40 protein-coding genes (2 of these 40 running past the window's edge) are annotated in these 57,671 nt (G+C 61.5%); 31 read left to right on the top strand and 9 right to left on the bottom strand.

Features of this window, described 5'->3' with window-relative positions:
* Positions 1 to 102 carry the start of a tRNA (adenosine(37)-N6)-threonylcarbamoyltransferase complex dimerization subunit type 1 TsaB gene (tsaB, locus tag EDF71_RS03475; protein ID WP_133855234.1) on the bottom strand. Its footprint begins 618 nt before the window's first position, so only the first 102 of its 720 coding nucleotides appear in the window; the start codon lies at positions 100 to 102; its stop codon lies beyond the left edge, outside the window.
* A 130-nt stretch (positions 103 to 232) separates the two neighbouring features.
* On the opposite strand from tsaB, the gene dacB reads away from it, so the two are divergent.
* The 28 genes from dacB to EDF71_RS03340 all read left to right on the top strand — a co-directional run bounded on the left by dacB (position 233) and on the right by EDF71_RS03340 (position 46,802).
* Positions 233 to 1,849 (top strand): D-alanyl-D-alanine carboxypeptidase/D-alanyl-D-alanine-endopeptidase, encoded by a 1,617-nt coding sequence (gene dacB / locus EDF71_RS03470; RefSeq protein WP_243854153.1) that lies wholly within the window; start codon positions 233 to 235, stop codon positions 1,847 to 1,849.
* 133 nt (positions 1,850 to 1,982) lie between these two features.
* A complete protein-coding gene (locus tag EDF71_RS03465; RefSeq protein ID WP_133855233.1) occupies positions 1,983 to 2,624 on the top strand; it encodes an ankyrin repeat domain-containing protein in 642 nt (213 codons plus the stop codon).
* Positions 2,625 to 2,966: 342 nt separating this feature from the next.
* The gene (locus EDF71_RS03460; protein ID WP_133855232.1) at positions 2,967 to 8,132 is read left to right on the top strand and encodes a choice-of-anchor U domain-containing protein; all 5,166 of its coding nucleotides are present in this window, start codon (positions 2,967 to 2,969) and stop codon (positions 8,130 to 8,132) included.
* Positions 8,133 to 8,259: 127 nt separating this feature from the next.
* Positions 8,260 to 9,195, top strand: a complete 936-nt coding sequence (locus EDF71_RS03455; RefSeq protein ID WP_133855231.1) for a rhodanese-like domain-containing protein — start codon at positions 8,260 to 8,262, stop codon at positions 9,193 to 9,195.
* A gap of 34 nt (positions 9,196 to 9,229) precedes the next feature.
* Positions 9,230 to 13,642: a hypothetical protein gene (locus EDF71_RS03450; RefSeq protein WP_133855230.1), complete on the top strand. Its 4,413-nt coding sequence runs from the start codon at positions 9,230 to 9,232 to the stop codon at positions 13,640 to 13,642.
* Between the two features lie 109 nt (positions 13,643 to 13,751).
* Positions 13,752 to 17,966 (top strand): Ig-like domain-containing protein, encoded by a 4,215-nt coding sequence (locus EDF71_RS03445; RefSeq protein ID WP_166656442.1) that lies wholly within the window; start codon positions 13,752 to 13,754, stop codon positions 17,964 to 17,966.
* Positions 17,967 to 18,068: 102 nt separating this feature from the next.
* The gene (locus EDF71_RS03440) at positions 18,069 to 22,439 is read left to right on the top strand and encodes an RHS repeat-associated core domain-containing protein (protein WP_166656441.1); all 4,371 of its coding nucleotides are present in this window, start codon (positions 18,069 to 18,071) and stop codon (positions 22,437 to 22,439) included.
* Between the two features lie 8 nt (positions 22,440 to 22,447).
* Complete coding sequence (locus EDF71_RS03435; protein ID WP_166656440.1) at positions 22,448 to 23,146, top strand: DUF4240 domain-containing protein; 699 nt, start codon at positions 22,448 to 22,450, stop codon at positions 23,144 to 23,146.
* A 582-nt stretch (positions 23,147 to 23,728) separates the two neighbouring features.
* On the top strand, positions 23,729 to 24,889 hold the full coding sequence (locus EDF71_RS03430; protein WP_133855226.1) for an RHS repeat-associated core domain-containing protein: 1,161 nt from the start codon (positions 23,729 to 23,731) through the stop codon (positions 24,887 to 24,889).
* A 2-nt stretch (positions 24,890 to 24,891) separates the two neighbouring features.
* Positions 24,892 to 25,656 (top strand): hypothetical protein, encoded by a 765-nt coding sequence (locus tag EDF71_RS03425; RefSeq protein WP_133855225.1) that lies wholly within the window; start codon positions 24,892 to 24,894, stop codon positions 25,654 to 25,656.
* Positions 25,657 to 26,113: 457 nt separating this feature from the next.
* Positions 26,114 to 26,359 (top strand): hypothetical protein, encoded by a 246-nt coding sequence (locus EDF71_RS24905; protein WP_166656439.1) that lies wholly within the window; start codon positions 26,114 to 26,116, stop codon positions 26,357 to 26,359.
* A 65-nt stretch (positions 26,360 to 26,424) separates the two neighbouring features.
* Positions 26,425 to 26,718 (top strand): hypothetical protein, encoded by a 294-nt coding sequence (locus tag EDF71_RS03420; protein WP_133855224.1) that lies wholly within the window; start codon positions 26,425 to 26,427, stop codon positions 26,716 to 26,718.
* An 848-nt stretch (positions 26,719 to 27,566) separates the two neighbouring features.
* On the top strand, positions 27,567 to 28,379 hold the full coding sequence (locus tag EDF71_RS03415) for a MetQ/NlpA family ABC transporter substrate-binding protein (protein WP_133855223.1): 813 nt from the start codon (positions 27,567 to 27,569) through the stop codon (positions 28,377 to 28,379).
* A gap of 52 nt (positions 28,380 to 28,431) precedes the next feature.
* Positions 28,432 to 29,250: a MetQ/NlpA family ABC transporter substrate-binding protein gene (locus tag EDF71_RS03410; RefSeq protein ID WP_133855222.1), complete on the top strand. Its 819-nt coding sequence runs from the start codon at positions 28,432 to 28,434 to the stop codon at positions 29,248 to 29,250.
* Positions 29,251 to 29,275: 25 nt separating this feature from the next.
* The gene (locus EDF71_RS03405; protein WP_133855221.1) at positions 29,276 to 30,472 is read left to right on the top strand and encodes an ATP-binding cassette domain-containing protein; all 1,197 of its coding nucleotides are present in this window, start codon (positions 29,276 to 29,278) and stop codon (positions 30,470 to 30,472) included.
* Complete coding sequence (locus tag EDF71_RS03400; protein WP_133855220.1) at positions 30,462 to 31,124, top strand: methionine ABC transporter permease; 663 nt, start codon at positions 30,462 to 30,464, stop codon at positions 31,122 to 31,124. The genes EDF71_RS03405 and EDF71_RS03400 overlap by 11 nt, the downstream gene beginning before the upstream one ends.
* An 88-nt stretch (positions 31,125 to 31,212) precedes the next feature.
* On the top strand, positions 31,213 to 32,475 hold the full coding sequence (locus EDF71_RS03395) for an SfnB family sulfur acquisition oxidoreductase (RefSeq protein ID WP_133855219.1): 1,263 nt from the start codon (positions 31,213 to 31,215) through the stop codon (positions 32,473 to 32,475).
* Positions 32,476 to 32,547: 72 nt separating this feature from the next.
* The gene (locus EDF71_RS03390; protein ID WP_133855218.1) at positions 32,548 to 33,804 is read left to right on the top strand and encodes an SfnB family sulfur acquisition oxidoreductase; all 1,257 of its coding nucleotides are present in this window, start codon (positions 32,548 to 32,550) and stop codon (positions 33,802 to 33,804) included.
* Positions 33,804 to 35,249 carry an LLM class flavin-dependent oxidoreductase gene (locus EDF71_RS03385; RefSeq protein ID WP_133855217.1) on the top strand — a complete coding sequence of 482 codons (1,446 nt, stop codon included), beginning with the start codon at positions 33,804 to 33,806 and terminating at the stop codon, positions 35,247 to 35,249. The genes EDF71_RS03390 and EDF71_RS03385 overlap by 1 nt, the downstream gene beginning before the upstream one ends.
* A 20-nt stretch (positions 35,250 to 35,269) precedes the next feature.
* A complete protein-coding gene (locus tag EDF71_RS03380; RefSeq protein WP_133855216.1) occupies positions 35,270 to 36,133 on the top strand; it encodes a MetQ/NlpA family ABC transporter substrate-binding protein in 864 nt (287 codons plus the stop codon).
* Positions 36,134 to 36,183: 50 nt separating this feature from the next.
* Positions 36,184 to 37,551 carry an LLM class flavin-dependent oxidoreductase gene (locus tag EDF71_RS03375; RefSeq protein ID WP_133855215.1) on the top strand — a complete coding sequence of 456 codons (1,368 nt, stop codon included), beginning with the start codon at positions 36,184 to 36,186 and terminating at the stop codon, positions 37,549 to 37,551.
* 31 nt (positions 37,552 to 37,582) lie between these two features.
* Positions 37,583 to 38,389 carry a MetQ/NlpA family ABC transporter substrate-binding protein gene (locus EDF71_RS03370; protein WP_133855214.1) on the top strand — a complete coding sequence of 269 codons (807 nt, stop codon included), beginning with the start codon at positions 37,583 to 37,585 and terminating at the stop codon, positions 38,387 to 38,389.
* 32 nt (positions 38,390 to 38,421) lie between these two features.
* Positions 38,422 to 39,246 (top strand): MetQ/NlpA family ABC transporter substrate-binding protein, encoded by an 825-nt coding sequence (locus EDF71_RS03365; RefSeq protein ID WP_133855264.1) that lies wholly within the window; start codon positions 38,422 to 38,424, stop codon positions 39,244 to 39,246.
* Positions 39,243 to 40,517, top strand: a complete 1,275-nt coding sequence (locus EDF71_RS03360; protein ID WP_133855213.1) for an acyl-CoA dehydrogenase family protein — start codon at positions 39,243 to 39,245, stop codon at positions 40,515 to 40,517. Before EDF71_RS03365 ends, EDF71_RS03360 begins: the two co-directional genes overlap by 4 nt.
* A 124-nt stretch (positions 40,518 to 40,641) precedes the next feature.
* On the top strand, positions 40,642 to 41,259 hold the full coding sequence (locus EDF71_RS03355; RefSeq protein ID WP_133855212.1) for an NAD(P)H-dependent oxidoreductase: 618 nt from the start codon (positions 40,642 to 40,644) through the stop codon (positions 41,257 to 41,259).
* Positions 41,260 to 41,378: 119 nt separating this feature from the next.
* Complete coding sequence (gene ssuD, locus EDF71_RS03350) at positions 41,379 to 42,530, top strand: FMNH2-dependent alkanesulfonate monooxygenase (RefSeq protein ID WP_133855211.1); 1,152 nt, start codon at positions 41,379 to 41,381, stop codon at positions 42,528 to 42,530.
* Positions 42,527 to 43,378 carry an amidohydrolase family protein gene (locus tag EDF71_RS03345; RefSeq protein WP_208300987.1) on the top strand — a complete coding sequence of 284 codons (852 nt, stop codon included), beginning with the start codon at positions 42,527 to 42,529 and terminating at the stop codon, positions 43,376 to 43,378. Before ssuD ends, EDF71_RS03345 begins: the two co-directional genes overlap by 4 nt.
* 343 nt (positions 43,379 to 43,721) lie before the next feature.
* Complete coding sequence (locus tag EDF71_RS03340) at positions 43,722 to 46,802, top strand: DUF5979 domain-containing protein (RefSeq protein WP_166656438.1); 3,081 nt, start codon at positions 43,722 to 43,724, stop codon at positions 46,800 to 46,802.
* A gap of 49 nt (positions 46,803 to 46,851) precedes the next feature.
* Here EDF71_RS03340 and EDF71_RS03335 read toward each other — a convergent pair whose 3' ends face one another.
* Complete coding sequence (locus EDF71_RS03335) at positions 46,852 to 47,763, bottom strand: LysR family transcriptional regulator (RefSeq protein WP_133855209.1); 912 nt, start codon at positions 47,761 to 47,763, stop codon at positions 46,852 to 46,854.
* Positions 47,764 to 47,907: 144 nt separating this feature from the next.
* Between EDF71_RS03335 and EDF71_RS03330 the strand changes: the two genes are divergently transcribed.
* Positions 47,908 to 48,771, top strand: a complete 864-nt coding sequence (locus EDF71_RS03330) for a pirin family protein (protein WP_133855208.1) — start codon at positions 47,908 to 47,910, stop codon at positions 48,769 to 48,771.
* Between the two features lie 99 nt (positions 48,772 to 48,870).
* Here the strand turns inward: EDF71_RS03330 and EDF71_RS03325 are convergent, their stop codons facing one another.
* The 4 genes from EDF71_RS03325 to purE form a co-directional block, all read right to left on the bottom strand.
* Positions 48,871 to 49,863 (bottom strand): SGNH/GDSL hydrolase family protein, encoded by a 993-nt coding sequence (locus tag EDF71_RS03325; RefSeq protein ID WP_133855207.1) that lies wholly within the window; start codon positions 49,861 to 49,863, stop codon positions 48,871 to 48,873.
* Positions 49,864 to 49,960: 97 nt separating this feature from the next.
* Positions 49,961 to 50,959, bottom strand: coding sequence for an L-threonylcarbamoyladenylate synthase (locus tag EDF71_RS03320; protein ID WP_133855206.1), 999 nt, complete (start codon positions 50,957 to 50,959; stop codon positions 49,961 to 49,963).
* Positions 50,960 to 50,970: 11 nt separating this feature from the next.
* On the bottom strand, positions 50,971 to 52,167 hold the full coding sequence (locus EDF71_RS03315; RefSeq protein ID WP_133855205.1) for a 5-(carboxyamino)imidazole ribonucleotide synthase: 1,197 nt from the start codon (positions 52,165 to 52,167) through the stop codon (positions 50,971 to 50,973).
* The gene (gene purE / locus EDF71_RS03310) at positions 52,164 to 52,658 is read right to left on the bottom strand and encodes a 5-(carboxyamino)imidazole ribonucleotide mutase (protein WP_021027607.1); all 495 of its coding nucleotides are present in this window, start codon (positions 52,656 to 52,658) and stop codon (positions 52,164 to 52,166) included. The genes EDF71_RS03315 and purE overlap by 4 nt, the downstream gene beginning before the upstream one ends.
* Positions 52,659 to 52,770: 112 nt before the next feature.
* Between purE and trxA the strand changes: the two genes are divergently transcribed.
* The gene (gene trxA, locus EDF71_RS03305; RefSeq protein WP_133855204.1) at positions 52,771 to 53,727 is read left to right on the top strand and encodes a thioredoxin; all 957 of its coding nucleotides are present in this window, start codon (positions 52,771 to 52,773) and stop codon (positions 53,725 to 53,727) included.
* 217 nt (positions 53,728 to 53,944) lie between these two features.
* Positions 53,945 to 54,919 (top strand): DUF6882 domain-containing protein, encoded by a 975-nt coding sequence (locus tag EDF71_RS03300; RefSeq protein ID WP_133855203.1) that lies wholly within the window; start codon positions 53,945 to 53,947, stop codon positions 54,917 to 54,919.
* Here EDF71_RS03300 and EDF71_RS03295 read toward each other — a convergent pair whose 3' ends face one another.
* The 3 genes from EDF71_RS03295 to purU all read right to left on the bottom strand — a co-directional run.
* A complete protein-coding gene (locus tag EDF71_RS03295; protein ID WP_243854152.1) occupies positions 54,920 to 55,336 on the bottom strand; it encodes a carboxypeptidase regulatory-like domain-containing protein in 417 nt (138 codons plus the stop codon). It lies immediately after the preceding gene.
* A 111-nt stretch (positions 55,337 to 55,447) separates the two neighbouring features.
* On the bottom strand, positions 55,448 to 56,953 hold the full coding sequence (locus EDF71_RS03290; RefSeq protein WP_133855201.1) for an FAD-linked oxidase C-terminal domain-containing protein: 1,506 nt from the start codon (positions 56,951 to 56,953) through the stop codon (positions 55,448 to 55,450).
* 75 nt (positions 56,954 to 57,028) lie between these two features.
* Positions 57,029 to 57,671 carry the 3' portion of a formyltetrahydrofolate deformylase gene (purU, locus tag EDF71_RS03285; RefSeq protein ID WP_133855200.1) on the bottom strand. The gene runs 203 nt beyond the window's last position, so only the last 643 of its 846 coding nucleotides appear in the window; the start codon falls outside the window, past its right edge; the stop codon is at positions 57,029 to 57,031.

Below are 57,671 nucleotides of genomic sequence, written 5' to 3'. Positions count from 1 at the left end.
GGTGTGCTGACCACCGGCACCGCTGTGCAGCCAGCGCTGGTCATCCCGCGCGGTGGCAATAAAGAGGGTGTCGGTACTGGATTCGAGGGCAAGCAGGTTCATGGGGTAGGGCGCGCGCGGGCGCTGTGCCAGCGCCCGGTTTCAGCCCCCGTACAGGGGCGGCAACCTGCCATTATCGGGGCAAAGCCAAGGCTGCATGCCGGGCTTGGGCATAGCCGCTAGACTGCTGCCCATGCAACAGATTTCTTCGATGGCGCCCTTTTCTCAGTCTCTGGCGCGGCCCAGCCCTGGCCTGTCTGGCGGCACCGGCCGCTGGCTGCTGCCGCTGGCGATTGCGCTCAGCCAAGTGGCCTGCGCGCAAACCCCGGCGGCCCCGGCAGCCGACCCGGCGCCCACCCCCATCCGCCTGTCCCAGCCCCTGGCTGCGGCACCCCAGGCAGCCCAGGTACCCGCAAGCGCAGCCGCTGTGGCCCCTGCCGCAGCCGCCAGTGCCTGGCCCGCCGGCCGCCTGCCGGCCGAGGTCGAAGCCGCCCTGCAGCGCGGCAAGGTCGCGCCCGATGCGGTCTCCGTGGTGGTCATGGATGTCAGCGGTGCGCAGCGCCCGCTGCTCGATGTACACAGCGATGTGGCGCGCAACCCCGCCTCGGTGATGAAGCTGGTGACCACCTATGCGGCGCTGGAGATTCTGGGCCCCGCCTACACCTGGGACACCCGCATTGCCACTGACGGCAAAGTGGCCCAGGGCGCCCTCAATGGCAACCTCTATGTGCAGGGCTCGGGCGATCCCAAGCTGGTGATGGAGCGCCTCTGGCTGCTGCAGCGCCGCCTGCTGGGCCAGGGCATCCAGGTCATCGTCGGCGACGTGGTGCTGGACAGCTCGGCCTTTGCGCTGCCGCCCATCGACCCGGCCCGCTTTGACAACGAGCCCTACCGGCCCTACAACGCCGTGCCCGATGCGCTGCTGCTGAACTACAAGTCGCTGACCATGCGCTTCATCCCCGATGCCGCAGCAGGGGTGGCCCGCATCGCCTACGAGCCGGCCATTGCCCATCTGCGCCTGCCCAGCACGGTGCCCCTGCTCAAGACCAAGGGCAATGCCTGTGGCGACTGGCGCGGCGCCTTGAAGGCCCAAATGGCCGATCCCATGCAGATCCAGTTTCTGGGCGGCTACCCGGCCGCTTGCGGCGAAAACAGCTGGGCCGTGGCACCCGCCGCGCCCGACCGCTTTGCCCCCCGCGTGTTTGAAGGCATGTGGCGCGAGCTGGGCGGCAAGGTCACCGGCCAGGTGCGCATGGGCACCACACCCGACGGCGTGCAGCCGCTGATGAGCTTCAGCTCGCCCACCCTGGGCGAGGTGGTGCGCGACATCAACAAGTACAGCAACAACGTGATGACCCAGCAGGTCTTTCTGACCCTGGGCAAGCAGCGCGCGGGCGTCGGCACCTTTGAAGGCGGCCGCCAGGCGGTGGCGCAGTGGTGGAGCGAGCGCGTGCCCGGCATGGCCGCGCCCACCATCGACAACGGCGCCGGCCTCTCGCGCGATGCCCGCATCACCGCCGGCTCGCTGGCCAAGATGCTCTCGGTCGCCTGGAACTCCAACGTCATGCCCGAGCTGATGGCCTCGATGCCCATCGTCGGCGTGGACGGCACCCTGAAAAACAGCAAGAGCGCGCACACCGGCGGCGCCCACCTGAAGACCGGCACCCTGCGCGATGCCTCGGCCATTGCCGGCTATGTCAATGGCCGCGACGGGCGCCGCTGGGTGGTCGTGGCGCTGGCCAACAGCGACAACGCCCCGCAGGCGCGCCCCGCCTGGGATGCGCTGATCGACTGGGTGGCGGCGCAGTAAGGCCGGAGACCAGCAACAGGCTCTCAGGGCCATGGGCAGGTCGGGAAAACCTGCCTGCCACCAAGGTTAGGCTGGCGCGGTCTCGGTGTACATTGCACCTCGGAACGTGTTCACAAGACACAAGGAGCCCTGCATGAGCCTGCCCTCGAAGACCGCACTGTTCGCTGCTGCCAAGCGCTGGGATGCCGCCTTGGTGGCAGAGGTGTTGGCGCAGACGCCCCAGTGGGCCCAGGCGGTGGATGGCAAGGGGCGCACCGCCCTGCAGGTGGCCTGCGGCGTATCACCGCAAAACGCCCAAATAGCGGCATCGGCCGATGCCAGCGGCCTGGAAACCGTCGCCAGCTTGCTGGCTGCCGGCGCGCCACTGGAGGCCGAAGTGGCGATGGGCGAGTGCAATGGCGACTTCCGCGCCACCGCGCTGTGGTTTGCCGCCGCCCGCGGCGAGAACCTGCCCCTGGTCGAGCTGCTGCTCTCGCATGGCGCCAATGCCAGCTATTCGCTGTGGGCCGCCGTCTGGCGCGATGACGAGGCCATGTGCCGCGCCCTGCTGCAGGCCCAGCCGCTGCTCAATCTGCGCGAGCACGGCGAAACCCCCGTCTTCTATGCCGCCCGCCTGGGCCGGCTCAAAACCCTGGCGCTGCTGCTCGACGCCGGCGCCGATGTCTCGGTCGCCGACTTCAAGGGCCGCGACGCGGTCGATATCGCGGTCGCCCGGCGCCTGCCGCAGGGCTTGATCTACCGCATGCAGCAGCTGCGGCAGCCTCGCCTGGCTTAAGAGTTCATCGGGCAACTTTATGCCCTGGTCTGAACGCGGACTTGGGCGAGTCACGCGTTGAGCTCACGGCGACGCCTCCTCCAGTCACTTACATCCCATGAAGCGATCTCTTGGTAGTGCTGACCTACCAAGCTTGTCAGCACTCACCTTTCTATTGACTGTTGTGTTTGCCAAACTGCGCGTCAGCTTCATGTAAGCAGTGTTCTTTTAAATGCGATTCAAAATGCAATAGGGCTATCAATGGATTTCGGTCAATAAGGCCCATCCATTGACACATCTCAATTGAGTTGAGGCTAAGGGGAAGTCCGCGGACCCAAGCCAACATAAAGATGGACACAGGGTATGTATAAAAAAACGAGGGGGCGTCCGCTGTTTACCAGCTGGGCGACGGTGGCAGGTTTGTTCATGCTGGGGCTGCTGTATTCGATCAGCAGTGCCTTTGCGCAGGCGGCCGATGCCGTGTGTGCAGAAGTCAAAATTGTCATCGAGCAAAAGCTCTCGCTGGAGCGCCAGGCGTTCGATGCCAAGATGGTCATCACCAATGGCCTGGCAGACCAGAAGCTGGAGAACGTCTCCATCGAGCTGAAGTTTCTGGACGCCAACAACAACCTGGTCATCGCCACCTCGGACCCCAATGCCCAGGGTGCCACCTTCTTCTACCGCACCGACCAGGTAACGGGCATCACCAACCTGCAAAACGGGGTGATCGCGCCCAAGGCGGTGGCCAACATCAACTGGCTCATCATCCCCGCAGCTGGCAGCGGCGGCAGCAACCCGCAAGGCGCTGTGTACTACGTGGGCGCCAAAGTCAGCTATACGCTCGATGGCAAGGCCGATTCTGTTGAAGTAGCACCAGAATCCATCGTGGTACGCCCCCAGCCAGAGCTGGTGCTGGATTACTTTCTGCCGCGCGATGTGCATGCCGACGATCCCTTCACGCCAGAGACGGAAGCAGCTGAGCCCTTTACCCTGGGCGTCAGAATCAAAAACCAGGGCGCTGGTGCTTCCCATAAAACCAAGATTGACACCGCCCAGCCCCGCATCGTGGAGAACCGGCAAGGCTTGGCGATCAGCTTCCAGATTCTGGGTGGCTATGTAGGCGACCAACCCGCAGGCAAGAGCCTGCTTTTGGACTTTGGCGACATCGAATCGGGCATCTCCAAAATGGGCCGCTGGTCCATGGTCACCAGCCTGTCGGGCAAGTTTGTCGAGTTCAGTGCCAGCTTTACCCATGCGGATTCCTTAGGCGGAGCCGTCACCTCGCTGATCAAGGAGGTGCGCACGCATACCTTGATCCAGGACGTGCGCGTGGATCTGCCGGGGCGCGACAAGGTGCGCGACTTCCTTGCCAAGGACGGCGATGTTTACCGGGTCTACGAGTCCGATGGCGCCGACACCGAGGTGCAGAACCAGACGGTATCGGCGCAGATGACCGTGCAGGGCAACAACGCCAGCCTGCGCTTTAGCCCGGTGGCCCAGGGCTTTGCCTATGCCCGCGTGACTGATCCCTCGCGGGGCGCCAAGTTGCCGCTGCAAGTTACCCGCGCAGACGGCTATATCGTTCCTGCAGAAAACGTCTGGCTGTCCAAAGAGCGCAACGAAGACCTGAGCTGGAGCTACTTTCTCAATATCTTCGATGCCAACACCAGCGGCCAGTACAGCATTGGCTTTGTAGCCGGTTCTGCCGAGGCCAGCATTGCGGGCCTGGTCTACCAAGACCGCAATAGCAATGGCATGCGGGATGCGGGCGAGCCCGGCATTCCCGTGACCGAAGTCAAGCTGAGCGGCACGCAAGCCAGCACAGGCGCTACCGAGCTGCAAACGGCCTACACCGATGCGCAAGGCGCATTCAATTTCACGAACCTCAAGCCTGGCGTCTACAGCCTGACGGCCGGTGTGGCTGATGGCTTGGTAGACGGCTCGGCGCTGGCGGGTTCCGCTGGCGGACAAAGTGAAGCGGGCAAGTTCAGCAGCATCGAGCTGACGGCTGGCACTGCCGCATCCGGCTATCTGTTTGCCAAGCGCTCTGCCACGCCAGACAACCCCAACCCCGAACCCAAGGCGGACCTGGCTGTGGCTGCCGGTGCCACGCCCGCTACGGTAAAGCGCGGCGAAAAATCTAGCGTCACGATCACCGCAGAAAACCTGGGCCCCGCCAGTGCAGTGGCGACCACCGTCAATGTGGAATTGCCAGCGGGCCTCACGGTGCTGAGCCAATCGGCAGCGGTGGGCAGCTATGCCAACGGCGTCTGGACCTTGGGCGATATGGCGACGCGCTCCACGGCCATCCTGACTCTGGACGTGCAAACGGCCAAGGACGGCAGCGCCAAGGAATTCGCCGTGGCGGCGCGCATCGGCTCGTCCACCAAGGACGATATCAGCAGCAATAACAGCGCCTCGACCCTCATCCGAATCCAGGACAGCGAAGCGGTGACTGCCACGCAAACGGCAGACCAGGGTGTGCGCCTGCTGGCCTATATCGGCTGCGGCGCAGACCAGGCCTGTGCCGCGCAAAAGCGCCAGACCGCGCAAACCGTGCTGGCTGCATATGACGATGAGGCAGAGATCGTTGAGACAGCCGCCGCCTTCCAAAAGGCGCTGCGTGCTGGCGACTTCAGCATCCTGTGGCTGAGCGGATCGCTGGGCGATCTGAGTGCCAACCTGCAAGAAGAAGTGCGCGCTGCTGTGCTGCGTGGTGCCTCTCTGGTGGTGGACGGTGCGGCAGATACCCATCTGCGCGCCATTGCCGATATGTGGGGCGGCTATGCCGACCAGCCACTGGCCAGTGCTGCGCTGCAGCTGGGTGCCAACGCGCTGCCGCTGACCAGCCCCAGCTGGGCCTTGGCCACTGATGCGCCAGCGACCAGCGAGCTGCGCTATGCCACTGGAGAAACCGCCGCAGCACGCACCAGCTATGGCAAGGGCCAGGTGCTGGCCATGGGCTTTGACAGCTTGGCGGAGCAGCTGAGCGGCACGGAATGGACGGCATGGCTCCAGGCCCAGATGGCATTGAGCACGCCCAAGCTGGCGGATCCGATGCTGGCCCAATCCAGCGTGTATCTGAACACCATCATCAAGAATGGCGACGACAAAGCCCGCCAGCTGACCTTGAGCACCGCCTTGGCCAATGGCGCGCAGCTGCTGTCGTCCAAGCCCGCTGCTGCCGTCAATGGCGATCAGCTGCGCTGGCCCATGGATCTGGCCACTGGTGCAGAGCAGGGCGTTGAGCTGTGGTTGCAGCTGCCTGCAGACGCCAAGGCCTTCAGCTTGGAATCCCAGCTGCGCAATACCGCCGATGCGGTGGTGGTGGAGAGCTGGTCGCACAGCCTGCGCACCATTGCGCAGCCGCAAGCCGAGGCCAATGCACGCGCAGCGGTGCCCGCCATTGCAGGCCTGAGCGATGCAGACAAGGCTGCGTTGATGGCCTTGTTCGACCAGGCAACTGCCGCCGCAGAGCAGCAAAAGCTGGGCGATGCCATCACGGCGCTTGTGCAAGCACAGCAACAACTGCGGGCGCTGCCGCAGGGCGCTGGGCGCGATGCCGCATTGCAAGCGGTAGCGCAGTGGATTGGCCTGGTGTCTGCCACCTGGAAGGAAGACGGCTCCGCCACCAAGAACTGGACTTTGTCCATCAGCAGTGGTAACCAGCAGGTCGCCCAAGTAGGCACTGCCTTTGCGGCGCCGCTGCAGGTACGCCTGGCAGATGAGAACGGTGACCCGGTGGCCAACCAGACGCTGCGCTTTGCAGCGCCTGCCAGCGGTGCCAGTGCGGTGTTCAGCAACGGCAGCGCTGCGTTGCAGCTCAGGACCGATGCCCAAGGCCTGGCCTCTAGCGGCGCCATCACGGCCAATGCCGTGGTGGGTGCTTACCAAGTGCTTGCCAGTGTGGATGGCGTCAGCACCCCTGCCAGCTTTGACTTGCGCAATAGCGATGCCGCAACGCCGATCCTGACTTTGCTGCGGGTGGCTGGTGACGGCCAGACCGCACAAGTAGGCCAGGCCTTTGCCCAGCGCTTGCAAGCCAAGGTGGTCGATGCGCAAGGCGCAGCGGTGGCTGGCCAAGTGCTGGTGTTTACGCTGCCCAGCGCATCTGCAGGCACGGCGACCGCCAGCTTTGCCGGCGGTTCCCGCACAGCCAGCGTTGCCACTGATGCCCAGGGCTTGGCAATCTCGCCGTTGCTGACGGCCAATGCGGTGGAAGGTAGATACCAAGCAAATGCTGCAGCGGCGAGTGTCTCTGGCGAGGCGACGTTCTCGCTGACCAACACGGCGCAGCCGGTACACGTGCTGCAACTGCTGGGTGTCTCCGGCAGCGGCCAGTCTGCCCATGTAGGCACTGCTTTTGCGCAGGCGCTCCAGGTCAAGCTGGTGGATGACCAAGGCCTTGGCGTGGCAAACCACAGCATCCGCTTCGAGTTGCCATCCGGCGGTGCCAGTGCCAGGTTTGCTGGTGGCGCTTTGCAAGCAGAGGTGCAAACCGATGCGGATGGTTTTGCCAGCGCACCCCTGCTCACCGCCAACAGCACTGAGGGCAGCTATGAGGTGCTGGCCAGTGCAGCGGGCGTGGCAGACGCGCTGCTCTTTGCCTTGACCAACACGGCGGCTACCGCGCCGGTGCTGAACCTGCAGGTGCTGGCTGGTGGTGGCCAATCTGCGGTGGTAGATACCGCCTTTGCCGAGGTGATCCGCGTCAAGCTGGTCAACGGCCAGGGCGAGCCGGTGGCAGGGCGCGTGCTGAGCTTCAGCATGCCCGCCAGCGGCGCCGCTGCAGTCTTTGCGGGTGGTGGTTTGACGACTCAGGCGACGACCGATGCCCAGGGCTTGGCCGCATCGCTGATGTTCACTGCCAACCCAACCGTGGGTGACTACGAGGTGGTGGTGACCACGCCGGGTGCGCCCGATGTCCGCCTGGGCCTCAAGAACACCCCCGCACCTGCGGGCGACAAGCAAGTTACCATCCCCACCCCCACGGGTACGGGCACGCTCAAGGCCTGGGTGACGGGCGGTGGTGCTAGCTGCCACTTCAACCCGGACAAGACCGCCGTCAAGCGGGCGCAAGGTTGGCTGCCGCTGTTTGATGTGCTGCTGTTCCCACACGGTGTGTTCGAGTACGAGCTGATCGGCTGCGACGTGGGCAGCACGGTGACCATCACCACCGAGTGGCCCAACCTCTTTGGGGTGAGCAACTACATGAAGTACGGCCCCACGCCCACTTCGCGTGGCCGCAGCCTCTGGTACGTGCCCAAGAACCTCAAGCTGGAAGGCAACCGGGTGAGCTTCACGATCACCGATGGCCAACTGGGCGATGACGATTTGGTGGCCAATGGTGTGATCAAGGACCCGGGCGGCCCGGTGATCCAAAGTGGACCCTTGCCTGCCGATGAGCAAGTCGTGCCGGTGCCGGGCCTGGGTTGGCTGGCGGTGCTGATGCTGTCGCTGCTGACTGGTTTGATGGCCTTGGTCGGAGTGCGACGCAAGCGCCTGCTGGGAGCAAGCAATGGCCGTTAAGACCATGGCGTGTGGCCCCGGTTGGGGTACACACGCTGCGCTGGCCATCTTGGTCGGCGCGGCCTTGGCTGGCACTGCCGGCGATGCAACTGCTTGGTCGCGGCCAGTCACTGCGCCCCCTCCTTTGGTGGAGTCTGAATCGGCTTCTGCACCGTCCAAGGAGTTGGGCTGCTCAGCCGCGCAATATGCAGCGCAAACCACAGAGACGCCCGCGCTGGCATGGCCGGTGCAAGCTGCGCCCTTGGCGCTGGACCAGGCCTGCTGGATCAGCGCTGCCGAGGCTGCTGCAACCCACTCCAATGCCCAGTCACCCACCTTGGTGGATGTGCGCCCACGCAGCCTGCAACGCGCGGCACCCATTGCGCGCGCTTTGCAGCTGGAGTTGTCCGACATCGCCAGCAAGCGCTTTTTACAGCAGACGCCCGTGGTGCTGGTGGGTACCGGGCTCGATAACGCCGATGTGGACCAGGCCTGCCGTCAGCTGCGCCAACAAGGCTTTGCCCAGTTGCAGGCAGTGCGTGGCGGAGTCCGCGCATGGCAGGCCGCACAGGTGGGGGCCGCATCGAGCGGGCCCTTGCTGCAGCCCCTGGACGCGCAGACCTGGATAGCCGCTCTGGGCCAGGGCATGCAATGGACCGTGATAGCCGCCAGCGAAGCCATGCAACGTGCGCCCCAGGCCCAGTGGCCCGTGCCGCCCGAGCAGCTGGTAGCTGTGCAGGTGGAAGGCAAAGAGCGCGATGCCAAGCTGGTGGCCGCCATTGCGCGGGCCTACCAAGACAGGCTCAAGCGTGCAAGTCATGCGGGCTACGCCCAGGCGCTGGTGGTCATCACCGATGGGGTGGTCAGCGATGCCTTGCGTGTCCAGGTCGAAGCGGCCTTGGTGCCCACCGCCGATGCATCCAAACCGGGCCGTTCCGCCAGTGCGACCAGTACCGCAATGGCCACCTTGCCCGCCTATTGGCTGGGCGGCGGCTGGCAGGCCTATGCACAGCAAGTGGCCCAAACCGCAGCCATCCAACAGACCGCCAACCACCGGCTGCAAGCGCCGTGTGGACGCTTATGAGCGCAAACAAAAAATGAGAAATACCGGGGGAAGCATGTACCAACAACAATCACCATCTTCACTGCTCCAAGCTGCGGCCTGGGCACGCAAAGCCTGGCAGGGCTTGCAGATGCTGGGCCTTTGGCTGATGCTGCTCTGTGCAGCCCAGTCGGCTCTGGCACAAACGCCAGTGACGGGTGTGATCAACAGCAACACAACACTGCGTGCAGCGCAGTCGCCCTATCTTTTCCAGGGCGATGTGATTGTGGACAACAACGCCACCCTGAGTATTGAGCCCGGTGTGACCATCCAGATGGCAGCGGCGGCCAGCTTTACTTTGAAGCGGGGTGCGCTCCAGGCCGTGGGCACCTCCAGCTTGCCCATCAAGATCACCTCGGCATCTGCGACGCCCGCTGCCGGTGACTGGCGGCAATGGCGCTTTACCGCAGGCACCAACCAGGCGCTGACGCAGCTGGGCCATGTCGTTATCGAATACGGCAGCGGCGTGGCGATTGAATCGGCCTCGCCCGTTATCAACAACACCGCCATCAACCACCACAGCGGCCCCGCCATCAGCATGGACCTGGCTTCGTCACCCGTGGGGACCGGCAATACGGCCAACGGCAATTCGCTCAATGCGATCTCCGTGCCCTCGGGCACCATCCGCTCGCAGGTGGTGTGGGGCGTGGTGGGCATCCCTTATCTGGTGCAGCAAGGTCTGGTGCACATCGGCCAGGCACCTTTGGCGCTGGAGCCCGCCAGACTCAAGCTCAGCCCTGGCGTGGTGGCCATGCTGCGGGTGTCGCTCAATGCCCCCGCTCCCGCAGGCGGCATTCTGGTCGATGTCAGCAGCAGCGTTCCTTCGGTCGCGTCAGCCGTAACCCGCGTCACTGTGCCTGAGGGGCAAACCAGCGCCGATCTGGAGGTGCAGGCCAGCAGCCTGGGCACTACCAAGATCACTGCCAGCCATGCCACTTTGGGCAGGGCGGAAACCGACATCGAGGTGGTCAGCCTGCCTTCCTTGGGCTTGGCACCTGCCAGTCCCACAGTCGGGGTCAACCGCAACTATCCGATGACCTTGTCGCTGCCTGCACCCGCTGCAAGCAATGTCGCAGTGCGGTTGGACAACGCGGACACGGCCGTGCTGTCTGCCCCCAGCAGCCTAGTGGTGCCTGCCGGACAACAGAGCGTGAATTTTGAAGTGACTGGCTTGGTCGACGGTATCAGCCGTTTGACGGCGCAGGCCGACGGCTACGCCAGTGCATTGGCTACCGTCTCCGTGCGGGGCAAGGCGCTGGTACTGCCATCCAGCGTAGTGGTGGCGCCTGCGGGCAGCACCACGGTGACCTTGGAAGCTACCGAGCCAGCCCCTGCAGGCGGATTGACCGTTAGCTTGGCAGTAGCCCAAAGCAGTCTGGCCCAAGCCCCTGCCACCGTGCTCATCCCTGCGGGTCAAAGCCGGGCGAGCTTCAGCATCAATGGCAAGGCCCTGGGTGCTACCACCTTGACTGCAACCGCTGCCGGCTACCAGTCCGGCCAGACCAGCGTGAATGTGGACGCCATCAGCCTTAACACTGACCCTGCTGCAGACCTGGTGATGAATGAAGAGCTGAGCCGTACGGTTCGCGTGCAGCTGAGCAAGGCCGCTCCTCTGGGGGGTATTACGGTATCGGTCGTTAGCCAGAATCCGGCGATTGCTGCTGTGAGTCCGGCGGAGGTGTTTGTGCCTACGGGGCAGATTTATGCGACGGTGCCGGTCAATGTGAAGGCGCTGGCAGAAGGGAAGACCTCCATCGGTATTACTTCGCCTGGCTTGATTGGCAAAACTTTGAATGTGGATGTTCGGCAGAAATTTGCACTGAGACTTGTCAGATATAACGGCTCGAAACTAATAGTTGGCAAAGGTCTGTACAACTACTACGCTGAGCTTTATGTAGAGCGTCTGATTAATGGGGTGGTAAGTGGAGGTGCCGATGCGGTTACTGTTAATCTGCGCTGCGTGGCATCCGAGGTGTGCACGACTCCTACCACAGTCACTATTCCTGCCGGGCAGAGCTATGCCTATATCACGGTCACAGGTGTCGAAGAGGGATCTACACAGATCGAAGCTACTGCGGAAGGCGCTACCGCAGCCACTCCAATGCCCGTCGATGTGATTTTTCCAGTAGTGAGGTTCAATAATCTAGATAACAATCGCACAACCTCCAGCGTGCGTGATAATTTTTCTGTCACTTTAACCGTGCCTGGTGCTAATTGGATCGAAAATCAATATGCGGCAAAACTTTTGAACCTAACTGTATCTCTTAGTGATGAAGATCCGATAGGTGTTGTGGGTGGAATATACGACAGCGGCAGCAATGGCACCAAGATCACACAGCTATCCATAACAAGGGATAGCAGTACCTCAAATACTGGCTATGTGGCCCAGCCGTCATCTGCTGGTACTTACCGGATTGAAGCAGGAGTGCCAGGTGTTGTTGAAGGTAAATCGAATGTTCAAACCGTGGTGTCGGCTGCGCAAACATTGAGGCTAACACGACAAAATGGGACCAAGTTGATCGTTGGCAAAGGACTGTATAACTATTATGCGGAGCTTTACGTAGAAAGGTTAATAAATGGAGTAGTGGCCGGAGGCGCAGAACCGCTTACTGTTAATCTGCGCTGCGTGGCATCCGAGGTGTGCACGACTCCTACCACAGTCACTATTCCTGCCGGGCAGAGCTATTCCTACATCACAGTAACGGGTGTTGAAGTAGGGTCTACCCAGGTCGAAGCCACTGCTGATGGCACCACGGCAGCGACTTCAATGCCAGTCGAAGTGATTTCGCCAGTAGTGAGGTTCAATAGTCTAGATAACAATCGTACAACCTCTAGTGTGCGAGACAATTTTTCCATCACCTTGACTGTGCCCGGTGCAAATTGGATAGAAAACCAATATGCAGCAAAACCGTTGCCAATAAAGGTAACAATCAAAGATAAAGATCCGGTAGATATCGTTGCTGGAATATATGACAGCAATAGCAATGGCACCCTGATCACACAGCTATCTTTATCAAAGGATAGCAGCACTTCAAGCACTGGTTATATAGCCCAGCCTGCATCTGCTGGCAATTACCGTGTTGAAGCAGACGTGTCTGGCGTTGTGACAGGTAAATCTGATGTTCAAACCGTTGTATCAGCTACACAGGCGCTCAAGCTGACTCGATATGGAGGATCTAAGCTGATAGTTGGCAAGGGGCTGTACAACTACTACGCGGAATTTTACGTCGAACGTTTAATCAATGGGGTAGTGAGTAGCGCAGCAGAGCCGGTAACAGTGAACTTGCGCTGCGTAACACCTGGGGTGTGCACGACCCCTGCGACAGTCACCATTCCTGCGTGGCAAAGCTACGCTTACATCCCGGTCACAGGTGTTGAGGTTGGCTCGACTCAAGTCGAGGCCACTGCGGAAGGCGCCGTTGCGGCTACCCCAATGCCCGTGGACGTGATTTTGCCGGTGGTGAGATTCAATAGCTTAGATAACAATCGTACGACCTCCAGTATTCGTGATAATTTTTTTATTACACTGACGGTGCCTGGTGCATACTGGAGTGAGAATCAATATGCTGGAAAATCCTTGCCGGTAAACGTTGTGCTCAAAGAGCAGGTGCCGGCTGGCGTTGTTAATGGAATATACAACAGTAATAGTAATGGCGCGCTGATCACTCAACTGACCATCGCCAAGGATAGCAGCACTTCAAACGTTGGTTATGTTGCTCAACCAGTATCGGTTGGTACTTATCGGGTTGAAGCAGAAGTGCCTGGCGTTGTAACGGGTAAATCTGATGTTCAAACCGTGGTATCAGCTACGCAATCGTTGAAGCTGACTCGATATGGGGGATCTAAGCTGGTCGTTGGCAAAGGGCTGTATAACTACTACGCGGAGTTTTATGTAGAGAGGTTGATCAATGGTGTGGTGACCGGTGGAGCCGACGTAGTTACTGTAAATTTGCGTTGCGTAGCATCTGAGGTGTGCACGACATCCGCCACAGTCACTATTCCTGCGGGGCAGAGCTATGCCTACATCACAGTAACGGGCGTTGATGTGGGATCTACACAGATCGAAGCGACTGCCGCAGGTTTCGACGCTGGCTTCATTACCGCTGAAACTGTCACGCCGATTCTGAATCTTGTTAGCGTTCCAACTATATTGAGCTCTGGCCAGACAGCGTCGTACATCTATGTATCTACTCAGGTTACAGGAGCTTATTGGTCGGGAAATCAATACCCGGTCTCTAACCGTCTAATTACCTTCAGCAGTTCGGTCCCATCCGTCGGTTCGATTACTGGCACTGTGAACTGGGCCGCTAACTCGGGTAGCTCCGGCTATGCCACCTTCACCGCCATATCCCCCGGCACCACCCAAATCACAGCCAGCAGCCCCGGCTTTGTACCGGCCACCAGCGGTGTGATCACCGTCAACCCATAAGAAGGAGAAGACCATGCAACTCTCCCATATCACGCCGTTATTCACCCGCCGAGCGTGGGCCTCCATATGCCGCAGGACGGCCACGGTAAGCAAAAGGCACAGCCAAACCATGGCAGCGTTAGTACTGGCAGGCACCGCCTTGGCAGGCGGTGCCGTTGCGCTGGCGGCAGGCAATGCCAAGCTCAGTATTGCAGACGGCGTTGTCGTTAAATTTGGCGAAGGCGCTGGTATCAATGTGCGCGACCAGTTGCAGACTGGCTCCAACGTCCTTTTTACCAGTCAATTCGATGACAGCGCGATTGCGGCCACCAACCCGCAGCCGGGCATTGCAGAAGCAGGCGATTGGTTGGGTGTGCTGGTCGAGGCGGGTGTGCCTGCGGCTGGCCTCAAACTCGATGGCCTGCAGATTCGCTATGCCGGTGGTACAGCGGGCTTGCCCAGCTACATGAACGGGGGCGCTGGCCTGGTCGTGCATGGCGGTGCTTACAGCTTCAACCGCTTGCAGCTCAGCCACAATGCCGTCGGCATTCGGGTGATAGGCAATGGTAGTCCCAGCATCAGCGCATCGCGTATCACCCACAACGATGTGGGCCTGTTGGCTGAGCAAGGTGCAACGCCTTCTATCGCTGAATCCGATATTTCGGCCAATACCCAGTTTGGCGTGCGCAACACCCAGCCCGCTGCCGTGGTGCAAGCGCGCGGCAACTGGTGGGGGCATGCCAGCGGCCCCAAAGATGCGGTAGGCAACCCTGCAGGCCAGGGCAATGCCGTCAGCACCGGGGTGGACTATGGCAGTTACCTGAGCGCAGAGCCGGTGCTGAACTGCACGATGACGCCCACCCAGGGCTATGTCACCCGGGTTCGCAATGTTGAGCTGGTTCTGGAGTGCCCGCAGGCAGCGCAGTACCGCATCCAGGAATCCGACCAGTTTGGCGACGCACTGCCTTGGCAGGCAATGGCAAGCCATCCGAACAAGGTGGTCTACACCTTGTCCAGCGGCGGTGGCGACAAGATGCTGTATGTGCAGTTCCGCACGGCGCAGAACAAGACCAACCAGTTCTCGCTCAGCCAGCCCATTGCCTATGCGCCTGAAGGCCCGGTGGTGCAATTCAGCCAACCTGCAGCAAACGCGGTGGTGGAGCAAGACACCACCATTGCGGTAACGGCCAGCGATGCTGAGGGCCTGCGGGATGTGGAGATCTTGGTGAACGACAAGCGCCTGGCGCTGCTCAGCGCCGCGCCCTACCAAGTGCAATGGTCCCTGGTGGGAGTGCCCAACGGCAATTACACCCTCAAAGCCAAGGCCACCAATACTTCTGGCTTGAGCAACACCGCCACCCGCTCCGTGCAAGTACAAAAGCAAGGCGGCAATGGCCCGGCCATTACCGCCAGCTTTGCTGGCCAAGCTCTGGAAGGCGGCGTCACGATTACCCAGCCTGGCACGTTGGCGGTTAGCGCAGAAAGTGCCGTGGGTGTCACCAGCCTTAAGGCTGCCGTCAACGGCGTGCAGATTTTTGAGCGCAGCTATGGCAAGACCAGCCCAGTCACCCACAGCCAGTTGGTGGACTTTGCCCAGTTGCCCAATGGCAACCACAGCTTCAGCATCACCGCGACTGATGCCGATGGCATTGCGGCAGTGCTGGATATTCCGTTCAGCCTCAATCTGAGTGCCCCTGCAGCACCAGTGATCACCCAGCCAGCGGCGGGTACGACCGTGGCCGTTCCACAGTTGAATGTGGCGGGCACAGCAATGCCGGGCTCGCAGCTGCAGCTGTTCTTGAACGGGCAGGCATCGGGTTCACCTGTAGCAGTGGGCGCCAATGGCAGCTTTGCGGCCAGCATCAGCTTGCCGGGCGAAGGCGCACACCAGATTGAGGCGACCGCCAGTAATGCGCGCGGCACCAGCCCCAAGAGTGCAGCGGTCACGGTGACCTATGCCAGCGCGCCACCCAGCATCAGCTTTGTGGCGCCTGCGCCCAATGCGGTGTTGTCCAGCGCGGCCACGATCACCGCCGTGGCTTCTGCGCAGGCAGGCATTGCCAAGGTAGATATCTACGCCAACGATGTCTTGCTGGCATCGCCCACCCAAGCGCCATACAGCGCCCAATGGGCTGCCAACGCGGCAGCCGATGGCAGCTATACCTTGAAGGCTGTGGCCACCTCAGCCGCAGGCAAGACCGCGCAGGCCACCCGTGTGGTGACCGTACAAAACGCCCCCGTCGTGCCAGAGGTTCCCAAGACGCCTTACACCGGCACGGTGGCCAACATCAGTCCTGCACTGTCTTATGGGGCGCAAAGCATTGTCATCACCGGCGCTGCCGTCACCCGCGATACCGCGCAGCCAATCCCCAATGCTGCGCTGCGCATAGTGCTGGATATCGCAGGCTTCAAGCGCCGCATCAATATCGCAACCGATGCGAGCGGCAATTACCGCTATGAGTTTGTACCTGCTGCCAATGACAACGGCACCTATGTCGTCTCGGTGGTTCACCCCGATGAAACCGCAACCGCTGAGCAAGGGCGCTTCACCATCAACCGCCTGAGCTTCAACCTCTCCAGCTACAACCTGACGGCCGCGCGCGATTTTGCGAGCAACATCACCATCCAAGCGCGAGCCAGTGCTGGCACGGGCGTGGAGGGCGTGCGCTGGGCCGTTGTGCCGGCCAACCAACCGAGCGGCAGCCTGCCTCCTGGCATCAGCGTGGATGCAGGCCCGCCCGTCAATATCGCAGCCGGTGCCTCCGTGCCCATGGTCATCAAGTTCACCGGCAGCGCGACAGCAGGTGAGTCGGGCACAGTCGTCCTCACCGCCTTTGCAGCCGATTCAGGCGATACGCCGCGCGGCACATTCAGCATCAACTACAAGCTGGTGCAAGCCCGCCCAGATCTGTTTGCCAAGCCCACGTTCATCGAGACTGGCGTGCAACAAGAAAGCTCCGTCACCGAGAGCGTAGTCATCGGCAACCGGGGCCTGGTGGCTGCGCAGAATGTGCAGGTCAAGCTGGTAGACAACAGCGGCAACCCGCCGCCTGCCTGGGTGTTCCTGGCCAGCGGCAACCAGATCGGTGCCATTGATGTGGGCGGCGAGGTGCCCATCCAGGTAACGGCCAGCCCAGGCAAGAATGTGGCTGACGGCATCTACAACTACCGGCTGATCGTCACCGCAGGCAACAGCGGGGATGGCGTCATTCCGGTATCGGTGGCCGTGACCCAAAGCGGGCAGGGCGGGGTGAGCTTCCAGATCACAGACCTGTTTACTGGAACCCTGGGCGCAGACAACCAGCCCATCAAGGGTGTGGCCGGCGCGCGCATCCGCCTGCAAAACGATGCCGTGCTCACCTATCTGCGCACGCTCACCACTGATGCGGAAGGCAAGGCTGTCGTGACGGACCTGCCACCAGGCACCTACACCTACCGTGCCAGCGGCCCGCGCCACTCTGACAAGACCGGCCGCATCTTTGTGCGCCCGGGCATCACCACCACAGAGCGGGTGCACCTGCAGTACCAGACCATCAGCATTGATTTCAGCGTCACGGAAACCACCATCCCTGATGTCTACGACATCAACCTGGAGGCGACCTTCCAGACCCAGGTGCCCGCACCCGTGGTGCTGCTGGAGCCGCTGTCCATCAACCTGCCCGAGCTGCAAATTGGCGAGGAGCACACCGGCGAGCTGACCTTGACCAACTACGGCCTGATCCAGGCCGAGGACGTCGTCTTCAAACCGCCCCAGTCTGACGAGTACTACCGCTACGAGTTCTTGGCCGACATCCCCAAGGTGCTGGCAGCCAAGCAGCGTGTGGTCATCCCCTACCGGGTGACTGCCGTCAAGCTGCACCCCAAGGGCATTGGCTTTACCAGTGCCAAGGCGGGCGACTTCACCGCTGTGCAACGCGCGTTGGCCAACACCTTCAGCAGCAAGGCATCGAGCTGCTCGTCCTACAGCGTGTGGGCTACGGCCGAATGCTCGTTTGAATGCGTCAACGGCGAGCGAGAGAACCGGGTGGTGTTCTCCCAGTACAGCCGCTTGGTCGGCACCGGCACTTCGTGCACCGGCGGAGGTGGCGCTGGAGGCGGCGGAGGCTGGGGCGGCGGCGGAGGAGGCGGCTGGGGCGGTGGTTCTGGCGGAGGAAGCGGCACCCAACTGCCCCTGGCGCCACAGTGCACGCCCCATTGCCGGGGTGAGTGCTGCGCAGGTGCCGGTTCAGGCCCTGGCGGTGGTGGCGGGGGCGGAGGAGGTGGCGGTGGTTCTGGCCCCGGCGGTCCTGGAGGCTCCGGACCCGGCGGCGGTGGTCGTGGTCCCGGAAACCTGGGAAGCAGCTAAAGCCTGGATGCCGATCCGATTCAAAAAGACATTGGAAATAACGCGCAGGTGCTGGGGCACACAGCCCCAGCGCCTGGACTAAAGGATATGAGGGAAAAACAGATGACGATTTCTACAAAAATCGCAGCACGAGCAGTAGCGACAGCGGCTGCAGTAGCTGCGGGCGAACAGGCACTCAACGGCTCGACTACCAAAAAAATTCTGCGCACCAGCCTGCTGGTCTCCGCTTTAGGCTTAGCCAGCGTGGCCTCCGCCCAAGGCATCTCCGGCATAGGCGCCTTCGTGCCCAACACCGAGCTGGGCTTCACCCCGGTCGCCAAAGCTGGCGAGCCCCGCATCAACTGGATCAATGGCGAGTACCAAGAGAGCAACACCGACCTGAGTGTCAAAGTGCTGGGCGGCAGCTTGGACATTGCCCGCTCCTGGAGCCAGGGCCGCTGGTGGCTCAACCCCGCCTGGGCGCCGCTCAGCTTTGAGCTCGATCCGCTGGGCAGCGACGCCAAAGTGATAGAGCGGGTGGGAGTGCTCTACGAGCGCAGCGGCCAAAGCGATCTGTACATGGCCAAGAGCAAAGGCAATGCACCCGTTTACATCAAACGGCTCAAAGATGCGGCCGGCCAGCACACCGGCTGGCAGTGGTACGACCGCTTTGGCAACACCATCAACTACAGCCAAGACGGGGTCATCCAAAGCTATGCCAACGCCAGCGGCGTCAAAGTCAGCTTCGCCTATGACAGCGCCACCAGCGCCCGCATCCTGGACCACTTTGACAAGACCATCTACACCGTCACCATGGCAGGCGGCCTGATCACCAAGATAGAAGACCTGGCCGGGCGCAGTGTCAGCTACCAATGGGCGGGCCAGCGCCTGGCCCAGGTTACCGACGTCATGGGCCACGCCTGGAAGTACGAGTACGACGCCAACGGCCAGATCACCAGCCGCACCGACCCGCTGGGCCTCAAGATCAGCGCCCAGTACATCCAAAGCATCCCCGCGCCTGAGCCCATGCTGAGCCTGGGCAAAAAGGGCGTCACCATCGACCCCACAGGCACCAGCGGCACTACGCAAAAACTCGCCAACCTCTGGGGCGGCGGGCGCGTGGGCCAGTTCGACGGGCAAAGCGGCTGCGCATCAACGGGCGCCAACAACTACCTGCGCGAGCGCCGGGTGTTCGAAGTCACCTACACCGACTGCCGGGGCAACGCCACCGTCACCCAGTACGACCTGCAAGGCAATGAACTCAGCCGCACCTTCAACGGCAAAAAGGCAGCCTCCAACCAGTGGGATGGCGCTTACCACCAGAAGTACACCAATGCCCGGGGCTACAACACCACCACAACCTACGACAGCAACTACCAGCCGCTGCAAATCACCCATCCCGATGGCAGCGTGGAGAAGTACACCTATGAGCCCGTGTTTGGACGGCAGAACAGCTACACCAACCAGCTGGGGGTTGTGAGTACCTGGCGGTATGACAGCAAGGGGAATGTGACGGAATGGGTGGAGGCCAAAGGCTTGCCCGAGCAGCGCACCACCCTCTACACCTACGACCAACATAGCCAGCTCACCAGCAGCACCAAGGGCGCGGGGGATGCCACCAAGGCGGATGCCATCACCCAAAGCTGGCAGTACGACAGTGCAGGCAATGTTACCGCCCAAACGGATGGCGAGGGGCATACCAGAAAGACGGCGTATGACTTGCGGGGGGCCCCAACCAGCAAGACCGATGCACTGAGCCGCACGACCAGCCTGGAGGTGGATGCCGCTGGCAATGTGACCAAGGCCACCAACCCGCTAGGCCACGCCACCCAAATCCGCTATGACGCCAGAGGCAGGCGTACGCATGTCATCAGCCCTATGGGTAACACCCGGGTTACCCGCTATGACCCGCGAGGCCGGGTGATTGAAATCCTGGCGCCCGGTGAGACCGAAGGCGCGGGCCGCAGGACCGTCTATGACAGCAATGGCTGGCCGATTCAGTCCATCAGCCAAAGCGGCTTGGTCACGGAAACCACCTATGACGAGAGAGGCCGCATCCAAGCCACCAAGGATCCTGCGGGCAACACCACCAGCTATGAATATGGGGCAGATGACACCGAGCAGGCAGGGCTGCTGATAGCCACCCAGTACCCCACCTACAAAGAGACCTACAAGTACGACCAGAGGGGACGGGAAACGGCGACCACCCAGCATCTGGGTGGCGGGGAGAGCCGCACAGAAAGCCTTACCTATGATGTTCTGGGTCAGGCTGTAGCAACTACTGATACAGCGGGAAGAACCAGCTTAGAGCAGTACGATGCCTTGGGCAGAAATATTGAGAGTTCCGATCCTGCGGAAAAAAAGACCAAACAAGGTTGGAACGCACATGATTGGCTCATTAGTCTGACAGATGCTAACGGAAACACACATAAATTTGAATATAACAACACAGGTAAGCAGACTAAAGAAGTCCGGCCGATGGGAGGCAAGATTCAATATGGCTACAACTCAACGGGCCAACTTATCCAGCGAACTGACCCAGGAGGGAATACTCGATCATATAGTTATGATGTTGCGGGCAGGATTACTGAGGAAAATCACAAATTGGCAGGGGTTACGCTCGACCAACAAATTGTCTATGAATTCAATAAGGATGGGCAACTCATCAGCTACGAGCAAAAAGACGGCTCTGGAAAATTGATAAGCGGCGCCAAATATACCAAAGATGGTTTGGGAAGGACTACGCAAAATGCAGTCAATTATGGGAAAGTGGACGGGAGTGGCACCCTCAATTTCAACATGGGACAAACTTTCAATTCTGATGGGCAGTTGGCAAGTCAGAATTACCCCGAAGGCAGTGTGCAAACCTATGAATATTCTAAAGAACGGTTGGTTAAGATAACTTTGCCAAACAGTAGTGAAATTGTTTATAACAATTACATCTGGAATACGCCTGGCGAGATTCGCGCTCCAGGAGTTGAAAAAAAGATAAAATTAGATTCGTTGCAAAGAATAACTGCCATCCAAGTTAATAGTAATAATGGTAGAGTGCTCTCTAGCTTGAAGTATAAGTATGACCGAGCTGGGAATATAATATCTAGAGAAAGTGATTTGGGTAACATCTTCTATAGCTACGATAGTGTAGATAGACTCATCCAAGCTATGCCGGATGAAAATCTGCAAAGTCTGGGGTTGCCGACTGAAATATACGAATACGATGCCGTAGGTAATCGGACGAGTAGCGCCCATCAAGCTGGTGTGTGGAGTTACAACGCAGACAACCAATTGGTGCGCTATCCGGATAAAAAACCGTTTAGCCAAGCTGCCGCGTTTGATACTCAAGTCGATTACACTGCGCAAGGGCATATTGCGAGGGAAAGCAATAGCCAAGGGCAGAGAAAATACGGCTTCAATGCTGCAGAAAGATTAGTTAACTTTGAGGGTGAAGATGGAATGCAAGCTCACTATCTTTACGACCCTTTTGGGCGACGCATTGCCAAAACAATCAAGGATGGAGCAGGTGGCGCAGGTGCTACAATTTATTATATATACAGTGAATATGCTCTGATGGGAGAGCTGGATAAAGATGGGAATTTTCAAAGAGCCTATGGGTTTAATCCTGTCTCAGGCCAACAGGGACTTTGGAGTACTGATCCGCTGTGGCAAGCTGATCCGAAGAAAGGGAGCTTAAGTGATAGTGAAACGGAATACTATTATCTGCACACTGATCACTTAGGGACGCCTCAGGTCGCAACTGGAAAATTTGGGGAGATAACGTGGAGATATATCAATGAGACGTTTGGTTCGGCTCAAATTCTTGATGATTTAGTAAATGTTAAATTAAGATTTCCTGGTCAAGTATTTGATGGGGAAAATAATGGCCATTATAATTTTAATCGGCATTATATGCCAAATATAGGAAGATACTTGGAGAGTGATCCTATTGGTCTAAATGCAGGTGTGAATATTTATGCCTATGTACTCAATAACCCGATGTCTAATATTGATCCATATGGACTTCAGGTGGGAATCGGATCTGGAGGGGGGTTTGGAGGGCTAGGTGGTGCCGGCATTTCTCAGGGTGGGCGCTCTGCTGGTGGGGGTAGTTCTTCTGGAAGTGGTCGTAGTGGATCGCTAGATGACGCGGATAGAGGTCGTCCTGATCGATCCAGAGGAAATGAATGTGCTTTGTATTATATTCTTGATTGTAAGGGGACTGTAATTTATGTTGGAATTACTCAACAGGATCCGAGGTCTAGGGAGCGACAACATATAAATCGAGACAAAATAAATACGTATGAATGCGCACTATGCCCATTGAATTTTGTTGTTGTGAGGAAATATGCAACCCGTCAACAGTGTGACGATGCTGAAACTGATGAAATTGAAGCAAGAAGGCCATTTGCAAATATTAGTAAAAATCCAGACGATGAAATGACCAGGTACCGAAAGTACATAGAGTGGCAGAATAAAGTTTGTGTGCCATGTCAGTAGGATTTGATATGAGTAATGATATTTTTTGGAATTGGTTGGCTTTTTGCAAAAGTAAAAATAAAAATCCATCAATTTTGGATTTTGAGTTATGGCTAAATTTGCTGGATCTATATCATGGTGGGGAGATTGTCGATGAATTTTTAAAGAAGATAAATGCTCTCGATGTGCCTTTGATTTGGTGTGCTGGTAGTATTATTAATGGGAGATTTTTGGGTGATGATTTATTCTTGTATTTTAGAGGGTGGATTGTCTGGGAAGGGTTTGAATTTTATAAATTGATGATCGAAAACCCAGACGAAATTGTCAATCTTGAAGTGGATTTAAGTTATATTTTTAATGAGGAAATCGTGGGGGCAATGCTTCAATTTCCTCACCAGAAAAATTCTCAAGTCCAGTGGACTCATCATTGGTCGTGGCGCGACTGGGGTGAGTTTGAAATGCAGAGCTCGCTTCCGAATTTATGGGCTCGCTTTGGAGCTTCTTTCAAAAGTGAGAGGGTTTCTTATGACGTTGAAGCGAGTGAGATTGATATTCCTGATTTGGGATTGGTTGGTGTCGGTGCTAGAGTTAAAAATAAATTTGGAAAAGGAGTCGGGACCGTTCAATCAATTTTGAATGCGGAAAATTATGCCGTTCTTATAAAATACGACTCGGGTTTGGAAGAAAGAGATACCTTAATTCCATTTCTTTTCGAAATTGTTCCTTGACATCCTTTTAAAACAGGGTGGATTCAAGATCGAATCACAACACCAGTTTCCACCTGCAAGCCCCACATGATCAATTGGCTTAAGGACAAGGCTTCACCGCCCGAGATGCATTTCGGCCGCTATAAGCGTGGGAGGCGCTTCCAGTGCGATGAATGGGCAAAAGGGGGCTTGATAGCTGAATGCTCCGCTCAGTCAGCTACCGCTCAAATCTCCTTCCCATCGCTACCTCACCAACGGATCTGAAGCAAGCCCTTGCCCTCTCCAACATAGACCCCAGTAGAGATTCGGCACTGAGGACCGCGAGACCGCGTTAGAACCGCAGCAAGGCGCTTCATAGAATACCGCCAAAACAAGAACCGGCTTGATCTCATATGCCTGATCTATCCCTGAGATACGACATCCCAGCCAGTGCTCTTCGTGTAGCGTGCGGGTCACAGCAGAATGCTCGTTTGAATGCGTCAACGGCGAGCGAGAGAACCGGGTGGTGTTCTGCCCAGCGAACACTACGGCTATGACGCCGTTGGCAACCGCACCAGCAGCGCGCACCAGCCGGGCGCCTGGAGCTAGAACGCCGAAAACCAAATGGTCCGCTACCCTAGCAAAACGCCGTTTAGCCCAAGCCCTGCGGTAGACACCCAGGTGAGCTACACCCCGCAGGGACATACCCAGCAAGAGGCGAGTGGGCAGGACAGCAAGACCTACCGCTACAACGCCGCCGAGCGACTGATCACCTACGAGAGCAGTGACGGCACGCTAGCCCATTACCGCTATGACCCGTTCGGCCGCAGAATCAGCAAGAGCGTGACCAAAGACGCAGCCACGCAAGTGACCTACTTCATCTACAGCGAGCAGGCGCTGATGGGGGAATTGGATAAGGATGGCAAGCTGCAACGGGCTTATGGATTCAATCCAGTTGCGGGGCAGCAGGGGTTGTGGAGTACGGATCCGGTTTGGCAAGCAGATTCGATTAAGGAGCGTTTAGCAAATTTGCCAACTGAATATACTTACTTGCATGTAGATCATCTATTCACCCCCATTCTAGGTACTGACAAACTTGGGGAGATTTTCTGGAGTGGCGTGCAAGAAAGTTTTGGTTTGGCTAGGGCTTTGGTCAAGGTAGTTAATGTAAACCTGCGTTTTCCAGGTCAATATTTGGATGAAGAGAGTCAATATGCAGATAATTTACATAGAGAGTATTCTGCGCAAACAGGGAGATATATAAGATCTGATCCTATAGGTCTTGCTGGCGGAGTAAATATATATGGATATTCCCATCAGAACCCTTTGTCGTTCGGAGATGTTTCTGGAAAGGCGGGGGTAATTATATGTGTGTATCCTGTTCCAGGTTGCTCGCAAGATGGTCGACCTGTCCCACCACCTCCCATTGCTCTTCCTACTCTTCCTCAGCTAACTTTCCCCGACGAAAAATGCTACAGATATGAATACAGGGACTGTAATGACGATATTGTATATATTGGCATCACCAATGACCTTGAGCGCAGAGCCAAAGAGCATGAATATGATGGAGTGGTTGCTAAATATGCGTGCAAACAATGCAGGATAACAAAAACTTACTGGGAGGAGGTTCCTAATAGAGCTACTTGCAATTTCAGAGAGAAGCTATCTATTTTGTGGAATCGACCGATATTTAATAGTAAATTAAATCCTGAGCACCCTCTATTTACTATACCTAAACGGATAGCTTGGAAGAAACAAAATTGCCCATGCGAAGGAGTGGAGTGACCGTGCTTGATAATAAATCCTCTTGCGAAAATCTCATGATATGGGATATTTTTAACGGAGCTGACTCTCAAAAATTTGATGATTACATGAGTGTCGCGAAAGAAATTCTTGCCTTCTCGAGCAAACGTGAAGACGAGTGTGTGATAAACATTTTCAATGACTTCGATGTTCTCTTGAATTTAATGAGTACTAAAGAATTGGCGGATTTTGGGAGGAGCGAATATTTCTGCAAAGATTATTTTGATTTTTTGAATTTCAGAACTGCCATTATTCTGAAAGGGCGGGATTTCTTTTTTAAGATACTGAGTGGGGACTATTCTGGTCTGGAGGAGTGTCGTTTCATGGTTGCCCCAATGCGCAAGATTTTCTATGAAGTGATTGGTGGTCTGGATATTTGGTGTTTGAATAGCGGAAAGGATGGCTTACGGTTTTTAGATGATTACTCTGATGAGAAATTTATAAGATTTTTCAAGCCCTTTGCTATTGATGTTTTAGCGTTGCAAAATAAAGATAATTCAAGCATAAATTGTGACGAATCTATGGTGCATGAGGGCTCAACTTTGTCGGATATATTTCTCCCAAGCCTAGGTCATATAAAAGCTGGTGATTTTTTAGAGCATAAAAAATTAGGTGTTTTTTGGATTTATAGAATATATAAAAACGTCCCTGGTCAAATTCACTTGGATGCAATGTGCAAAGAGCAACATCGCTCACTATTACTAATAGAAGGTAGTGGATTAATTGGCAGGTTAGCCTGTCCTTGCTAGGGAAAAACTGCAAAGCTCGCAACCAACCTCGCTGCATGGGATGATCTGCACATGAAACAAATAAGCCTGACCACTGGATTTGAAAAGATCTGCAAGCTCGCGTACAGGCGAAAGTTCTTGGGTGAGGTGTATTGAACTTTCTTTCAGGCATTAGTTCGTGACACTAATCACAATTCACCCCAAGCCACTGGCTGGCCTATTTTTGCAGTCGAGTTTATGCAGTGTATTCATTTAATGCTGCAGGAGATTAACCCCTCAGACTCCAGCGGATGCGCTATACGAAACGCTGGTATTTTATGAAGCTCGATCCGGGCATCAGCGTACAGCGATTGGAGAACCATTTATGAATCGAAAAAGAAGATTTCTGTTTCGCATTCAAATTTCATTTCTTAGTTTATAGATTGATTAATGAAAATGATTCAAATTAAAAAAGTCCACACTGTTAATAATTTTCTTATTGACAATCTCGCTTGCTTCTTTTAAAGCACTTGCTGTAAATTCTGATCTGGCTTCGAGTGAAAGTAATTCAATTGATTTTGAAAAAGCTGTTTCTAATAACGACTATCTGAAGGCATGGAAAATTGGCAATGAAATCCTTAAACAAGGTCCAATAAATAAGAGCTATTTGAAGTTGATGGATGGTTACTGGTCGGGATCCCTGCCAGGATTTCGCGATGCAGAGACCAAGAGGCTTTATTGTTAATGATTGCCAGCTACGTGGTGCAAGGTGTGAGTAATCAGTAAATTAATCGTGACATTGCATCGTATTTGAATTTCTCTGAAAAAGCGGTTAAGTCTAAATATCCCCAAAATGTGTCTCGTGCGATATTGATTCTTGCTTTTTCTGGCAAAAATGGGTATGTGCCAATATTTGAGGAAAATTTATACAACGCTGATAGAGTAATCTCAGATAGTGCAACTATTGCATTGGCGATGAACTGCAGCATAACCGCAGGTGAATGGGCTCGTTATACTAATAAAATTAAGAATGAAAAAAGAAAAGCCTATGCTGATGAAGTCTGGTTGCAACTACAAAGCACGCGTCGAAATTGTGATCGTTGAGGTGCTTTTATACACAAATGCGGCGGCTTATTGTAGAGGCGATGCTGTTTTCGTGGTTTGACTTGTCTAGAGTAGATGAGTAGGTTTGCAGAGCGCTGAATGCACGATAATCCTGAATTAACATTTTTCAAAAGACTCCAGGTGGTCAGTGTGCTGCATGCATGTTTTCTATTAATTGTCTTTTTTATTCGAGGCATTTTTAGGGTTTGAGTTAATAGCTTGGTGGATTGAATCCGCCTGGGCGAGATTCGCGATAACTATTGTTCTTTGGTTTGTTGGCCCTAAAATTATTGCAGTTCTGAATATAAAGGTGTAATTCGGGGCTCTCATACATACCAGCGATGCTGCCTACAAAGTCTTCGACAGGCCTACCTATAAAGCTTTCACCATTCAGGATGCAGTTCGGCTGCTACCAGCTTGTAAAGCGCTCCTGGGGCGATGAATAGGTCCGATGGGGCTTGATACCCAAACGCCGCGCTTACTCAACTACAGCTCAAGCATGCGTCTCATCGCCCTCTCACCAAAGCGGATGAAGCACCCCCTTCCCCTCTCCAACATTCACCCCAGCAGAGATCCAGCGCCGATCACAGCGAGCCCGCGCTAGAACCACCGCAAGGCACTCCAAAGAGCACCGCCCGAACAAGACCATCCTCGACTTCATCGGCCACCCCACGCATGTTTTCTGACGGAAGGCATCCCAGCCTGAGCGCCTAAGCCCCCAGCACAGACTTCTCATATCCATATTTGAAATTCTTCGTGGTGCAAAGCCAGCCCGAAAGCTCCAATGGAGGCTTCGTTGCTGCTGCCGCCATGTGATGGCGCAGTCTTTACCTCCAGAAAGACGTCCCATGTTTCAGAGTTTCAAGCGTGTGCTGATCTCCGCTGCCATTGCTGTGGCCGTGCTGCCGGCTGTGGCGGCAGACAAGCTCAAGATCGCTGTTGTGCCCGGTGCCTATGCCGATTCCATCAATGCGGCCGCGCAGGATGCCAAGGCCCAGGGGATCGATGTGGAGGTGATCGAGTTCACCGACTGGACCACGCCGAATGTCGCGGTCAACAACGGCGATATCGATATCAACTACTTCCAGCACCAGCCGTTTCTGGACAACGCGGTGAAGAAGAATGGCTATGCACTGGCCAGCGCAGGCACCGGCATTCTGGCCAATGTGGGCCTCTATTCGCTCAAGCACAAGAACGTGGCCGATGTGCCCAGCAACGGCAAGGTGGGCATTGCCAGTGACCCGGTCAACCAAGGCCGGGGCCTGTTGCTGCTGCAGAAGGTGGGCCTGATCACGCTCAAGCGGGGCGTGGGCTATCTGGGCTCCATCAATGACATTGCGACCAACCCCAAGTCGCTGCGCTTTGTCGAGGTCGAAGGGCCGCAGCTGGTGCGCATCACCGGCGATGTGGATATCGCCCAGGGCTACCCGCACTTCATCGTCGCGGCCAAGGCCTTTGATCCATCGAGCGGCCTGGCGTACTCGGGCATCGAGGACGAGCAGTTCGCGATCCAGTTCGTGGTCAAGAAGGACCGGGTCAACGACCCGGTGGTGCAGAAGTTCATCCGCATCTACCAAAACTCCCCGACCGTGCGCACGGTCAGCAAGAAGTCTTTCAGCAATGACGACCGGCTCTACACGCTGGCCTGGCTGAAGAAGTAAGCGCGGCGGGCTACCGACCTTTCATCCAACAAGAAAAGCAAGCGAGAAAAACATGACGAACAAGATCAACAGACGCGTGGTGGCTGCGATTGCAGCAGCGGCCATGCTGGGAGGGTGGCAACTGGCGCAGGCGGCGGACAAGATCCGTGTCGCCTCCACACCAGGGGCCACGGCCGATGCCATCAAGGCGGTGATTGCAGATGCCAAGAGCCAGGGCCTGGATGTGGAGCTGGTCGAGTTCACCGACTGGACGGTGCCCAACGAGGCTGTCAACAACGGCGATGTGGACCTGAACTTCTTCCAGCACCAGGCCTTTTTGAACAACGTCATCAAGGAGCGCGGCTACCAGCTCAAGTTTGTCGGCCTGGGCCTGCTGCAGAACATCGGCATCTATTCCGAGCGCTACCAGTCGCTGGCCGATGTGCCGGCCAAGGCCAAGGTCGCGATTGCCAATGACCCGGTCAACCAGGGCCGCGGCCTGGCGCTGCTGCAAAAGGCCGGCCTGATCCGCCTGCGCACCGGTGATGCACCCGGCGCCACGGTGGCCGATATCACGGACAACCCCAAGCAGCTGCGCTTCTACGAAGTCGAAGGCCCGCAGCTGATCCGTTCGCTGCCCGATGTGGACCTGGCCGTGCTCTGGCCGAGCTACTTTGTCAGCGCCGGCAAGAAGGAGCAAGCCAGCAAGGCCCTGGCCTATTCGGGCATTGCCGACCGCTTCTATGCGATGGGCTTTGTCGCGCAGACCAGCCGCGCCGACGACCCCAAGCTGCGCAAGTTTGTCCAGGTGTTCCAGAACTCTGCGGCAGTCAAGCAGGCGATCAGCCAGCAGTTCAACAACGACCCCAAGCTGTACACCTTGCCTTGGTAAGGCACGGCGATAGCAGGAGAAGAGCATGGCGATATCCGCTGTATCCAACGTGTTGCGCAAGCAGTTCCAGGCCGAGTCCGAACCGGCTGCCGATGGCCGCTCCACGCCTTTGAGCGCGAGCAGCGCCGACGCGCCAGCCGCACAGCACGCTGCCGCAGGTGCTCCCAGCGCTCTAGGCACCGTGGTGTTCCGCGATCTGGGCAAGGTCTACCGCTCGTCGGCGGGCGAGGTGCCTGCGCTGCAGAACATCACCCTGGACATTGCCGCGGGCAGCATCTTCGGCATCATTGGCCGCAGCGGCGCGGGCAAGTCCAGCCTGCTGCGCACCATCAACCGGCTCGAAGAGCCCAGCAGCGGCCAGGTGCTGGTCGATGGTGTCGACATTGGCACCCTGGATGAAGCCGGCCTGGTGCAACTGCGCCGCCGTGTCGGCATGATCTTCCAGCACTTCAACCTGCTGTCGGCCAAGACGGTATTCGAGAACGTGGCCCTGCCACTCAAGGTGGCCGGTGTGCCGGCTGCGCAGATCCAGCAGCGCGTGACCGAGCTGCTCGACCTGGTGGGCCTGCAGGACAAGCACAAGACCTACCCCAGCCGCCTCTCCGGCGGGCAAAAGCAGCGTGTGGGCATTGCCCGTGCACTGGCCACCCGGCCCGAGATTCTGCTTTGCGACGAGGCCACCTCGGCGCTGGACCCGGAAACCACGCAGGCCATCCTGGCGCTGCTGCGCGACATCAACCGCCGCCTGGGCATCACGGTGATTCTGATCACCCATGAGATGAGCGTGATCCGCGAGATTGCCGACCAGGTGCTGGTGCTGGAGAAGGGCGAGATCGCCGAGCTGGGCGAAGTCTGGCAGGTGTTTGGCAACCCGCGCCATGCCGCGACCCAGGCCTTGCTGGCACCGCTGCGCCATGGCGTGCCCGATGACCTGCAGCAGCGCCTGCAACCACAAGCGCCCGGCACCGGCCGCTTTGAGCAGGTGCTGCAGCTGGGCTACAGCGGGCATGACGGCCTGGAGCCGGACTTTCCCCGCATTGCCGAGGCACTGGGCGCCAAGGTGCGCCTGCTGCACGGCGGTGTGGACCGCATCCAGGGCCATGCCCAGGGCCAGCTCATCATCGCCATCGATGGTGCTGCCGCCCGCAACGACTGGGCCGCGCTGACGCAAGGCCCCGCCACCATCGCACATGAAATCAGGGTACTGGGCTATGTTGTTTGAACTGAGTATTTCCATCGACCGCTACTGGAAGGCGCTGGCCGACACCTTCATCATGGTGTCCACCTCGGCCGGTATCGCGCTGCTGGCGGGCATTCCGCTGGCCGTGCTGCTGATCGTGACCGCCCCGGGCGGCTTTCTGGAGTCGCCGCGCACCAACCGGGCTGTCGGCAGCGTCGTCAACGGCTTCCGGGCCACGCCCTTCATCGTGCTGCTGGTGGCCTTGATTCCGTTCACCCGTTTGGTCACCGGTACCACGATTGGTGTCTGGGCGGCGATTGTGCCGCTGGCCATCAGCGCCACGCCGTTCTTTGCGCGTATTGCCGAGGTCAGCCTGCGTGAGGTCGATCCCGGCCTGATCGAGGCGGCGCAGGCGATTGGCTGCAAGAAGTGGGACATCGTGCGCCATGTCTACCTGCCCGAGGCCCTGCCCGGCATCATCGGCGGCTTCACCATCACCCTGGTGGCGCTGATCAGCTCGTCGGCCATGGCCGGCGCGGTGGGGGCCGGTGGCCTGGGCGACCTGGCCATCCGCTACGGCTACCAGCGCTTTGACACCCAGGTGATGCTGATCGTGATTGCGGTGCTGATTGCACTGGTCACCATCGTGCAGACCGCCGGCGACCGCGTGGCGCACTGGCTGCGCAGCCGCTGAACGCGGCCCGCCACGGCAGCCTGCCGTGGTCTGCAGGCCAGGGCGCGTCTCTGGCCTTTCTCTCTCCGAACCCTTCAGAAAGCACCGAATGACTTCAGCGGTTGCCCAGGGCGCAGCGTTGCCCGCCGATTCCCCACCCCGCCTGCCTTTGCCGCCCAGCCAGCCCGCGCAGATCCGCAGCGAGGCCGAGGCCTTGCAAGTGGCCGCCGCGCTGGCCGAGAGCTTTCGCGGTGGCGCGGCCCGGCGCGACAGCGAACGCCTCTTGCCCTGGGACGAGATCGAGCGCTACACCGCCAGCGGCCTGGGCGGTATCACCGTGCCGCGCAGCCATGGTGGCCTGCAGGCCAGCTGGCACACCGTGGTGCAGGTGTTTGCCAGCATCAGCGCGGCCGATGCCTCGCTGGGCCAGATTCCGCAGAACCACTTTGCGCTGGTGCAGAACCTGCGCGATACCGCCAGCCCCGCGCAGCAAAGCCGCTGGTTTGCCGATGTGCTGAGCGGCCACCGGCTGGGCAATGCCGGGCCTGAGCGCAAGGGCCGCGCCGCCCAGCTGAGCGATGCCACCGCCAGCCTGCGCCAGACGGCCGATGGCCGGCTGCTGGTCAACGGCACGCGCTACTACTCCACCGGCTCGCTGTTCGCCCACTGGGTGCCTTTCCGCGCCGAGGACGAGGCGCAGCGCCCCGTGCAGGTCTGGGTGCGGCGCACGGCGCCGGGGCTGCAGATCATCGACAACTGGAACGCCTTTGGCCAGAAGACCACCGCCAGCGGTGGTGTGGTGCTGAAGGATGTTGAGGTGGAGCCGCGCGATGTGATTGCGCTGCATGCGCTCAAGGACCGGCCGACCCTGTCCGGCCCGGTGTCCCAGATTCTGCAGGCCGCCATCGACATGGGCATTGCCCAGGGCGCGTTCGACGAGGCGCGCCAGTTTGTGCGCGACAAGACCCGTGCCTGGGTGCACTCGGGTGTCGAGCATGCCTGGCAGGACCCCTACATCATCCAGGAGTTTGGTCAGCTGCAGGTGGAGCTGGATGCGGCCCGCGAGGTGCTGCTGGATGCCGCGCAGCAGCTCGATGCATTTGCTGCGCAACCCGTCACGGACGAGAGCAGCGCCCAGGCATCGGTTGCCGTGGCGCGCGCCAAGATCTTGACCACCGAGGCCGCGCTGAACGCCAGCGAGCGCCTGCTGGAGCTGGGCGGTACCTCATCGGCCCGCGCCGGCTACAACCTGGACCGCTTTTGGCGCAATGCCCGCGTGCACACCTTGCACGACCCGGTGCGCTGGAAATACCACCTGCTGGGCAACTACCTGCTCAATGGCCGCGCACCGCGCCGCCACCAGTGGAACTGAGCCGCCGCACCGCACAACGACTTTGATGCGCAGGCCGGCAGCCCGCTGCCGCCCCGCCGCCGAGCAAGCACCATGACTACCTCTCCCCCCGTGATCGCCGCTGCCAACCCGGTAGCACCCGCCCCCGCACCGCGCCAGCGCCCGCCCGTGTTTGCCAGCGAGCAGGCCGCCCTGCAACAAGCCCAACAGCTGGCCAATGCCTGGGCCGGCGATGCGGTGCTGCGCGACCGCGAGCGCCGCCTGCCCTGGGCAGAAATCGAGGCCTACAGCGACAGCGGCCTCTGGGCCATCACCGTGCCGCGCGCCTATGGTGGCCTGCAGGCCAGCGCCTGGACGGTGGCGCAGCTGATCGCCACCGTGGCGGCAGCTGATGGATCGCTGGGCCATATTCCGCAAAACCATTTCTATGCGCTGGAAGTGCTGCGCGTGGGCGGCAGCGAGGCGCAGCAGCGCTTTTTCTACGAGCGGGTGCAGGCGGGCGAGCGCTTTGGCAATGCCCTGTCCGAGATCGGCCACCGCGACTACCGCCGCCGCTCGCGGCTGGAGCGGGGTGACGCGGGCTGGGTGCTCAACGGCCGCAAGTTCTACTGCACCGGCGCCATCTTTGCGCACTGGATTCCGGTGCAGACCATGCAGGTCATCGATGCCGGCCAGGATCCTGTTAGCGTGATGGTGTTTGTGCCGCGCACGGCGCCGGGCGTGACGGTGATCGACGACTGGGACGGCATGGGCCAGCGGGTCACCGGCAGCGGCTCGGTGCTGCTGGAGAACGTTGCCATCGACGAGGCCTGGATCGTGCCTTTCCAATCGAGCTTTGACAGCCCCAGCACCATCGGGCCGTTTGCGCAGATCATCCATGCCGCCATCGACTTGGGCATTGGCGAGGGCGCGCTGCGCGCCACCTTGCCCTTTGTGCGCAGCCAGTCGCGCGCCTGGGTGGATGCCGGCGTGGCGCAGGCCAGCGATGACCCCTTGACCCTGCAGGCGCTGGGCAATGTGGAGCTGCGCCTGCATGCCGCGCGGGCGCTGCTGCGGCGCGCAGGCAGCCTGGTCGATGCTGCGCAGCAGGAGCCCACGGCGCATACCGTGGCTGCTGCCTCGGTGGCCGTGGCGCAGGCACGTGCGCTGGCGCATACGGCCGGCCTGCTGGCGGCCAACAAGCTGCTGGAGCTGGGCGGCACCTCGGCCACCTTTGCCGAGCATGGATTTGACAGCTACTGGCGCAATGTGCGCACCCATACCCTGCATGATCCCGTGCGCTGGAAATACCATGCCATCGGCAACTATGCGTTGAGCGGCGTGCTGCCCCCGCGCCACGGAGCACTGTGATGGCCAGCACCCCCGCCAGCGCGCGGGCGCCCATCATCCTCAATGCCTTCAACATGGCCAGCGTGGGCCATATCAACCATGGGCTGTGGACGCATCCGCGCGACCAATCGAGCCACTACCACCGTCTGGATTATTGGACCCGCCTGGCCAAGGAGCTGGAGCGCGGCCTGTTCGATGGGCTCTTCATCGCCGACATCATCGGTGCTTACGATACCTACCAGCAGTCGGTCGATGTGACCCTGCGCGAATCGGTGCAACTGCCGATCAACGACCCGACCCTGGTGGTGCCCGCAATGGCGGCGGTGACCGAGCACCTGGGCTTTGGTGTCACCGTCAACCTCAGCTACGAACAGCCCTATCTGCTGGCGCGGCGCTTTTCTACCCTGGACCACCTGACCCAGGGGCGCATCGGCTGGAACATCGTCACCGGCTACCTGGACTCGGCCGCCCGCGCCATGGGCCAGCGGCAGCAGCTGGCGCACGATGCGCGCTATGACCGTGCCGATGAGTTCATGGACGTGCTCTACCAGCTCTGGGAAGGCAGCTGGAGCGACAGCGCCGTGCGGCGCGACCGGGCAGGCCGCATCTATGCCGATCCGCAGCAGGTGCGGCGCGTGCAGCACAGCGGCCCGCATTTTCAGGTGGATGGTTACCACCTCAGTGAGCCATCGCCGCAGCGCACGCCTGTGCTGCTGCAGGCGGGCAGCTCCGGCCGGGGCCTGCAGTTTGCGGCGCGCCATGCCGAATGCGTGTTCATGGCCATCCAGGACAAGGCCGCCACCGCGGCGCTGGTGCGCCAGCTGCGCGAAGAGGCCGTGCGTGCCGGCCGCCAGCCCGGCGACATCAAGGTGCTGGTGGGCATGACCCCCGTGGTGGGCGCCACCACACGCCAGGCCCAGGAAAAGTACGAAGAGTACTGCCGCTATGCCAGCCCCGAAGCTGCGCTGGCGCATTTGTCTGCCACGGCCGGCATTGATTTCTCCACCTACCAGCGCGACACGCCACTGCTGCAGCAGCACCGCAGCAATGGAATCGAGAACTCGATCAAGCGCCTGGCCAATGGCCGCGAGGACTACCGCCTGGGTGATTTGCTCGATGAGCTGGCCTTGGGCGGGCGCTATGCCACCGTGGTGGGCGATGCCCAGCAGATTGCCGACGAGATGCAGTCCTGGGTCGAGGAGGCCGGCGTCGATGGCTTCAACCTGGCCCGCACCGTCGTGCCCGAATGCTTTGGCGACTTTATCGACCTGGTCGTCCCCGAGCTGCAGTCGCGGGGCCTGCACAAGAGCGCCTATGCGCCCGGCAGCATGCGCCACAAGCTGTTTGGCCTGGGGGACCGCCTGCCAGCCCAGCACCATGCGCAGCAGTTTCGCCAGTCCATCCAAGGCGGTGGTGCCCAGGCATCGCCAGCTCTCTCTACGCCATACGCCCAGGCCTTGGCCTGATCGCCACCCAGGAACTCCCCATGTCTCAGAACCCCTCTTCTCCGCTGCCGGGCCAACGCCGGCGTTTTCTGTCCTCGTCGCTGGCGGCTGGTGCCGCGCTGGCCACCGGGGCCTGGCGCAGCACGGCCCAGGCAGCGGTACCGGTGACGACCAAGGTGCTGAAAGTGGGGGTCACCTCAGGCCCACATGAGCAGGTGTTCGAGGCGGTCAAAAAGGTCGCTGAGCGCGACTATGGTCTCAAGATCGAGATCGTGTCCTTCAGCGACTATGTGATGCCCAATGCCGCGCTGGATGCGGGCGACCTGGATGCCAACAGCTTCCAGCACGGCCCGTTTTTGCAAGCGGCAATCCGTGCACGCGGCTACAAGCTGGTCGGATTTGGCCGCACCTGGGTGGGGCCGATTGCACTGTTCTCCAAGCGCTACAAGCGGCTGGAGGATGTGCCGGTGGGTGCGCAGATTGCGCTGCCCAATGACCCGGCCAATGGCGGGCGCGTGCTGCTGCTGTTGGAGAAGGGCGGCCTCATCAAGCTCAAGCCCGGCATCGATCCGATCAAGGGCGTGTTTGCCTCGACCCAGGACATCACCGACAACCCGCGCAAGCTGCGCTTTGTCGAGCTGGAATCCCCCATGCTGGTGCGCGCGATGGACGATGTGGAGCTGGCCGCCATCAATGCCGACTATGCCTACAAGGCGGGGCTCAATCCCACGAAGGACTCGCTGCTGGTGGAGGGCGGGGACAGCCCCTATGTCTGCCTCATCGCCGTACAGGAGAAAAACCGCGATGCGCCCTGGGTGCCGCAGCTGGTGGCGGCCTACCGCACCGACGAGGTGCGCAGCTACATCCAGCAGGCCTTCAACGGCGTGGTCATCCCCTCGTGGTGATGCTGCGCCCGACCTTCCGCGTTCTCTGAGCTCCTTCACCGACACCGGCCATGACTGACAAGAAACACATGCATGTCAACGCGTTCAACATGAACTGCGTGGGACATATCCACCACGGGCTGTGGACGCACCCGCGCGACCAGTCCACCCAGTACCACACGCTCAAGTACTGGACCGACATCGCCAAGCTGCTGGAGCGTGGGCTGTTCGACGGCATCTTCATCGCCGACGTGGTGGGCTACTACGACGTTTACCAGCGTGGCGTGGACCTGACCCTGCGCGAGGCCATCCAGCTGCCGGTGAACAACCCCTGGCTGCTGGTATCGGCGATGGCGGCGGTGACCGAGCACCTGGGCTTTGGCCTGACCGCCACCGTCAACGCGCACCAGCCCTACACCTTTGCCCGCGATGTCAGCACCCTGGACCAGCTGAGCAATGGCCGCATCGGCTGGAATATCGTCACCGGCTATGTGGACAGCGGCGCGCGCGGCCTGGGCCAGGACGGCCTGGCCGACCATGACAGCCGCTACGACCGCGCCGATGACTTTCTGGCGCTGGCCTACAAGTTCTGGGAAGGCAGCTGGGAAGACGGCGCCGTGATCGCCGACAAGGCGCGCCGCATCCACACCCTGCCGGACAAGGTGCACCCTGTCGTGCATGAGGGCCCGTTCTACCGCGCCAATGCCATCCACATGAGCGCGCCATCGCCGCAGCGCACGCCGGTGCTGTTCCAGGCCGGCACCTCGCAGCGCGGGCTGCAGTTTGCCGGCCAGCATGGCGAGGGCATCTTTATCGGCGCGCGCACGCCGGAGGCGGCCAGGGATGCCTCGCGCAAGCTGCGTGCGGCCGCCGTGGCCGCCGGGCGCAGGCCCGATGACATCAAGATCTATGTGGGCGCGGCCGTGGTGGTGGCGCCCACCCAGGCCGAGGCCGAGGAGAAATACGCCGACTACCTGGCCTATGCCAGTGCCGAAGGCGGCCTGGCGCATTTTGCCGCCAGCACCGGTGTGGACTTTGCGCAGTACGACCTGGACGAGCCCATCGTCTACGGCCAGGGCAATGCCATCCAGTCGGCCGTGCAGGCCGCCCAGCAGCAGGGCCTGACCACGCGGCGCAAGCTGCTTGAACAGTTCAGCCTGGGCAGCCGCTACAACACCATCGTGGGCGACCCGCAGCAGGTGGCCGATGCGCTGGAGCGCTGGATCGATGTGGGCGAGATCGATGGCTTCAATCTCACCCGCATCGTCGTGCCCGAGACCTGGGAGGACTTTGCCAGCCTGGCCGTGCCCGAGCTGCAGAACCGGGGCCGCTACCGCACACGCTACGAAGAGGGCAGCCTGCGCCACAAGCTGTTTGGCCGTGGCGATGGCCTGCCCGCCAACCACCCCGGCGCGCAGCAGCGCTGCACTGCGGCCTGATCGCCAGCACCGAGATTTTTTGAAAGCAGCCATGAAGTTTTTCCCCGCTCTGACAGCCCTGCTGCTGTCGCTCGCCACCCTGGGTGCTGCCCAGGCCCAGCCACTGCGCGTGGGCGTCACGCCCGGCTCGTTGGCCGATTCGGCCCAGATTGCCGCGCGCGAGGCCAAGGCCCAGGGCCTGGAGGTACAGATCGTCGAGTTCACCGACTGGACCCTGCCCAATACCGCGCTGGTCAACCGCGACCTGGACCTGAACTACTACCAGCACCAGGCCTTTCTCGACACCTTCAACCGCGAAAACCGCCAGGATCTGCGCGCCGTGGCCGTGGGCTCGAGGGGCAATATCGGCATCTTCTCCAAGCGCTACAAAAGCCTGGACAGCCTGCCCACGGGCGCCAAGGTGGCGCTGGCCAATGACACCTCCAACCAGGCGCGTGCCATTGCCACCTTGCGCGATGCGGGCCTGTTGACCTTGCGCGCCAATGCGCCGCAGCTGGCCCAGATCGACGACATCGCCAGCAACCCCAAGAAGCTCAAGTTCATCGAGGTGGCCGGGCCCCAGCTGGCGCGGGCGCTCGACGATGCCGACATCACCGTCGTGAGCCTGGGCGGCCTGCTGCAGGCGGGCCAGCTGGAGACTGCCCGCCAGGGCCTGTACTACAGCGTCGGATCGGATGCCTTCTGGGCCATCCACTTTGTCACGCGGGCCGACAACGTGAAGGATGCGCGGGTGCACAAATTCATCGATATCTACCAGCAATCCCAGGCGGTGCGCCAGCAGATCCATGCCTCCTACGCCAATGAAAGCCGCTTCTACAGCCTGCCTTGGCTGAAGTAAGCCAGCCACCCACTGAAGGAAAGACGATGACGATGTTTGCGCTGAAAAAATACCTGCTGGCGCTGGGTGCCGGTGCCGTTATGGCTACCGCCGTGGCCGCTCCGCTGAAAATCGGGGTCACGCCCGGTTCGCTGGCCGATTCGGTCCAGGTCGCTGCCAAGGCGGCGCGCCAGGCCGGGCTCGATGTGCAGGTGATCGAGTTCACCGACTGGACCGCGCCCAACACCGCGCTGGATGCCGGCGATATCGATATCAACTACTTCCAGCACCAGGCCTTTTTGGACAATGCGATCCGCGACCGGGGCTACAAGATCGAGAGCGTGGGTGTGGGCCTGCTGCCCAATATCGGCCTGTATTCCAAAAAGTATGCGTCTCTGGCTGACATCCCGGCCGGCTCCTCGGTGGGGGTGGCCAATGACCCGGTCAACCAGGCCCGGGGTCTGCTGCTGCTGCAAACGGCCGGGCTCATCAGCCTGCGCCCCGGCGTGGGCGCCAAGGCCAGCGTGAACGATATCGTCAGCAACCCGCGCAAGCTCAAGCTGCTGGAGGTGGAGGGCCCGCAGCTGGTACGGGCGATCGACGATGTAGCGCTGGCACAGGGCTATCCGGCCCATCTGGTCAACGCCGGCCAGCGCGAACTGGCCAGCCGCGCGCTGCTGTACTCCACCGTCGATGATCTGTACTATGCCATCCGCTTTGTGGCCCGCAGCGACCGCAAGCAGGACCCGCGCATTGCGCAGTTCGTGCAGCTCTACCAGGCATCGCCGGCCGTCGCCAAGCAGATCAGCGCCTCGTTCGCCGATGACGCCAAGCTCTATTCGCTGCCCTGGAAGAACACCGCGAAGGCCGCACCATGACTGCAGCCACATTGACACGCCAGGCGCCCGAGGCGAGCGATGCCAGCTCCCCGAGCCTGGCTGATCTGCAGCAGCGCTTTGCGCCGGTGTTTGCACGCATTGCCGAAGGGGCGGCCGAGCGCGAGCACAGCCGCAGCCTGGCCCATGCGCCGCTGCAATGGCTGCGCGAGGCTGGCTTTACCGCCTTGCGCCTGCCCCAAAGCCTGGGCGGCAGTGGCGCGACGCTGGAGCAACTGGTGGCCTTGCTGGTGGACCTGGCCGAGGCCGATCCCAACCTGACCCAGATCCTGCGGCCGCATTTTCTGTTTGTGGACCGCGTGCTCTACCAAGGCACGGCCGAGGCGCAGCGCCACTGGCTGCCCTTGGTGGCCCAGGGCGCCACCTTTGGCAACGCGACCACCGAGGTGGGCGAGGGGGCCGTCGGCAGCCTGCAGACCAGCTTGGTGCCTGATGCTGCGGCGCCTGGCCAGTGGCGGCTCAACGGCCAGAAGTTCTACAGCACCGGCAGCCTGTATGCCGACTGGATCAGCGTGCTGGCGCGCGCGGTGGTGCCGGGCCAGCCGGATCAGACGGTGCATGCGCTGGTAGCGGGGGATGCGGCCGGCGTGGAGCGGCTCGATGACTGGCGCGGCTTTGGCCAGCGCTTGACCGGATCGGGCACCACGCTGCTGCGCGATGTGCAGGTGCCCGCGCATGCGGTACTGCAGTTCCGCGCAGGCGAGCCTTCGCCCATCGTGGCCTTTGCACAGCTGTTCCACCTGGCGAGCCTGGCGGGCATTGCCCGCGCGCTTAGCCGCGACACCCTGGCCTATGTGCAGGCGCGCCGCCGCGTCTTCAGCCACGGGGCTGCGGCCTTGCCCAAGGACGATCCGCTGGTGCAGCAGATCGTGGGCCAGCTGGCCAGCACCGCCTATATGAGCGAGCTGGTGGTGTGCGATGTGGCCCAGGCGCTGGGCCCGATCCTGCGCAGTGCCGAGGCCGGCCAGGCGCGCGCCGACAAGGCCCAGCTCGATGCGCTGGAGCTGCGTGCGGCCCAGGCCCAGGTTGCCGTGGTGGATGCGGTGCTGCAGGCGGCGACCCGCATGTTCGATGTGGGCGGATCGAGCGCGCTGGCTGAAGGTTTAAGGCTGGACCGCCACTGGCGCAATGCCCGCACCCTGGCCTCACACAACCCGGTCATCTACAAGGCCAAGTCGGTGGGCGACATGCTGCTCAACGGCGCGGAGCCGGTCTACTTCTGGCAGGTGGGCCTCGCAGCAAAAAACGCATAAGAACATGAGATTTCATTCCTTGGCCTGAGGCGGCGCAGTGGTTGTAATGGTTGTCTTGACGCTGGAGGCAGCGACCCGGATAGGCCGGGCCCTGGCCCCTTGCGTGTGAACGACTGGAATGAACATGAGCCGCATCTTGAAAACCGTCATCGTCAATGGCAGCCTGGGCAAGCCTTCGCGCACCCGCAGCCTGCTGGACAGCTTGCACCTCCAACTGGGTCAGGCCCTGGGCCAGTCCGCCCAGGCCGTGCGCCTGGATGTGCGCCATATCGACCTGGTCGATCTGGTGGCCGACATTGGCCCGGTGCTGTACAAGGATGCGCTGTCTGCCCAGGCCCGTGATGTGCTGGAGGCGATCGAGACGGCGGACTTCCTGATCGTCGGCTCGCCGGTGTTCCGGGGCAGCCTGCCGGGCCTGCTCAAGCACCTGTTTGACCTGGTGGACCAGCATGCGCTGCAGGGCACGCCCGTGCTGCTGGCCGCGACTGGTGGCAGCCCGCGCCATTCGCTGGTGCTGGACCACCAGCTGCGCCCGCTGTTCGGCTTCTTCTCGGCATTGACCTTGCCGATCGGCGTCTATGCAACGCCCGAAGACATCCAGAACGGTGTGGTGGTGAGCGAAGCGCTGCACAAGCACATCGCGCTGGCCGTGGACCTGGCGGTGCCGGTGCTGAGCGCGCTGGCGCACACCCAGCGCAGCAGCCAGCCTGCCTTGCATGCGCTGGAGCGCCAGGCCGCCTGAGCGCGTTCGGGCTTCTTTTAAACGCCACCCGCCTGCATACGCTGCCGGCGGGCTGGCGCAGCATGCCCTGCGGCGTCTGCTGCACGCCCCTTGCCTTGCAGCCTCCCTGACCCTTTGCCATGGCCTCTACCTCATCCCCACCGGAGCTGTTCTGGTTCCTGCCCACGTCCGGCGACACCCGTTACCTGGGTGCCTCGGACTTTGGCCGCCAGCCCACGCCCGAGTACCTGCGCAGCATTGCCACCACCAGCGAGAACCTGGGCTATGACGGGCTGCTGATCCCGACCGGCAGCTCCTGCCTGGACCCCTGGGTGGTGGCATCCAGCCTGGTGGCGGTCACCCAGCGCATCAAGCTGCTGGTGGCGCTGCGCACCTCGCTGGGCATGCCGGTGCCCAGCGCGCGCCAGGCCGCTACCTTGGACCAGGCGCTGGCCGGGCGCCTGCTGCTCAATGTGGTGCCCGGGGGCGATGCCACCGAGCTGGAGGCCGATGGCGTGTTTCTGGCCCACGACGAGCGCTATGCCTATGCCGATGAGTTTCTGAGCATCTGGCGGCGCCTGCTGGCCGGCGAGACGGTGGACCACGAGGGCAAGTACTTCAAGGTCAAGCAGGGCAAGAACTTTTTCGAGCCGCTGCAAAAGCCCTATCCGCCTTTGTACTTTGGCGGCTCCTCCGACGCGGCCCATGACCTGGCGGCCAAGCATGTCGATGCCTACCTGACCTGGGGCGAGCCGCCGCAGGCCGTGGCGCGCAAGTTTGCCGATATTCGGGCGCGTGCCGCCGCTGCCGGCCGCCAGCTGCGCCTGGGCGTGCGCCTGCATGTGATCGTGCGCGAGACCAATGAGGAGGCCTGGGCCGATGCCGATCGCCTCATCAGCAAGCTGACCGACGACGACATTGCCAAGGCGCAGCAGAACTATGCGCGCATGGACTCGGTCGGCCAGGCGCGCATGGCGGCCTTGCATGGCGGCAACCGCCAGAAGCTGGAGGTGGCACCCAACCTCTGGGCCGGTGTGGGCCTGGTGCGCGGCGGTGCCGGTACTGCGCTGGTGGGCGATGCGGCCACCGTGGCGGAGCGCCTGCGCGAGTACATGGAGATCGGCGCCGATACCTTTGTGCTGTCGGGCTATCCGCACCTGGAGGAGTCGATCCGCTTTGCCGAATTGGTGTTTCCGCTGCTGGGCAAGAAGAGCGTGACCACCGCGCGCTCGCAGACCGGCGGCGCGTTTGATGTTCGTGGTGTTCAACAATGGAAGGAGTCGGCTTCATGAGCCTGCCCGTGATCGATATGCGCTGCCGGCCAGCGTTCTTGCACAACTTTTTTGGCGCAACGCCCGGCTCGCCCGAGCATGACACCGCCCGCTGGCTGAACCGGCGCGTGGGCACGCGCGGCAGCGACACGCATTTTGAGAAATCGCTGACCCAGGACGGCTTTTTGCAGGCGGTGCGCGATGCCGGCCTGAGCCAGGCCGTGGTCGTGGGGCGGCACACGCCTTCGCAGCACCTGCCCAACGACACCATCCACCAGATCGTGCATGGCCACCGCGAGTTGCTGGGCATTGCCGGGGTCGACCCGGTGCTGCAGGGCGAGCAGGCGGCGCTGGACGAGATCGAGCGCGCCATCAAGGTGCTGGGCCTGCGTGGCATCGACCTGGAGCCCGGCTTTGGCGACCCGGCGCGCCATCCCGATGACCCTGTCTACTGGCCGATCTATGAGCGTGCGCAGGCCCTGGGCGTGCCGCTGTTCCTGATGAGCGGCCCGACCACGCCGGACCCGAGCTTCAACGACCCGGCGCGCCTGGCCAAGGTGGCGCAGGCCTTTCCCGATCTGCCGCTGGTCGTCTACCACGGCTACTGGCCGCGCGTGCAGGAGGCCATTGGCCTGGCCTTCCGCTATGCCAATGTCTACCTGGTGCCGGACATGTATGTGTTCCAGCCCGGCAGCCAGGCCTATGTGCAGGCCGCCAACCAGTTCCTGGGCGACCAGCTGCTGTTTGGCTCGTCCTACCCCTTCCGCCCCATCCGCCAGAGCATTGACGACTTTCTGGCGCTGGGCTTTGACGAGGCCGTGCTGCCCAAGCTGCTGCATGACAATGCGGCGCGCATTTTGAAGCTTTAACAGTCCTGCAGACAGCCGCAGCCGGCCTGCTGTCTTCCACCCCCAAGGGGTCCTCGTGCAGGAGCCTTTTTGCGCGGGTCGTTCTGGTTTACCCAGGGTCAATTGTCAATAGATTGTTAATGAATCTACAACAAATGTTTCTTAATGTTTTGTTAACTTAGGCATCGATACATTTTTTAACGTCGTACCGATAATGGCGTCTTTGGTTTTGCGCTGAAAAATCTGTTCTTTGTGGGGTGACCCAACGCGCTATGCGAGGTCGTCCTGCAAAGAAATTTTTTTGCCCAAACCAATCGATTTTGTCTATTGCTGATAGTTTTTATATTGGTAGATGGGAAAAACAATGACGTATAAAAAATGGTGGATGCGCGCACTTGTCGGCAGCACCCAGGCCAAGGCAGCCGTGCTGCTGATGGCTGCCTCGCCGCTGTATGCGCTTGCGCAGTCGGCGGATGTCCAGATCACCAAATCTGGTCCTTCCTCGGCCCTGGGTGGTACGCCGGTGGTCTATGTGCTGGAGATGGACAACAACGGCCCCAATGGGGCCGATGGTGCCCAGTTTCAGGATGTGCTGCCTGCGGGATTGACGAATGTGACGGCGCTGTGTGCCTCGGCATCGGGGGGCGCGACCTGTCCTGCGGATCTGTCGGTGGCCAATGGCGTGGTGTCTGGCAGCTTGGGCAGCTTTCCCAACCAGGGCAAGGTGCGGGTGGAGATTCAGGCACGCTTTGGCGTGACGGGGCCCAGCACCTTGACCAATACCGCCACCATCGCCCCGCCTGCCGGAGTGACCGACCCGGTGCCGGGATCCAACAGCAGCTCCATCAGCACGGCCATGCGCTATGAGGTGAACCTAGCGGTGACCAAGACGCAAAGCAGCGACAACTACCAGAACGGTGTGCCGCTGACCTACACCATCACCTTGCGCAACAACGGCGTGGGCTCGGCCGATGGCGTGACGCTCTACGACCGGCTGAGCAACAGCTTTATCAGCCATATTGGGGCTAACCTGGTGTTCAACCAATGCACGGCCAGCGGCGGCGCCCAGTGCCCGGACAACGCCAGCTTTCCCAACCGCAGCGGTAGCAACGACTACAGCCCGGTGTTCAACGCCACCGTGCCGGTGCTGCCACCCGGCGGCGCCGTGGTCGTCACCTACACGATGACACCGTATCTGGTGCCCAATGCCGCCTGTGGCCGCCCAGCGGGACAATTGTTCAACCAGGCGTCGATCCAGCTGCTCGACGGCATGGTGGACACCACGCCGGCCGACAACGAGCAGACGGCCATCCTGCAGGTGCCGGGTACGCCCGACTGCCTGCAGACCGACCTGCAGGTGAGCAAAAGCCAGGATCCTCCGGTGCCGACCATAGGCGATGTGGTCACCTACACGATGGTCCTGACCAATGCGGGTCCGAACGACGCTGATGGTGCCAATATGGCCGATGTCATCCGCACCCATGGCGGTTCGGCCAGCTATTTCAACATTGCTGCGCAGTACGTCAGTTGCTTGCCGGAAGGGGGGGCCGTCTGTCCTGCCGGCTCGACATTCTTGAAACCGACCGGCAATGCATCGTCTGCCATGTTGTTCAACACCCCGGTGCCGAAGTTGCCAGTCAATGGCCGGCTGACCATCATTTACGAAGTGCGAACCAGCTTCAATGACACCGTCCCTTGCGGCCGTACCTTGGGTGGTTTGAATAACGAGTTCTCCGCGTCCACGCCGGATAACCTGAGCGATTCCAATACCAGCAACAACATGGCATGGGTGGGGATCACGGTGCCTGCTACACCTGACTGCCCCCGTACCGACCTGGTGGTGACCAAGACCCAGAATTCGGATGTGTACCAGCCTGGTGTACCCGTGACCTACACGATGACGGTGACCAACCAAGGCCCGGCAGCACTCAGCAGCGCCTACATCGCTGACCGCCTCATCAAGTTTGAGTTGGCCAACAGCCTGGATGTACAGTCGTCTGCGATCAGCTGCACGGCAGCCGGTGGTGCAGAGTGTCCCGCCTCTGCAGCGTTTCCAGCGCCTTATTCGGGCAGCCTCAATAGCTATGTCGGCCCTTTCCAGGCGGAGGTGCCACAGCTGCCCGTGGGTGGTTCGCTGACCATCAGCTACAGCCTGACCTACAGCTTCTCGCGAGGCAGCTGCGACTGGCCCTCGGGCTCCCTGGTCAACGAGTTCTCGGCGAACCCTGGCGATGGCGTGGGCGAAATCACCCCGTCGGACAACGTCGCGACAACGACCATGCAACGCTTCAGCTGCTCGAATGTGTCGGTCAACAAGGCGGTCAACCCGGTGACGGCCACCAGTGGCGCGGCGGTCACTTACACGGTGGACATGCACAATGCCGGCCCTGCGGACACCAGCAATGTGCTGTTCTCGGACCCGCTGCCGGCAGGCGTGGTGTTCAGCAATGCCAGCTGCAGCGTGCTGGTGGCGCCTGCGCAGTGCGGCGCCACGGTGGACTACGACCCGGCCACCCGCACCGTGAGCAGCACGGTGACATCGCTGGGCAATGGCGGCGCGGTGCAGTTTGTCATCCACACCACGGCGGGCGCGCAGCCTGGCACCTACACCAATACGGCCTATGCCGCTGTGCCAGCCGGCGTGATTGATCCGATCCTGGCGTCCAACCAGAGCTATGTGAACCTGCAGATTTTTGCGCCGACCACCACCAAGACGGTGACCAAGGAGATCGCCGGCCTGCCCGCCGGTCTGCCCCAGGCGATGAGCTTCAGCGGCAGCCTGAGCTGCGGCACGCAGCCTGTACAGACCTGGACGGCGACCGTGGCCGCCGGCGCTACCAGCGGCAGCAGTGCGGCGCTGACGGTGTTCCAGGGTGATAGCTGCACGGCTACCGAGGACACGCCACCGGCAGCGCCGGCCGGCTATGGCTGGAGCGGTGCGCCAGAGATTGCAGAACAGGCGCAGGGCTTTACGGTGACCAACCGCCTGCAGCGCCTCAGCGGTGGTGTGCAGCTGACCAAGCGCTTCAGCGGCCCAGCAGCAGCGGTTGCCGCCGTCAATGGCAGCTTCGACTTCAGCCTGGATTGCGGCCCGGACGGCGTGCATACCGCCAGCCTGACGGTGGCCAATGGGCAGGAGGCCAGCGTCCACGTGGCCGATCTGCCTGCGAATGCCAGCTGCACGGTGACGGAAACGGGCAAGGCCGCCGCCCCTGCGGCCTACCAGTGGGCTGCGCCGGTGTACAGCGCCAATCCCGTGGTGGTGCCTGCAGACAGCGATGTGGCAGTCAGCGTGCGCAACCCGCTGACCCAGGATGGCAGTGTGGTTGACCCGATTGGCCCGGCCAAACCCCATGCCGTGCCGGCGGGCAGCCCCTGGGCCTACCTGCTGTTGACTGGCCTGATCGCCGCCCTGGCCATGGCGCGCAGAAAGCGCATGCTGTAAGCGCGCAGCGCCTCAGCGCTGGCACCATGCCAACCCGTGCCCGGCCGCATCAGCAGCCGGGCACTTTGGCAAATGCGGCCGCCAGATGGTCGATCAGCGCCCGCACCGCCGGCAGCATGCCCCGGCGGGAGGCGAAGACCGCATGCACCGCCTCCTTGCGCGGCCCCCATTCGGGCAGCACCTTAACGAGGGTGCCTTTCTCCAGCTGCTCGTGCACCATGATCATTGGCAACTGCACGACACCGAGGCCGGCCATGGCCGCGCTGCGCAGCGCCACCATGTCGGTGGTGATCAGGCGCGGCGCATGGGCCACCTGGACGCTGGGCTGGCTGTCGTGTTCGAGCTTCCATACAAACTGCTGCTCGGGCGAGCCCAGCCAAAGGCTGGGCCACTGCGACAGATCGGCGGGGCTGCGCACAATGCCCTGGCGTGCGGTCAGGATGGGGCTGGCCACCAGGTGCTGGGCATGGACCGAGAGCATGCGCACCGACAGGTCGCTGTCTTCCAGCGGCATGGTGCGTACGCGGATGGCCAGGTCAAAGCCTTCGCCAATCACATCGACGGGGCGGTTGGTGGCCTCCAGCTGGATCGTTACTTCGGGGTACATGACCATGAAGTCGGTCAGCATGCGTTCGACCAGCTCATGCAGCAAGGTGATGGGGCAGCTCAGGCGCACAACGCCCCGGGGCTGTGATTGCACGGCGTCGATGCTCAGCTGCGCGGCCTCGGCCTCGACCAGCATGGCCTTGCAGTGCTGGTAGTAGGTCTGGCCCAGCTCGGTCACGGCAAACTTGCGCGTGGAGCGCAGCAGCAGGCGCACGCCCAGGCGCTCTTCCAGCAGCGCGATGCGGCGGCTGAGCTTGGACTTGGGCATGCCCAGCGCGCGCCCGGCAGGCGCAAAGCCGCCGTGGTCGACGACTTGGACGAAATAGAACAGGTCGTTGAGGTCAAATTGCTGCATGGGGCGCTCAGCTGGATGGTCTTTATCGTTCAAGAAATAGAACTATCAAGGCGAATTATGCCGTCTACCGCTTCCAGTGTTTCAACCCCACAATAACGGTACAGCCTTCCGACACCTAGCTTGGAGGCCAGACAGGAATCCCCGATGAAAAACGTACTGCATGTCCAAGACGCACCCCGCCAGCACTGGGTTGGCGACGGCTTTCCTGTGCGTTCACTGTTTTCCTACCAAAGCCACGGCAAGGTGTTGAGCCCCTTTTTGCTGCTCGATTTTGCCGGCCCCGCTGAATTTGCACCTGCCAGCGCACCGCGTGGCGTGGGCCAGCACCCGCACCGGGGCTTTGAGACCGTGACCATCGTCTATGACGGCGAGGTGGCGCACCGGGACTCTACCGGCCAGGGCGGCGAGATCGGCCCCGGCGATGTGCAGTGGATGACGGCCGGCGCCGGCATTCTGCACGAGGAGTTCCATTCGCCTGCATTTACCGCCAAGGGTGGCAAGCTGCGCATGCTGCAGCTCTGGGTCAACCTGCCTGCCAAGGACAAGGGCGCAGCCGCTGGCTACCAGGCCATCGTGCAATCGCAGATCCCTGCGGTGGCCTTGCCCGGTGGCGGCCAAGTGCGCGTGATTGCCGGCGATTACCAAGGCCAGCAAGGCCCCGCCAAGACCTTTACGCCGATGCATGTCTGGGATCTGCGCCTGGTGGCCGGTGAAAAGCTGGAGCTGGAGCTGCCCGAGGGCTGGAGCACCGCGCTGGCCATCGTGCAAGGCACCGTGCTGGTCAACGGCAACGATGTAGCGCGCGAGGCGCAGCTGGTGGTGATGGCCCAGGAAGGCCGCAAGCTGAGCCTGGAGGCCAATGGCGATGTCGCCTTGCTGCTGATGAGCGGCGAGCCCATCGACGAGCCTATCGTTGGCTACGGTCCCTTTGTGATGAACAGCCAGCAGGAGATCGTGCAGGCGGTCAATGACTTCAACAGCGGCAAGTTTGGCAGCATGCAGGCTTGACCGGCGGGTCTGATCTGCCTCGGTCGCGTTGAAGCGGCCATAAAAAATGGACACCTCGGTGTCCATTTTTGCTGGGTAGTTCGCTAAAAACGCGAGGGCTTACCAATTCGCTTTCATGCGGTCGTATACCCAGTCGCCAAAGCGGCGGTGCGCTTGGGGCGTGTAGTTCACCAGGTCGGAGAAGAGGTACTGGTCGATCTTGGAGGCATCCACCAAGGTGTCGCCGGTGCACAGCGAGGAGTTGATCTGGTTGAGACCAATGTTCAGGCCATTGGTGGCATCTGCAGTGGTGCAGGCCGGATCGGTGTAGTTGGTGAAGCTGTAGCTGCCGGGGTTGCCGGTCATCGAGTTGAAGTAGTACTGCACGTCAGCGTACAGCACCTGGGTGCCCGACAGACCATACAAGGCGTTCAGCAGGCCATTGTTGAAGGCGGTGGTGGCAGCTTCCAGCGTGTTGGAGGGCTTGGGATCGGCGCTGGGTTGCGCGTTGTCCAGCGTGGTGGCCCACAGGGTACGGCCCAGGTTGGGCGTGCCCACGGTCAGCACGCGGGGAGCACCCGCGGTGTTGAGGCGGCGCACCTGCGCAGCCATTTGCTGGCCGGCGGTGGTCATGTCGGCCAGGTACTGGTCGCGGGTCTTGGTGCCGGCGGCGTATTCGTTGTAGCCGGCAATCACGTCGCTCATGCCGCCGCTCATCAGCACAAACTGCTTGCTGGAGAAGGTCGGGTTGGCAGCGAGGTAGCTGTCGATCTGGGAGGTGATGGAGGGGGCATTGGTCACGCCGGTCGCATCGGCCTGGGACACGCGGGCATTGCCGTAGGCATAGGCGGTACCGCCTTCCTTGGCCGCCGTGATCGTCAGGTCATAGCGGTAGGCGATTTCACGCGTCCAGTTGTTGTAGCTGCCGTTGCTGACCGAGTAGGGACGGCCATTGGGGTTTTGGCCCAGGTCGGACATTGCATCACCAAAGGTGATGATGCTGTCGGGGCGAATCGAGTCCGCGGTTGAGCTCGATCCGCAGGCCGCCAGCATGGCCACCGAGGCACCAGCCACGGCAGTCAACACGGTACGGCGCATCCAATTTGCTGCCATGTGAGTTCTCCAGTAAGTAGAGCGTAGTGTAGCGAGGCTGATCCAGGCCACCAAGGTGATGAGGTAAAGAGAGGTAAAACGCCAGGGGCTAAGCGAATCAGCCCGCCGCCGCAGCGCGCTGCAGACGGTCGCTGACGCCTTCCCAGTCGGCCGAGTCCGGTGGCGTCTCGATCCAGATGAGCTTGGCGCCCCAGTCGTCCAGGTCGCGCAGCAGGCCAAACAGCTCGCGGGCCGCAGCCAGCGGGGCATCGGGCATGGGCTGCAGGCGCAGATGCCGGCTGGCACTGCGCAGCGGGCTGCGGTGGTAGATGGCGATATGCCGCGCGTCGCCACCCAGCACATCGAGCGCCGATTGCAGCTGCTTGGCATTCATCAGCCGGACCTTGGCGCTGGGCGCGTAGTGCGCGAGCAGGGTGCCCGAGGCGCGCGGGGTATCGGCCGTCAGCTCCTGCATCGACAAGGGGCGGGTGCCGCAGGCCCGTTCGATGTCGTCGCGCGTGATGGCGCCGGGGCGCAGCAGCACGGGCACGCCGCGCGTGCAATCGACGATGGTCGACTCGATGCCGATGTCACAGGCGCCGCCATCGAGCACCAGCAGGTCATCACCGAGCTCCGCCGCCACATGGGCGGCCGTGGTGGGGCTGACGCGGCCAAAGCGGTTGGCGCTGGGCGCCGAGACGCCCCAGACCGGTGGCTGGAGCTGCTGGCAGGCCCGCAGCACGGCTTGTGCCACCGGGTGCGAGGGGCAGCGCAGGCCCACGCTGTCCTGCCCCGCCGTCGAGGCCACGGCCGCACCGGGCAGGCGCGGCAGGATCAGGGTGAGGGGGCCGGGCCAGAACGCATCGATGAGCTGCTGGGCAAACACCGGCACGGCCTTGGCATAGCGCTGCACACCAGCGGCATCGGCCACATGCACGATCAGCGGGTGATCGGCAGGGCGGCCCTTTGCGCTGAAGATCTGCGCCACGGCGGCATCGTTGTCGCTGTCGGCGGCCAGGCCGTAGACCGTCTCGGTCGGCAGGCCAACGAGTTGCCCCGCCTGCAGCGCCAGGGCCGCAGCGCGCACCGAGGCATCGAGCTTTCCATCCAGAATCACGTGTTGTCCTCTTAGAACGCGGCAATGCCCAGGATGGCAGCGGCCTTCAGGGCCGTCTCGCGCACCTGCTCGGGCGTGGCGGCCGTGATGTTCAGGTGGCCCATCTTGCGGCCGCGCTTGGCATCGACCTTGCCGTACAGGTGCAGGTGGCAGCCGGGCAGGGCCAGCACCTGGTCCCAGGCCGGGGTCTGCGCGCTTGCGCTGTCCTTGAACCACAGGTCGCCCAGCAGGTTCAGCATGATGGCGGCGCTGTGCTGGCGCGGTTGCACCAGCGGCAGGTTGGCCATGCAGCGCACCTGCAGCTCGAACTGCGACACATCCAGCGCGTTCTGGCTGTAGTGGCCGCTGTTGTGTGGGCGCGGGGCGATCTCGTTGACGACCAGCTGGCCGCTTTCGAGCACAAAGAATTCCACGCAGAGCACGCCGACATAGTCCAGGCCCTGGGCCACCGACTGGGCAGCGGCAATGGCCTGCTCGGCCTGCGCGGCGGGCAGGTTGCCGGCATAGACCTCGGTCACGGCCAGAATGCCTTCGCGGTGCAGGTTGCGCTGTACCGGCAGGTGCACGATATCGCCGTTGCGGCTGCGCGCGACGATGACCGAGCACTCATGCGCCAGCGGTAGCATCTTTTCGAGCACGCAGGCCACTTGCTTGAGTTCGTTCCAGGCTGCGACCAGCTCTTCGCGGGTCTTGACGCGGATCTGGCCCTTGCCGTCATAGCCCATGCGCGCGGTTTTCAGGATGCCGGGCAGCAGCGCGTCGTTGACGGCGGCCAGTTGCTCGGCTGTCTCGACGACGGCGTAGGGCGCGCAGGGCACGCCGCATTTCACGAAATGGGCTTTTTCTGCAGCGCGGTCCTGGGCGATGGCCACGGACGCACCTGCGGGCGAGACCGGCAGGCTCTGGGCCAGCTGGTTCAGCGCGGCGGCGGGCACATTCTCGAACTCGGTGGTCACCGCAGCACACAGGCGCGCCAGCTCGGCCAGGCCTTGCGGGTCTTCATAGCCGCTGCGCACATGGTGGTGGCTGACCAGACCAGCCGGGCTGGTGGCATCGGCATCCAGCACGGCGGTGAAATAACCCATCGACTGGGCGGCATGGGCAAACATGCGGCCCAGTTGGCCGCCGCCCAGCACGCCCAAGGTGGCGCCGGGCAAGATCACTTGGGTCTGGTGGTGCGCCTGGGCGCTGGGGCTGCTGGTGCTCATTCGTTCACCGGCAGGGTCATGTTGCGGGCCGCCTCGGTCTGCTCGGCGCGGAAGGCATCGAGCTTGGCGCGCAGCGCAGGGTCTTCGTTGGCCAGCATGGCCACGGCAAACAGCGCTGCATTGGCAGCGCCGGCCTGGCCGATGGCAAAGGTGGCCACCGGCACGCCCTTGGGCATCTGCACGATGGAGTGCAGCGAATCAACGCCTTGCAGGTGGCGGCTGGCCACCGGCACGCCCAGGACGGGCACCGGGGTTTTAGCGGCTATCATCCCTGGCAGGTGGGCTGCGCCCCCAGCGCCGGCGATGATGGCTTTGAGGCCCCGTTCTACGGCGCTCTCGGCAAAGCGGAACATGTCGTCGGGCATCCGGTGGGCCGAGACCACCTGGGCCTCAAAGGCAATACCGAATTGCTGGAGAATGGCAACTGCGTGCTGCATGGTCTCCCAGTCGCTGCTGGAGCCCATGACCACGCCAACTTGGATGGGTGTCATAGTGTGGGTTGGCGGGTGTCTAAGGGCAAGAATGCCGGCCCCGCGCCAGGATGGAACCCGCCATTTTACTTTTTGCAGTGAAGCTGCCTGATCAACACGGATTTTTAGCGACATGATCGACGTCACCATTGAGAATTTTGAAGCCGAAGTCATCCAGGCCTCCATGCAGGTGCCGGTCCTGGTGGACTTCTGGGCACCTTGGTGCGGCCCCTGCAAAACCCTGGGTCCCATGCTGGATAAGTTGGAAGTCGACTACGGCGGCCGCTTCAAGCTGGCCAAGATCGATTCCGACCAGGAGCAGCAGCTGGCGGGCATGTTCGGCATCCGCTCGATCCCGACTTGCGTGCTGATGATTGGCGGCAAGCCGGTGGACGGCTTCATGGGCGCCCAGCCGGAGGGCAAGCTGCGCGAGTTCCTGGACAAGCACCTCCCATCCGAGGCCGCGATGGCCGCCGAAGCCGGTGCCGACGAAGCCCAGCAGCTGCTGGACAGCGGCGATGTGCAGGCTGCGCTGCAGATGCTGCATGAGTCGCTGGCGGCCGACCCCAGCAATGACGATGCCCGTTTTGACTACGCCCGCCTGCTGATCCAGACCGGTGCCGTGACCGAGGCCGAGGCCCAGATCGAGGAGCCGCTCAAGCGTATCCAGCAGCCGCTGCGCTTTGTGGCGCTCAAGGCCTGGGCCCAGGCGATCCGCTTTGTGCACGAGGACGACCGGGGCGATTGGCCGCTGGAGCAGTTCGACGCGGCCATTGCCGCCAACAAGCGCGATTTCGACACCCGCTTTGCCAAGGCGCAGGCGCTGATGGCCGAAGGCCAGTGGACGGCCAGCATGGACGAGCTGCTGGAGATCATCATGCGCGACAAAACCTGGAACGACCAGGCTGCGCGCAAGCTGTTTGTCGCCATTCTGGAGCTGCTGACTCCCCCCAAGCCCAAGGCCAACGATGCCGTGCCCGGCACCACCGCTGGCGGCATTGCGCTGACCGGCAAAGCCAGCAAGCAGGAAGACGAAGTGGGCGCGCTCTTGAGCAGCTACCGCCGCCGCCTGAGCATGGCGCTGAACTGAGTTGCTGCGACATTAGCGCCGCGCTTCCTGTACAGTCAGACCCTACACCCCGTTGCAACTGCAAAACAGGGGTATCGTGGTTTGCACCTATACTGATAGCAGCAAAGCGGCAATGGGTGCGCGCAGGTGCCCATTTTGAGCGTCAATAGGCCCTGAATTACGGTCTTTGACGCTTGGGGCGCATGGGGCGTGCCGCTACCGCAGGAGAATCAACACCATGGGATTGTGGCAAAAACTGTTTGGCTGGCTGAACCCCTCCGCGCCAACGGCTGCCCCCGCTGAAACCCTGAACCCGCACCCCGCTGCGGCAGCAGGCGCCGTGCCGCAAGATCCTGCGCGCGGCTCGCGCGAACCGGCCTTTGACCCTTCTGCCGAACTGGCCGCACCGGTGGCCATCCCCAGCGCTGGCGATGTGCCGGTAGCCACTGCCGCCCAGCCCACCGCTGAGGCCGCACCCAGCCCCCAAGCCGATCTGTTCGAGGCCGCAGCCGCCCGCGAAGCCGAAGTTCCCCCCGCCATTGCCAATCCCGCGCTGCGCGAAGCGCTGTCTGCCTATGCCGGCATGGCCTGGGACCGCCAGCTTGACTTTGCCGAGAAGGTCGGCGATCGGGCCTGGTCGGCCGACACCGCCCAGGGCCTGATTGCCTTTGGCGATGACCTGCGCTTTCGCATGCAGGTGCTGGGCTCCTACTCCTTCCAATCGGGCACCTGGCTGTGGATCTGGGCGCATACCCAGGCCGAGGTGGCTCCCGCTTTTACCGAAGTCGCACGCCAGCTGCAAGGCTTTGGCGCTGCCAAGAACCTGGAGCTGTTCACCCAGCCACGCACCGCGCTGCGCCAGGAAGACCTGCATGTGATCGGCCTGATCGCTGCAGGCGCCGACAACAGCGCCGGCTACTACCTGGGCAACTATGGCGAAGGCATCTTGCTGGCGCTGATCGACCCCGACCATGGCCTGCCCAGCACGGCACCCAAGCCCGAGCGCGTGCCGACCGTCGTGTCACAGCTGATCAGCGATTTTGAGCTGGACCACCGCGTGCTGCTGCAGCACTACCTGCCGGCCAAGGGATTCAGCGTGCAGGAAACTGGCTCGCGCATCACCGGCCAGCTCGGCGTGAACCGCATCGTTGCCGACCTGGACAGCCAGGGCCGCATCAGCGCCGTCTCCGGCAGCCTGGGCCCGGCTGTCTGATCAGAAGCGGTAGTCCAGCGTCTTGCCGGGCGCACCGGCTGGCGCCACTTCCACACTCTGGTCAATGCTCTTGCCGCCCTCGGCACTGGCTTTGACGGTATAGCGCCCCGCTTCCAGACGCAGCAGGCAGACGGGCCCCTGGGCCTGGAACTGCGCCACTTCCTGCCCCTTGCCATCGGCCACCACCACGTGGATCTTCGCCAGGTAGTCGCCGGATTTGGTGGCAAACAGCAGGGACAACGGGTAGTCCTTCATCGCCGCGCGCATCGCGGTCGATTCATCAATACCAATGCCGCCGCAGACATATTGCAGATCGCCTGCTTTTTGCAGCGCCGGGTGCTGGGCATGGGCGGCGCTGGCAGACAGCAAGGCCGCGCAGAGCAGCGCGGCATGGAGGGTGGGGGTGCGGTTTTTCAAAGCAGTCCTTTGCAGTCATGGATCTGCTGTGACTGTGCGCCTGGCGGGCGCTGGCGCCTGTCAGCCAAGGGCGGACATGGCAGTACGCCAGCGGCGGCTTAAAACAGCGACTTAGAAGCGTGGCAAATCCGGATGCGACAGCTTGCCGGCGCGCACCAGCATCTTGCCGTACTCCGCACAGCGGTTCAGGGTCGGGATCACCTTGCCGGGGTTGAGGCTGCCCTGCGGGTCAAAGGCGGCTTTCAGGGCCAGCATCTGCGCGTTTTCCTCGGCCGAGAACTGCACGCACATGCTGTTGAGCTTTTCCACGCCCACGCCATGCTCGCCGGTCACCGTGCCGCCCATGGCGACACTGGTTTCCAGAATGTCGGCGCCAAACAGCTCGCAGCGGTGCAGCTGGTCGGGGTCATTGGCATCGAACAGGATCAGCGGGTGCAGGTTGCCGTCACCCGCATGGAAGACATTGGCACAGCGCAGCTGGTACTTTTTCTCCATCTGCTGGATGGCGAGCAGGATATCGGCCAGGCGCTTGCGCGGAATGGTCGAGTCCATGCACATATAGTCCGGGCTCATGCGGCCACTGGCGGGGAAGGCGTTCTTGCGGCCGCTCCAGAAGCGCAGGCGCTCTTCTTCGTCCTCGCTGATGCTGATGGCGGTGGCGCCAGCGGCGCGCAGCACCTGGCTCATATGGGCGATCTCTTCGGCCACCTCCTCGGGCGTGCCATCGCTCTCGCAGAGCAGGATGGCCTCGGCGCTCAGGTCATAGCCGGCATGCACAAAATCCTCGACGGCGGCCGTCATCGGCTTGTCCATCATCTCCAGCCCGGCCGGGATGATGCCGGCGGCAATCACCGCGGCTACCGCGTCACCCGCCTTGCGCACATCGTCAAAGCTGGCCATGATGCAGCGCGCCAGCTGCGGCTTGGGCACCAGCTTGACCGTTACCTCGGTGGCCACGGCCAGCATGCCTTCGCTGCCGATCACGGCGGCCAGCAGGTCATAGCCCGGCACATCCAGCGCCTGGCTGCCAAACTCGATGGGCTCGCCCTCGACGGTGAAGCCCTTGATCTGCAGCACGTTGTGCACCGTCAGCCCGTATTTGAGGCAGTGCACACCGCCGGAATTCTCGGCAATGTTTCCGCCAATGGTGCAGGCGATCTGGCTCGAGGGATCCGGCGCGTAATAGAGGCCATAGGGCGCCGCTGCATCGCTGATGGCGAGGTTGCGCACACCGCATTGCACCACCGCCGTGCAGGCAGCCGGGTCGATGTGCAGGATCTGGTTGAAGCGCGCCATGGACAGGGTCACGCCCAGCGCAATCGGCAGCGCGCTGCCGGACAGGCCGGTGCCCGCGCCGCGCGCCACCACCGGCACCTGCAGCGCATGGCAGGCCTGCAGCACCGCCTGCACCTGGGCATAGGTCTCGGGCAGCGCCACCACCAGCGGGCGCTGGCGGTAGGCCGTCAGGCCATCGCATTCATAAGGCGTGGTGTCCTCGTCGTGCCACAGCAGGCAGTCGTCGGGCAGCAGCTTGCGCAGGGCGGCCACGACTTCGCGCTGGCGTTCTGCGCGCTCGGTGGTGGCCGGTGGGGGCGTGGGGAGGTCAACCTGGCTCATGCCCACACTGTAGCAAGTTGCAGTGCCTTTCCAGGTCACCGGGGCAACCGCCTGCTGGCAGGCCCCGGGGCTGGATCAACGGAAGATGACGGTCTTGTGGCCGTTCATCAGCACGCGGTGCTCGCTGTGCCACTTCACCGCACGGGCCAGCACCTGGCTCTCGGTGTCCTGGCCACGGGCGGTCAGGTCTTCCACCGTGTCAGTGTGGTAGGCGCGGGCCACGTCCTGCTCGATGATCGGGCCTTCGTCGAGGTCGGCCGTCACATAGTGGGCGGTGGCGCCGATCAGCTTCACGCCGCGGTCATGGGCCTGGTAGTAGGGCTTGGCACCCTTGAAGCTTGGCAGAAAGCTGTGGTGGATGTTGATCGCACGGCCCGACAGCTTGCTGCACAGGTCGTTGGACAGCACTTGCATATAGCGCGCCAGCACGACCAGCTCGGCGCCTTCTGCCTGGATGATCTCGAACTGCTTGGCCTCGGCCTGGGCCTTGGTGGCCGCCGTCACCGGGATGTGGTGGAAGGGGATGTTGTAGCTGGCCGCCAGTTGGTAGAAGTCGCGGTGGTTGCTGACGATGGCGCGGATGTCGATCGGCAGCAGGCCTTCCTTCCAGCGGAACAGCAGGTCGTTGAGGCAGTGGCCCTGGCGGCTGACCATGATGACGGTCTTGATCTTTTCTTCGGCCGCATGCAGGCGCCAGTGCATCTCGAAAGGCTTGGCA

The sequence above is a fragment of the Comamonas sp. JUb58 genome (genome assembly GCF_004364775.1).
GTDB lineage: Bacteria > Pseudomonadota > Gammaproteobacteria > Burkholderiales > Burkholderiaceae_C > Comamonas.
Note: the sequence above shows the minus strand (reverse complement) of the source record. Positions and strands in the feature narration are given on the sequence as shown.

Bases quoted from the DNA above. Each gene is read 5' to 3' on its own strand.
- EDF71_RS03300 (WP_133855203.1), top strand. From the start codon at position 53,945: ATGGGATTGTGGCAAAAACTGTTTGGCTGGCTGAACCCCTCCGCGCCA.
- EDF71_RS03355 (WP_133855212.1), top strand. From the start codon at position 40,642: ATGAGCCGCATCTTGAAAACCGTCATCGTCAATGGCAGCCTGGGCAAG.
- EDF71_RS03365 (WP_133855264.1), top strand. From the start codon at position 38,422: ATGTTTGCGCTGAAAAAATACCTGCTGGCGCTGGGTGCCGGTGCCGTT.
- EDF71_RS03415 (WP_133855223.1), top strand. From the start codon at position 27,567: ATGTTTCAGAGTTTCAAGCGTGTGCTGATCTCCGCTGCCATTGCTGTG.
- EDF71_RS03360 (WP_133855213.1), top strand. From the start codon at position 39,243: ATGACTGCAGCCACATTGACACGCCAGGCGCCCGAGGCGAGCGATGCC.
- EDF71_RS03445 (WP_166656442.1), top strand. From the start codon at position 13,752: ATGGCAGCGTTAGTACTGGCAGGCACCGCCTTGGCAGGCGGTGCCGTT.
- EDF71_RS03460 (WP_133855232.1), top strand. From the start codon at position 2,967: ATGTATAAAAAAACGAGGGGGCGTCCGCTGTTTACCAGCTGGGCGACG.
- EDF71_RS03400 (WP_133855220.1), top strand. From the start codon at position 30,462: ATGTTGTTTGAACTGAGTATTTCCATCGACCGCTACTGGAAGGCGCTG.
- EDF71_RS03385 (WP_133855217.1), top strand. From the start codon at position 33,804: ATGGCCAGCACCCCCGCCAGCGCGCGGGCGCCCATCATCCTCAATGCC.
- EDF71_RS03430 (WP_133855226.1), top strand. From the start codon at position 23,729: ATGGTCCGCTACCCTAGCAAAACGCCGTTTAGCCCAAGCCCTGCGGTA.
- EDF71_RS03440 (WP_166656441.1), top strand. From the start codon at position 18,069: ATGACGATTTCTACAAAAATCGCAGCACGAGCAGTAGCGACAGCGGCT.
- EDF71_RS03330 (WP_133855208.1), top strand. From the start codon at position 47,908: ATGAAAAACGTACTGCATGTCCAAGACGCACCCCGCCAGCACTGGGTT.
- dacB (WP_243854153.1), top strand. From the start codon at position 233: ATGCAACAGATTTCTTCGATGGCGCCCTTTTCTCAGTCTCTGGCGCGG.
- EDF71_RS03375 (WP_133855215.1), top strand. From the start codon at position 36,184: ATGACTGACAAGAAACACATGCATGTCAACGCGTTCAACATGAACTGC.
- EDF71_RS03410 (WP_133855222.1), top strand. From the start codon at position 28,432: ATGACGAACAAGATCAACAGACGCGTGGTGGCTGCGATTGCAGCAGCG.
- EDF71_RS03345 (WP_208300987.1), top strand. From the start codon at position 42,527: ATGAGCCTGCCCGTGATCGATATGCGCTGCCGGCCAGCGTTCTTGCAC.
- EDF71_RS03390 (WP_133855218.1), top strand. From the start codon at position 32,548: ATGACTACCTCTCCCCCCGTGATCGCCGCTGCCAACCCGGTAGCACCC.
- EDF71_RS03435 (WP_166656440.1), top strand. From the start codon at position 22,448: ATGAGTAATGATATTTTTTGGAATTGGTTGGCTTTTTGCAAAAGTAAA.
- EDF71_RS03290 (WP_133855201.1), bottom strand. From the start codon at position 56,953: ATGAGCCAGGTTGACCTCCCCACGCCCCCACCGGCCACCACCGAGCGC.
- trxA (WP_133855204.1), top strand. From the start codon at position 52,771: ATGATCGACGTCACCATTGAGAATTTTGAAGCCGAAGTCATCCAGGCC.
- ssuD (WP_133855211.1), top strand. From the start codon at position 41,379: ATGGCCTCTACCTCATCCCCACCGGAGCTGTTCTGGTTCCTGCCCACG.
- purE (WP_021027607.1), bottom strand. From the start codon at position 52,658: ATGACACCCATCCAAGTTGGCGTGGTCATGGGCTCCAGCAGCGACTGG.
- EDF71_RS03335 (WP_133855209.1), bottom strand. From the start codon at position 47,763: ATGCAGCAATTTGACCTCAACGACCTGTTCTATTTCGTCCAAGTCGTC.
- EDF71_RS03450 (WP_133855230.1), top strand. From the start codon at position 9,230: ATGTACCAACAACAATCACCATCTTCACTGCTCCAAGCTGCGGCCTGG.
- EDF71_RS03370 (WP_133855214.1), top strand. From the start codon at position 37,583: ATGAAGTTTTTCCCCGCTCTGACAGCCCTGCTGCTGTCGCTCGCCACC.
- EDF71_RS03315 (WP_133855205.1), bottom strand. From the start codon at position 52,167: ATGAGCACCAGCAGCCCCAGCGCCCAGGCGCACCACCAGACCCAAGTG.
- EDF71_RS03465 (WP_133855233.1), top strand. From the start codon at position 1,983: ATGAGCCTGCCCTCGAAGACCGCACTGTTCGCTGCTGCCAAGCGCTGG.
- EDF71_RS03395 (WP_133855219.1), top strand. From the start codon at position 31,213: ATGACTTCAGCGGTTGCCCAGGGCGCAGCGTTGCCCGCCGATTCCCCA.
- EDF71_RS03405 (WP_133855221.1), top strand. From the start codon at position 29,276: ATGGCGATATCCGCTGTATCCAACGTGTTGCGCAAGCAGTTCCAGGCC.
- EDF71_RS03325 (WP_133855207.1), bottom strand. From the start codon at position 49,863: ATGGCAGCAAATTGGATGCGCCGTACCGTGTTGACTGCCGTGGCTGGT.
- EDF71_RS03380 (WP_133855216.1), top strand. From the start codon at position 35,270: ATGTCTCAGAACCCCTCTTCTCCGCTGCCGGGCCAACGCCGGCGTTTT.
- EDF71_RS03340 (WP_166656438.1), top strand. From the start codon at position 43,722: ATGACGTATAAAAAATGGTGGATGCGCGCACTTGTCGGCAGCACCCAG.